We start from the raw sequence: 55,556 nt of genomic DNA, 5'->3' as shown, positions 1-55,556 counted from the left end.
GGGGTAGACGAAGGTGTAGTCGGCGTGGACCAGCACCTGCCCGTCGCGCTCGCCCTTCTCGTACGTCATGCGTCCGCGCGTCTTGACGATCGCACCCGCCGGCCGCACCTCGGACGGGTCGAAGCGGCTGAAGGCCCACAGCGGGTTCTGCTCGGCGCCGGGCGCGGACAGCGCCTTCTCGATCAGCCGGCGCCCGTCCGTCTGGAGCGGGTCCAGCAGCTCCAGCGCGGCCTTCGGCCGCTCGCCCCGCAGCGTGGCGGGGTCGAGGTTGGCGGTGATGAGGAGCTGCCTGGTGCTGGTCAGGGCGTGGGCGACCTGCTCTTTGCTCATGCCGCCGACGGCCTTGGCCTCGGGCACGTGGATCCCGGCGGCGCCGTCCTCCCACGCCGCCGCGGGCGAGCCCCGGAACGGCTCCTCAAGCGTCGGCTGGTCCGGGAAGGGCTCCTCCGGCGGCGCGCCGGTGGGCCGTGCGGTCTCGGCGGGCAGCGTCCCCGCCTCGCTGCCGGTGTCCCGGCCCGGCAGCCGGTCCGTGACCAGGTCGGGCCGTACGGCGACGACCGCGAGGCCGAGCGCCAGCAGCACGCCGAGCGGTGCGGCCCAGCGCCGCCGTCGCGTGCGGCGGCTGCCGCCGTTCATCTCCTGCCACGCGGGGCCGGTGCGCCACCCCTCGGGCTCCCCTGCCCGCTGCCCCGCGGGCTTCCCCGCGCGCTGTCCCGCGCGCCGGTCGGCGGCGGACGGCTCCTTGGGCGCGCCGCGCCCGCCGTCCTCCTGCGCGTTGCGGAGGAACTCCGCCCATTCCTCGTCCGACACCGACGGCTCGTCGCCGCGCTTGCCCATTTCCCCACCCCAAGTCGTGCATCTGCCACGGACATTGGATCACGCGTTCGGGTCGGCTCGTCCCTCCACCAGCCCGGTGATGCCGTCGAGCAGCGCGCGCAGCCCGAAGGAGAAGAGCGCGTCCAGGTCGAGGTCGTACGCGCCGTTCGGGAAGCCGGTGAGCGTGCGGGAGACGGCCGGGAAGCGCCCCGAGGAGACGACCTCGCGCAACGCCTCGCCCTGCCGGTCCATCCACTCCTCGTCGGTCAGGCCGGTCGCGGCCCGCGCCTGCACCTCGCGCTCCAGGTTGACGGCCAGGCCCTGTACGTGGCTGTAGATCAGCAGGTGGATGTCGAACCTGGTCTCGGTGTCGAGGCCGTGGCCTTCGAGGGCGCCGAGCAGCCAGTCGCCGTGCGCCATCAGGTTCGGCAGGACGAGAGGCCGGCCGAGCGGGCCGATGTGGGCGACCCACGGGTGGCGGCGGCACACCTGCCACAGGGTGTGGGCGCCCAGCTCCAGGCGGGCGCGCCAGCCCTCGGGCGGTACGGCGGGGTAGGCCGGCGCCTCGCCGTAGACGGTGTCGGCCATCAGCGCGACGAGGTCGTCCTTGCTGCCGACGTGGCGGTACGGGGACATCGCCGCCACCCCGAGGCGGGCGGCGATCGAGCGCATGGAGAGGGCGGCGAGCCCCTCGGCGTCGGCGATCTCGATGGCGGTACGCACGATGCGCTCCCGCGTGAGCTCGCGCTCGGGCGAGGGCGCGGGTGGCTTCGACAGCGCAGGGGTCGCCGTGTCCCGCGGGGCGGCGACGACCGTGCCGACGCGGGGCCGGGCCTCCACGTGACCCTCCAGCCGCAGGGTGGTGAGGGCCTTCGTGGCGGTGGCGAGGGCGACGCCCCACTCCTGGGCGATACGGCGGGTCGACGGCACCCGGTCGCCCGGGGCGAGCTCCCCGCTCGCGATCCGGCGGCGTATGTCGGCCGCGATGCGCTGGTAGGGGGGCGGGTCGGTGGCCTCGGCCATGCGCGGGTTCCCTTCGGCTTTTTTCCACTGCGCGTACGCCTGTACTAGGGCAGACGCTACCAGCGACGACACCGCCCGGATATCCCTCTGCCCTAGTACAGAGCACCGAAAACGCCTGTTGGCAGGCGTGCGCGTACGTCGTACATTCAGTGGCGTACACCGTACGAAGGGGGAACCACATGAAGACCGTCCTCATCTCCGGCGGCGGCATCGCGGGCGCCGCACTCGCGCTCCTGCTGCGCCGCCGCGGCTTCGCGCCGGTGGTCGTCGAGCGGGCGCCGGGCGTGCGCGCGGGCGGCCAGGCCGTCGACGTCCGGGGCGTCGCCCTGGAGGTCATGGACCGGATGGGCCTGCTGACGGAGGCGCGGCGCATGCGCACCCGGATGCGCGGCATGTCGATGCTCGACGCCGACGGCACGGAGGTCGAGCGGACGACGGAGTACGCGCTCAGCAGCGGGCGGCTCGACGGCGACGACATCGAGATCCTGCGCGAGGACCTCGTACGACTGCTCCACACGCACACACAGGGGGAAGTGGAGTACGTCTTCGGCGACAGCATCGTCTCGCTGGAGGAGCACGAGGCCGGAGTCCGGGTGGGCTTCGCGCACGGCCCGGCGCGGGACGTCGACGTCGTCGTCGGCGCCGACGGCCAGCACTCGGCGGTCCGGCGCCTCGCCTTCGGCCCCGCCGAGGACTACACCCACCACCTCGGCAGCTACCTCTCGGTCTTCAGCGCCGAGAACTTCCTGGACCTGGACAACTGGCAGGTCTGGCTGCGCGACGGCGACGCGGGCTTCGGCATCATGCCGGTCCGCGACAACAAGGAGCTGCGGATCGCCTTCGGTTTCGAGTCCGCGCCGCTGGACGGCGACCACCGGGACACGGAGTGGCTGCGGCGGCTCGTGGTCGACCGCCTCTCCGCCCTGCGCTGGGAGTCCGACCGGCTGACGAAGGCCGCGCTGGAGGCGCCCGACTTCTACTGCGACGCCCTGGCCCAGATCCGGATGGACCGCTGGTCACGCGGCCGGACGGTCCTCCTCGGCGACGCCGGTTACTGCGCCTCGCCGTTCTCCGGGCAGGGCACGAGCCTCGCGCTGGTCGGCGCGTACATCCTCGCCGACGCGCTGGCCGGGCAGGCGGCGGGCGAGGACCACCGCACCGCCTTCGCCCGCTACGAGTCGGCCATGCGGCCCTTCGTCGCGGCGAACCAGGCCCTCGCCACCGAGAACCCGGGTGGCCCGGCGTCCGAGGAGTCGATGACCCGGGCCAAGAACGCGATCACACTGCCCGACGCACCCCGCTGACCGCGTCCTTGGCCGGCGTACCGAACGCCGACACGCCCTGGTAGTACGTCCAGGCCATCGTGTGGCACGAGACGCGTACGGCATCGCCGGCGTACCGGGCGCACACGCGCTTCATGTCCTCGTGGAACGCCGTGTCGAGCCGCGCCTTGTTCGCCTCGAACTGCCCGGCCGCCTTGTAGTTGCGGTACCCGAAGTCGTGCCGCGCGCAGGAGTACTGGAAGGGGAAGCCGAGGGGGTTGTCGGGCGCGCCGGAGCAGTAGTCCGTGGACCAGTCGAAGGCGTAGGAGCTCCACGCGGCCTGGTTCTGGCGCGCCGCCCACCAGGTGTTGTAGCTGGCGGCGCTGGGCTGGGTCCAGGCGCTCAGCAGCTGCGGCTTGTCGGCGGGCACGGCCGGTACGGCGACGGCGTAGGCGGGCGAGGCGAGGGCGAGCAGGGCGGACGCGAGCGGCAGGGCGAGACGGCGACGGCGCATACGGGGTCTCCGGAGGGGCGCGAGCGATCACGGGCGCCCATAGCCTCCGCTCGCGGCCCGCCGGGGGCCGTCAGCGACGCGCGTGCCGAAGAGTGAACCTGGAGGTGGAGGAGGGATGTCCATGCGTACGGGCGACGACGAGCGCGTCCTGGCCGTGCCGCCGACGGCCCGGACGGCCGTGGCCTGGCTCCCGCCGCCGGAGCTGTGGCCGCCGATCCAGCACATCCGGCGCGAGCACGACCGCCAGTTCCACCGCTGGCCGCCGCACGTGAACGTCCTCTTCGGCTTCGTACCGGAGACCGACTTCGAGCGGGCCGCCCCGCTGCTGGCGGCGACCGCCTCGGAGGTGCCGCCCTTCCCGGCCCGGCTGGAAGGCGTGCGCTGGTTCCGTCACCGGCACGACGCCACCGTCTGGCTGGACCCGGCGGCGGACGGCGACGAGCCCTGGACGCGGCTGTACGACGCGCTGGAGCTCCGCTTCCCCCTCTGCTCGGGGCGCCACGAACGCTTCACCCCGCACCTCTCCCTCGGCCGCAGCCGCGTCCCGCACGAGCTCGCGGCCCACTGCGCCGCCCTGCTCGGCACCCTGACGGCCCGGGTCTCCGAGCTGACGCTCCTCTCCCGCCGCGCCGACGGCCCGATGCGGGCGCGGGCGACGGTGGCGCTGGGGGCGGGAGAGCTGCGGTGGTCGGCCGAGTAGGCCGTGCCCTCACCAGCGCTCGTACGCCGTGACAGGCCGTACCCCCACGCCCGAGCGGACGGCGATGACGAACCACCAGCTCGCTGGTGATGACGTGCCAGTTGCCATGCGGATCCCCACCCCTTGCGACAGTCGTCGAACGCCCCGAGGGTAGGGGACCCGTGATCAGCGCGCTGTCGTGTCCGCGATGAATCCGGCCCACGCGCCGGGCGTGAGGGCGAGGCGGGGGCCGTCGGGGTCCTTGGAGTCGCGGACGTGGACGATGCCGGGGGCGGTGGCGACCTCGACGCAGTCGTTGCCGTTGCTGGTGTCGCTGTAGCTGCTCTTGAACCAGACGAGCGTGTCAGGTTCCCCGGCGGAGGTCTTGCGGATCATGTCTCTCCCAGCACTTCCTCGATGAGGGCCAGCGACTCCCCTGGCGTGAGAGCCTGAGCCCGGATGATGCCATAGCGCAGCTCAAGGACCCGAAGTCGTTTTGGATCCGAGATGGGACGGCCTCCGTACTCGTCGTCGGTACGCCCGACCGCAGAGCCGTCGCCGAACTTGAGCACCTGGATCCGTCCGCCCGTTCCTGGGTGGTCCCAGCGGCCGGTCGGCATCACTTGAATGTCAACGTTCCGCATGTGTCCCACCTCCAACAAGCGTTCGAGCTGTTGGCGCTGCACCATTGTCCCTCCGACTGGGCGGCGCAGGGTCACCTCTTCCAGGACAAAGCTGAGTTCGGGCGCCGGTGACCGCTCGAAGATGGATTGCCGGACCATGCGAGCTCCGAGCATCCGTTCCAACTCGTCGACAGAGTAGGCAGGCCGCCGCGTACCCAGCAGCGCACGAGCATGCGCCTCCGTCTGCAGCAGGCCATGCAAGGCATGACTGCCGTACGAGACGAGTTCAACCGCCCGCGCCTCCATCCGCGCCAGGTCCCTCACCTTCTTCGGGTAACGCGCCTCCGCCACGTCCTTCTTCATCGCCGAGATCCGCCCACCCGCCCGCAGCACCTCGTCCGCCTTGTCCAGGTACTCGGGCCTCGGGATCCGCTTCCCCGCCTCCACCTTGTAGACGAGGTCCTCGCCGTACCCGATGGCGAGGCCGAACTCCCCGGCCCGCATGCCCGCCGCCTCGCGCCAGAGTTTCAGCTGGCGTCCCACCGTCGCGACGACCGCCGCGCCGGACTCGTCGTCCGGGTCGACCTCCCAACCCGGCTCGTCCGCCTCGCTCTTGCTGCCGTTCTCTTCCAGGCTCATGCGCGCCGACCTCCGACGTACCTCCCTGCCCGTACGCCTCTCCGGACAGGCCGGACAGCACCGGACGCTCCGGACAGTCACCGTACGCATGCATAACGTGACTGGCGCGGGCCCGTCCGCCGCCGCCAGGCTTTGTGACGTGAACCACAAAACCACTGAACTGGCCCCGGCCACCCGCCACTTCAGCATTCAGCTGTCCCCCACCCCACGCGGCGCCCGCCTCGCGCGCCTGTTGGCCACCGAGCGGCTGCACGCGTGGGACCTGCCGTACGGGGTGGCCGAAACGGCCGCGCAGGTCGTCGCCGAGCTGGCCGCGAACGCCGTCACCCACGGCAAGGTGCCGGGCCGGGACTTCCTCCTGGAACTGCGGACGACGGACGGCGACAAGGCCCTCCGCATCGAGGTGACGGACACGCGCGGGGACCGGCTTCCGTGCCGGAGCGAGACGGGGTACGGCCTGGTGCTCGTGGAGGCGTTCGCGGGCCGCTGGGGGGTGACGGAGGGGCCGGTTCCGCGCAAGACGGTGTGGGCGGAGATCGGGCTCGTACCGGGTCCCGGGAACCCTGGCTCCGGGGCGTCGGGAGCTCTTACCAATCCAAAGAACCCATGAGAAAGAACCCCCACCAAACCCCACCCCTCCCTCCCGCGAGGCGGCCTCACTCACGCGAGTGAATATGCCAAGTGGACTGGCATAACGGGCGGTTGGGTGTCTTACGCTCACGGCGACACACAACCCCAGACATGCGACGGCCCCCGCCGGGACAGGCAATCCCGGGCGAGGGCCTGACCACCGAGGAAGAAAGCCGCTTCCTGATGGACACCAAGCACCTTAGCGCGCGCTCACGCGCCCAGCGCGGGAACGTCCGCACCCGTACGCACCACTCGCGAGGCGGCGTCATTCACGACAACAACCGGGAGCACGCCCGGTACACGGTCATCGGCAACCATCTCGCCCAGCACAGGGAGTTGTCCCTGACGGCGATCGGGCTCTCGGCGCACATCCAGTCGCTGCCCACGGGCGCCCCGGTGGACATCAGGACCCTGGCAGCCCGCTTCCCGGAGGGCAGGGAGCGGATCGCGGCGGCGCTGCGGGAGCTGGAGCAGCGCGGGTACATCCGGCGGGAACGTGAGCGCACGCCCGAGGGGCAGATCATCACCCGGACGATCTCCTGCAACATGCCTGCCGCCGCGCGGCGCGAGGCCGCTCTGCAGGACCCTTCGGCGCCGCCTCCGGAGCCGATGTCCGAGCCGCAGACCCTGACCCTGCCTCGCCCCCGCCGCGAGCCGAGGCCCCTCTCCGTACCGCAGCCGGGCCACTCGAACGCGGAACTGCTGCGGCAGGCCCTCGACCTGCTGGCCGGGCTGCGCCACCACGACCCTCGTCTGCTGCTGTCGGAGCGGGACGCGGAGGTCCTGGCCCCAGGGGTCGTCGCGTGGCTGGAGCGGGAGGTCGGCCCCGAGCTCGTACGCGCCGCCCTGACCGCGTGCCTGCCGACCGGGCCACTGCACCGCCCGGCGGCCCTGCTCGCGCACCGGCTGACGACCCAGCTCCCGCCGCCCCCGACGTTCCGCGCCGCCCGTCCGCCGCGCCCTCATCCGCTCCAGTGCTGCGACGGCTGCGGACGGGGCTTCCGTGCCCCGGAACCGGGCACGTGCCGCGACTGCCGGGCCACCGCATCCACGTAAAGGGGCAGCCGCACGGACCGGCCGCCGGGCGGCCGGTCCTGTGGGGTCGGAGGCTCAGACCGTGCCGGACTTGGCGATGGTGACCTTCGCCTTCGGCGCGCCGGACTGGGAGCCGAGGGCCTCGATCTTCTTGACCAGGTCCATGCCCTCGACGACCTCGCCGAAGACGACGTGCTTGCCGTCGAGCCAGTCGGTGACGATCGTCGTGATGAAGAACTGCGAGCCGTTGGTGTTGCGGCCGGCGTTGGCCATGCTCAGCAGGCCCGGGCGGGTGTGCTTGAGCTGGAAGTTCTCGTCGGCGAACTTCTCGCCGTAGATCGACTTGCCGCCGGTGCCGTTACCGGCGGTGAAGTCGCCGCCCTGGAGCATGAAGTTCGGGATGATGCGGTGGAAGCTGGAGCCCTCGTAGCCGAAGCCGTGCTGGCCGGTGGCGAGCTCGCGGAAGTTGCGGGCCGTCTTCGGCACGACGTCGTCGTACAGCTTGAAGACGATCCGGCCGGCCGCCTCGCCGTTGATCTCGATGTCGAAGAAGACGTTGCTCTTGTCGCTGTTGTCAGTCATGGGAATCACCCTAGGTGACGTCTCCGGCGATCGCCGAACGGACCGACCGGATCAGCGCCTGGGCGCGTGGGTCGGCCGTGACGCCCTTGCGCATGCCGTTCGTGACGTAGCCGAGGGCGATGCCCGACGCCGGGTCGGCGAAGCCGAGGGAGCCGCCGCGGCCGGGGTGGCCGAAGGAGCCGGGCGACAGCAGCGGCGAGGCGGGGCCGTGCAGCATGTAGCCGAGGCCGAAGCGGGTGTTCACGACGAGGACGTGGTCCGGGCCCACGGCCTCCTCCGTTCGGGCCATGGCGAGGGTCGCCGGGGCGAAGAGGCGGTGGCCGTCGACGGGGCCGAGCGTGGCGGCGTAGAAGCGGGCCAGGGCGCGGGCGGTGGAGATGCCCGCCGAGGCGGGGAGTTCGGCGGCGCGGTACGTGGGGTCGTTCTCGTCGGGGGCCGGGGCGATCGCCCCGAAGGCGCGGCGGGTGAGCGAGGCGGGGTCGGCGTAGGCGTCGGCGACCGACCGCTTGGGCCGCAGTTTGAGCGCTCCACCGCCCTGGACGGGCTCCTCGACCGGGCCGACGCGGCCGACGCGGTGCGCCTCGTCGGCGGGGAGGCCGATCCACAGGTCCAGGCCCAGGGGCCGGGCTATCTCCTCGGCGACCCAGCGGCCGATGGTGCGGCCGGTGACCCGCTGGACGAGGGCGGCGAGCAGCCAGCCGTACGTCTGGGCGTGGTAGCCGTGGGCGGTGCCCGGCTCCCACGCGGGTGCCTGCGCGGCGACGGCGGCCGCTGCGGTGTCCGGGTCGGCGGCTTCGGCGAAGGTCAGCGGCCGGTCGACGGCCGGGACGCCCGCCTGGTGCGCCAGCAGGTGCCTGACCAGGGCCCGCTCCTTGCCCGCCGCCTTGAACTCCGGCCAGTACGTGCCGACCGGCGCGTCCAGGTCCAGCTGTCCGCGCTGGTGCAGCAGCAGCGGTACGGCGGCGGCCACGCCCTTGGTCGCGGAGCGGACGATCTGCGCGGTGTCCACGGCCCAGGGGGCGGCGCCGTCCACGTCTTTGGTGCCTGCCCACAGGTCGACGACCTTGCGGCCGTCGCGGTAGACGGCGACGGCCGCGCCGCGTTCGCCACGCTGTTCGAAATTGCGTACGAAAGCGTCCCTGACCGGCTCGAAACCCGCCTGCACTGTGCCCTGGACGTCCACGCCCACCCCTTTCGCTCGCACCCATGGTGCAACGGACTAGCGGGGTGCCGGATTCCGGGTGGGGGTGGCGGGGGTGGCGGTGGGGTCGAAGCCGAACGGGAGCTCCAGGCGGTGGCGCCGCATGAGCTCCTCGTCGCAGAGCAGGTCCCGGGTCGGGGCGTCCGCCGCGATGACGCCCTCGCTGAGGATGACCGAGCGGGGGCACAGCTCCAGGGCGTACGGCAGGTCGTGCGTGACCATCAGCACGGTGACGTCCAAGGAGCGCAGGATGTCGGCGAGTTCGCGCCGGGAGGCCGGGTCCAGGTTGGACGACGGCTCGTCGAGGACGAGGATCTCCGGCTCCATGGCGAGGACGGTCGCGACGGCGACGCGCCGCCGCTGCCCGAAGGACAGGTGGTGCGGGGGCCGGTCGGCGAAGCCCTCCATGCCGACCCGGCCGAGGGCCTTCATGACGACGGCCTCCAGCTCGGGGCCGCGCAGCCCGGCGGCCGCCGGGCCGAAGGCGACGTCCTCGCGGACGGTCGGCATGAAGAGCTGGTCGTCCGGGTCCTGGAAGACGATGCCGACCTTGCGGCGGATCTCGGCGAGGTTCGCCTTCTCGACAGGCAGCCCGGCCACCGTCACCGTGCCGACGCCGCCGCCGAGGATGCCGTTGAGGTGCAGGACCAGGGTGGTCTTCCCGGCGCCGTTGGGGCCGAGCAGCGCGACGCGCTCGCCGCGCTCGACGGTCAGGTCCACGCCGAAGAGCGCCTGGTGGCCGTCGGGGTAGGCGTACGCGAGGCCGCGCACCTGAAGCGACGGGACGAAACCGAGACTCATAGCGTCCATCCCAGCAGACAGACGGCCAGGGCCGTGAGCGGAAGGGCCGCGGCCGCAGACCACTGCGCCCGGGAGGCGGTCACCTGGTCGATGACGGGCATGGTGCCCGCGTAGCCGCGGCTGACCATCGCCAGGTGGACGCGTTCGCCGCGCTCGTACGAGCGGATGAAGAGGGCACCGGCGGACTTCGCGAGCACGCCCCAGTGGCGTACGCCCCTGGCCTCGAAGCCGCGCGAGCGGCGCGCGACGGACATGCGCCGCATCTCGTCGGTGATGACGTCGCCGTATCGGATCATGAAGGAGGCGATCTGTACGAGCAGCGGGGGCAGCTTCAGCCGCTGGAGGCCCAGCAGCAGGGCGCGCAGCTCGGTGGTGGCGGCGAGGAGGACGGACGCGGCGACGCCGAGGGTGCCCTTGGCGAGGACGTTGAAGGCGTCCCAGAGGCCGGGTACGGAGACGGAGACGCCGAGCAGCTCCGTCTGGTGCCCGGGCACCACGAACGGCATCAGGAACGCGAAGGCCACGAACGGCACCTCGATCACCAGGCGCCGCAGCACGAAGCCCGCCGGGACGCGGGCGGCGGCCGCGACCGCGCCGAGCAGCACCGCGTACAGGCCGAAGGCCCACACCGCCTCGCGAGGCGTGGAGACCACGACCACGACGAAGCAGAAGACCGCGGCGAGCTTGCAGTGCGGCGGCAGCCGGTGCACGGGCGAGTGCCCGTGCCGGTAGAGCTTGTGCGCGTGGCCCGCGCCCACGTCAGACGGTTTCCCGCGCGGCGGTGGTCGCCTCGGAGGCGCTGCGGCGGCGCCGTACGGCCCAGAACACGCCTGTGCCGACGGCGACCGTCGCGCCCACGCCGATGGTGCCCGCCAGCCCCCCGGACAGGCGGGCGTTCGTGACGCCGCTGACGCCGTAGTCGGCGAGCGGCGAATCCTTGGCGGCGTGGTCCTCGACCTTTTGGTCGATGCCCTGGTCGGCGGCGACCTTCTCCAGGCCGTCGGGGCTGGCGGAGGCGTAGAAGGACACGACTCCGGCGAGCGCGAGGGCGGTGACCAGGCCGGTGGCCCACACCTTCTTGGTGGAGCGGGGCGCGGCGGCGGCCGGGACCGCGGCCGGGGCGGCGTCGACGAGCTCCCCGCCCACGCGCAGCTTGAGCGGCGCGGACAGCCCCCGGGCGCCGTACACCAGGTCGGGGCGTACGGCGATGACGGCGCCGACGGTCGCGGTGGTGATCGCGGCCTCACCGATGCCGATCAGGGTGTGGACGCCGACCATGGCGGCGAAGACCTTGGCGACCGGGACGTCGGTGGTGCCGCCGACGGCGTAGATCAGCGTGAAGGCGGCGGCCGCGGCCGGCACGGAGACGAGCGCGGCGACGAAGGAGGCGACGGTCACGGAGCGGCGGGTGCGCGGCAGGACCCGGACGAGGCCGCGGAAGAGGACGTACGCGGTGAGGACGGTGACGGCGCCCATGACGGTGATGTTGACGCCGAGCGCGGTCAGGCCGCCGTCCGCGAAGAGGATGCCCTGCATCAGCAGGACGACGGCGATGACGAGTACGCCGGTGTAGGGGCCGACGAGTATCGCGGCGAGCGCGCCGCCGAGCAGGTGTCCGCTGGTGCCGGCGGCGACGGGGAAGTTCAGCATCTGCACGGCGAAGACGAAGGCCGCGACGAGCCCGGCGAGCGGCGCCGTCCTGTCGTCCAGCTCTTTACGGGCCCCGCGCAGGCTGACGGCGACCGCGCCCGCGGCGGCGAGGCCCGCGGCCGCGGAGACGGGCGCGTTGATGAAACCGTCGGGGACATGCATGGCGGGGACCGCTTTCGGACAGGGTGGGGGCCCGGTGTGGACCGTTCGATGATGGGGCTTCTTGCGAACAAGTTGCAAGAGCGTACCCGTCACAGAAACGAGCCGGGGCGCACGCGCTAGACAAATAGGACATAAGGTATAGGTCTGGCGAGTGTGAGGAGTCGCACGATGGTCTCCGCCGAGGAAACCCCTCTTGAGGGGAACACGGTCCCCATGGTCGAAATCCATGCCAAGGGGTTGATCGTCGACGACGGCCCCCTCTCGCGCCCCGTTCCGGTCGCCCTGCGCTGCGATCCCTCCGACGCCGAGGGCGACGGGTCCGCGACCGTCCGCCTCGTCTTCCCCGAAGGCACCACCTGGACCTTCCCCCGCGCCGTACTGGAACGGGGCCTGCGCGCCCCCGCCCGCCACGGCGACATCGGAGTCTGGCCCTGCGGGCGGGTGCAGACCGTGGTGGAGCTGCACACCTCCGGCGACGTCGCGATGGTGCAGTTCGACTCCTCGGCACTGCTGCGCTTCCTGCGGCGCACGTACGCCATCACCGCGTCGCACGTGACACGGTGACGGCGTAGTCCCCTCGGGGCTCAGGCGCGGACGAGCTCCCGCTCCCCCTCCTCCGGCGCGGCCGCGAGCTCCTTGCGCAGGCCCTCGCCCTCCACGTCGACGTTCGGCAGGAGCCGGTCGAGCCAGCGCGGCAGCCACCAGGCGGCGCGGCCGAGCAGGGCCAGGACGGCCGGGACGATCGCCATGCGCACGATGAACGCGTCGAAGAAGACGGCGACGGCGAGGCCGAAGCCGATCATCTTCACCATCTGCTCGCTGGAGCCGATGAAGCCGGCGAAGACCGCGATCATGATCACCGCGGCGGCGGTGACCACCCGGGCACCGTGCCGGAAGCCGGTCACGACGGCCTGGCCGGGCCGCTCGCCGTGCACGTACGCCTCACGCATCCGGGTCACGAGGAAGACCTCGTAGTCCATGGCGAGGCCGAAGACGACGCCCACCATGAAGATCGGCATCATGCTCATGATCGGGCCGGTCTGCTCGACGCCGAAGAGCGAGCCGAGCCAGCCCCACTGGAAGACCGCCACGACCGCGCCGAGCGCGGCGACGACCGACAGCAGGAAGCCGAGGGCCGCCTTCAGCGGCACCAGCACCGAGCGGAAGACCACCATCAGGAGCAGGAAGGCGAGGCCGACGACCAGCGCCAGGTAGGGCAACAGCGCGTCGTTCATCTTCTGCGAGAAGTCGATGTTCATCGCGGTGGCGCCGGTGACCAGGACGTCGTCGCCGGTCGTGTCCCGGAGGGAGCGGACCAGCTCCTCGGTCTCCGTGGAGGAGGGGCGGTCCTTCGGGACGACGGTGATGATCGCGGTGTCGCCCGCCTTGTTCGGGGTGGCGGGGGTGACGGCCGCGACGCCGTCCAGGCCCTGGATGGTCTTGGCCGTACGGTCGGCCGCGGCCTTGTCGCCGTCGACCACGACCATGAGCGGCCCGTTGAAGCCGGGGCCGAAACCGTCCGAGAGCAGGTCGTACGCGCGGCGCTGGCTGGTGGAGGTGGGCTGCGAGCCGTCGTCGGGCAGGCCCATCTCCAGCGAGGCGGCGGGCAGCGCGACCGCGCCGAGGCCGACGACACCGACCAGCAGCACGACGAGCGGGCGGCGCAGGACGAAGCGGGCCCAGCGGGTGCCCAGGTTGGGCTTGTCGTCGTCCGACGCCGGAACCGGGTTCTTGCGGGCCTTGCGGCCGTGGACGCGCTTGCCGACGTACCCGAGCAGCGCCGGGATGAAGGTGAGCGCGATGAGGACGGCGATCAGGACCGTGCCCGCGGCGGCGAAGCCCATCTTCGTCAGCATCGGGATGTTGACGACGGCCAGGCCGACCAGCGCGATGACGACGGTGAGGCCCGCGAAGACGACCGCGGAGCCGGCGGTGCCGACGGCCCGCCCGGCCGCCTCCTCGCGGTCACGGCCCTCGGCGAGCTCGGCGCGGTAGCGGGAGACGATGAAGAGCGCGTAGTCGATGCCGACCGCGAGGCCGATCATCATCGCGAGCGTGGAGGTGGTGGAGCCCAGGTCGAGGACGCTCGCCAGGGCCGTGATCGCCGAGACGCCGATGCCGACGCCGACGAGCGCGGTGAGCAGCGGCAGTCCGGCCGCGACCAGGGAGCCGAAGGTGATGACGAGGACGATCCCGGCGACGATGACGCCGATGATCTCGCCCGAGCCGGTCTCGGGCACGGTCTGCAGCGCGTCACCGCCGATCTCGACGGTGAGCCCGCCCTGCCGCGCCTCGGCGCCGGTCTCCTTGAGCGCCTCGCGCGTCGCGTCGGTCAGCTCCATGCCGTTGACCTTGTACGACACCTGGATGTAGGTCGTCGTGCCGTCGCGCGAGACGGCCTGGACGGCGTACGGGTCGGTCACCGAGGCGACCTGGTCGGAGCCGGTGCGCAGCTCGCCGACCGCCTTGTCGACGACGGCCTTGCGCGCGGGGTCGGTCATCTTCGCGCCGTCCGGCGCCTTGAAGACGACGCGGGCGGTGGCGCCGTCGGCGCCCGCGCCCGGGAAGCGCTGTTCGAGGAGGTCGAAGGCCTTCTGGGCCTCCGTGCCGGGTATGGAGAACGAGCTCGACGTCGCGGCGGGCGCGGAGGCCGCGCCGACGCCGGCGAGCGCCAGCAGCGCGACCCAGAGGAGGGTCACGACATGGCGGCGCCGGAAGGCGAGCCGGCCGAGTCGGTAGAGGAACGTGGCCACGGGGGCGACTCCCGGAGGGTGTGGATCGGACAGGGTCGTGGGGAGACGGCCCGACAGCGTGAGCGGTACGTGTCAGGTGGTGCGTGTTGCGTGTTGCGTGTTGCGTGGGACTGCGCGTCAGACGCCGAGGGCGGGGAGCACCACGGCGTCGACGTACGCCCTCAGGAACGCCTGGTCCACCGGCCGGTCGTCGACCAGGGGACGGGCGATGAAGGCGCCGATCAGCATGTGGGGGACGAGCTTCAGCGCCGGGTTGTCCACGGCGACCTCGCCGCGCTCGACCGCGCGCCGCAGGACTCCGTCGAGGCCGGTCATCTCGGGTTCGATGAGCAGCTCGCGCAGCGCCCGCAGCAGTTCGGGGTTGTCGTGGACGGCGTGGGCGAGGCCCCGCATGAGCGCGGAGTCCTGCTCCAGCCGGCAGTCGTCGGAACGCGACAGGATCTCGTGGAAGTCGCCCCGCAGCGAGCCGGTGTCAATCTCGTCGAGGCGGACCGGCTTGTTGTTGCGCAGGGCGCGGGCGACCAGCTGGGGCTTGCTCCCCCACTGGCGGTAGAGGGTGGCCTTGCTGGAGTGGGTGCGGGCGGCGACGGCGTCCATGGTGAGGGCGTCGTAGCCGACTTCGCGGAGCAGGGCGAGCACGGCTTCGTACAGCTCGGACTCGCGTTCCGGGGTGAGCCTGGTACGGGCCATGTCCGCCGGCCTTCCATCGAGACGAAACGGTTTCGTACACCTGGACGGTACACGCGGGCGCGTGCGAAACGAAACCGTTTCGTACGCGTGTGTCCGGCATCACGGGCGGCATCACGGAACGAAGGCGCGCGTCGGCCGAGTTGCCAGCGCCGGGCCGCGCCGAAAGCATGGCTGTGTGAGCAGCGACGGCGCGTACCTCCGGTATCCCCACCTCCACCAGGACCTGCTGTGCTTCGCGGCCGAGGACGACGTGTGGGTCGCCCCGCTCGCCGCCGAGGGCGAGGCGCCCGGCCGCGCCTGGCGGCTGACCGTCGACCGGACCAGAGTCGGACACCCGCGCTTCTCGCCCGACGGGCGGCACATCGCCTACACGAGCTGGCGCAGCCTCGACCCCGAGATCCACCTGGCGCCGGTCGAGGGCGGGCCCGCGCGGCGGCTGAGTTACTGGGGGTCGCTCGACACGCGGGTGTGCGGCTGGACCCCGGAGGGCGACATCCTGGCAGTGGCCTCGCACGGGCAGCCGTTCTCGCACTTCTCGTGGGCGTACAAGGTCTCCACGGACGGCTCGCCCGGCAAGCGCCTGCCCTGGGGCCCGGTGTCCGACATCGCCGTCGCCGACGTCGACGGGCGGCACCTGACGCTGCTGCTGACCGGCAAGCCGCCGCACGAGCCGGCCGCCTGGAAGCGGTACCGGGGCGGGGCGACCGGACGGCTCTGGCTGCACGGGGAGCGGCTGCTGCCGGACCTCGGCGGCCACCTGGACTGCGCGATGTTCGTGGACGGCCGCATCGCGTTCCTCTCCGACCACGAGGGCGTCGGCAACCTCTACTCCTGCCTGCCCGACGGCACCGACCTGCGCCGGCACACCGACCACGACGCCTTCTACGCCCGGCACGCCTCCTCCGACGGGCGGCGCGTGGTCTACCAGTGCGCGGGGGACCTGTGGATCGTCGACGCCCTGACCCCCGACTCCCAGCCGCGCAAGCTCGCCGTCCGGCTCGGCGGCCCGCGCACCGGGCGGCGCCGCTACCAGGTGCCCGCCGCGAGCCACGTGGACGGGGTGGCGGTGGACGAGACCGGGCGGGCGAGCGCCGTGTCCGTACGGGGCAGCCTGTACTGGCTGACACACCGGGACGGGCCCGCCCGCACGATCGTGGACACCCCGGGCGTCCGCGTACGGCTCCCGGAGATGCTCGGCAGCAGCGGGCGCATCGCGTACGTCACGGACGCGGAGGGCGAGGAGGCCATCGAGATCGCCTACCTGCCCCGGGCCAGCGGCGCCGGGGAACGGCGGCGCCTCGCGGCCGGCGAGCTCGGGCACGTACGGGAGATGACCGCCGACGCGGACGGGGCGCGGCTGGCGATCGCGTCCCACGACGGGCGGCTGCTGCTGCTCGACGTGTCGGAACCGGAAGCCGAACCGGAAGCGGAGAGCGAACCGCAGGGGCTCACCGAGCTGACCCGCTCCATCAACGGCCCCGTCCGGGACCTCGCCTTCTCACCGGACGGCGCGTGGCTCACCTGGTCGCACCCGGGGATCGGCCGGTCCCTGCGGCAGATCAAGATCGCGCGGATCAAGGACCGGACGATCGTCGACGTCACCAACGGCCGCTTCGAGGACGAGAGCCCCGTCTTCACCCGCGACGGCCGCTACCTCGCCTTCCTCTCCTGGCGGGGCTTCGACCCGGTGTACGACGTCCACACCGGCGACCTGTCCTTCCCCCTCGGCTGCCGCCCCTACCTCGTGCCCCTCTCCTCCACCACGCCCTCGCCCTTCGCGCTGTCGCCCGAGGGGCGGCCCGCGGCGGGCGGGCTGGACCTCTCCGAGGAGCAGGAGGGCGACGGGACGGTGGTGGTCGAGTTCGAGGGCCTGGCGAACCGGGTGACGCCGTTCCCGGTCGCCGCGTCCAAGTACTCCTCGCTGGCGCCGGTCAGCGGCGGCGGCCTGGTGTGGCTGCGCTGGCCCATCTCGGGCGCGCTGGGCGAGACGTTCGTGAACCCGGCGGACACCTCCGGGCGGCCCACGCTCGAACACTTCAATCTCACCAAGGCCCGCAAGACCGAACTCGTCGGCAACCTCGACTGGTTCGCCCTCAGCGGCGACGGCACGCGCCTCGTCGTGGTCGACGAGGGCGAACTGCGGGCGGTCCCGGCGACCGAGGTCGGCGACAGCGACACCACGGTGTACGTCGACGCGCGCCGCATCCAGCACGAGGTGGACCCGGGCGCGGAGTGGCGGCAGGCGTACGCGGAGGCGGGGCGGATCATCCGCGCGTACTTCTGGGACCCGGGGATGAGCGGCATCGACTGGGCCGGGATCCTCGACCAGTACCGGCCCCTCGTCGAACGCGTCGCGACACCCGACGAGTTCGCCGACCTCCTGCGCGAGGTCCTCGGCGAACTCGGCACCTCGCACGCGTACGTCACCGCCGCCCGCCGCAACGAAGGGCCGCCGCACTACCAGCGGGCGCAGGGCCTGCTGGGCGCCAACTTCGTGTGCCGCGACGGCCAGTGGACCGTCAAGCGCATCCTCCCCGGCGAGTCGTCCGACTCCAAGGCCCGCTCCCCGCTCGCCGGTACGGGCATCCGCGAGGGCGCCGTCCTCACCCACGTCGACGGCCGGCCCGTGGACCCCGTCGCCGGCCCCTACCCGCTCCTCGCGGCGGCCGGCGGCACCACCGTCGAGCTGACCTTCCAGCCCGCGGGCGGCGAGGGCCGCTCGCGGCGCGTCGCCGTCGTCCCGCTCGTCGACGAGCGGCCGCTGCGGTACCAGGACTGGGTCGCCAAGCGCCGCGAGGTGGTCCGCGAGCTGAGCGGCGGCAAGTGCGGGTACCTCCACATCCCGGACATGGGCGGCTCGGGCTGGGCCCAGTTCAACCGCGACCTGCGGCTGGAGGTGGCGCGGCCGGCCCTCATCGTGGACGTACGCGGCAACGCGGGCGGCCACATCAGCGAGCTCGTCGTCGAGTCCCTCACCCGCAAGATCCTCGGCTGGGACCTCACGCGCGGCGCCCAGCCCGTCTCGTACGCCTCCAACGCCCCGCGCGGCCCGATCGTCGCGCTCGCCGACGAGGCCACGGCCTCCGACGGCGACATGATCACGGCGGCCTTCAAGCTGCTGAAGCTCGGGCCCGTGGTGGGGCAGCGCACGTGGGGCGGGGTCGTCGGGATGACGGGGCGTCACCGGCTGGGGGACGGCACGGTGATCACGGTGCCGATGAACGCGGCGTGGTTCGACGAGTACGGGTGGTCCGTGGAGAACCACGGGGTGGCGCCGGACATCGAGATCCTGCGGACCCCGCTGGACTGGGCGGAGGGCCGCCACCGCCAGCTCTCCGACGCGGTCGAGGTGGCGCTCCAACTCCTGGACTCCCACCCGGCGTCCCGGCCCCCGGACTACTCCCAGGTCCCGTCCCTGAAGCGGCCGCCGCTGCCGCCGCGTTCCGGGTGAGCGGAGGCTTTCCCCCACCCCGCCCCTCCCCGTAACTGGAGGCTGCGCCCCCAGACCCCACTGGCGGCAGCTTCGCGCCGCCCCTAAGGCGCCCACCGGGGGGCGGATGCACCCACGGTGGATCGGTCCCGACTCCGTGAGAGGGCCGGGGGCGGAGCGTGGGGGGTGGCCGGACGTAAAACGACTGAACGCGCGCGAAGCGCGGTGAACGAGAGTCCGGCCACCCCCCACCGGAGCCCCCGGCACCCGCCCAGTGCCCACCGGGCAGCAAGCACCGGGCAGCGGCGCGCAGCGGCGCGCACGCGCGCAACGCGAAGGGCGCACCCGGCGTCCCGGGTGCGCCCCTGCTTCAACCGCGCGTCACGTCACGTCGCTTCAGACGTCGTAGCTCCGGTCCGCCCGCTCCTGCGCCGCCCGCGCGTCCTCGTCGACGCCCGGTCGACGCTCGTCACGCTGCTGGCGGCCCTTCTGCGTACGCTGCTGCGCCTCGCGCTTCGCGTCCTGCGCACGCTGCTTGGCCTGCTCCTTGAGCTCCTGCGACTTGTCCTTGAACTGGTCCGAGATGCCCATCGAGGTCACTCCTGAAAGTGGTGGTGTGGGGGGTGCGGGGGCCGTTCGGCCCCCGGCCTCGACCAGCGTGGCACGGCGCGACATACTGCGCATTTCGATCAAGCGGTGACGGTTCCGTCACGCTCCGTGCGCGCCTTTTCGTCGGCCTCTCCCCCCGCTCCCACCAGCCCCGTCGGCACGTTCCCGAGGCGCGGCTCGAAGCGCCGCATCTCGCGCTGCCCGACGGTGGCGATGAGGCCGGGGAGGTAGCCGCGTACGGACTGCATGCCGCGCAGCCACCACTGCGCGTACACGTGGGCCGAGCGCCGCTCGATGCCGGCGACGATCCGGTCGACGGCCGGGCCGAGGGGGTACGTGCGGTTCGACGGCCACGGCAGCCGCTGCCGCAGCTCGCGCATGACGTCGTCCTGGTCGGCGCCCCGGACCATGTCGGTGTCGGTCCACGACAGGTAGCCGACGCCCACGCGGACGCCCCGGTACCCGACTTCCGCGCGCAGGCTGTGCGCAAAGGCCTCCACGCCGGACTTGGAGGCGCAGTACGCGGTCATCATGGGCGCCGGGGTGATGGCGGCGAGCGAGGCGATCTGGAGGAGGTAGCCGCGGCTTTCGAGCAGGACGGGCAGGAAGGCGCGGGCGGTGACGGCGCCGCCGATGAGGTTGACCTCGATGACGCGCCGCCACGCGTCGGGGTCGGACGCGGTGAAGGGGCCGCCGGCCGCGACGCCCGCGTTGGCGACGACGATGTCCACCTTGCCGAAGCGCTCCTTCACCTCGCCCGCCACCCGGGCCATCGCCTCGTGGTCGGTGACGTCGACGTGCCACCAGTCGCTCTCGGTGTGCAGCCGCCCGGAGACCTGCTTGAGCTGCTCGGGCTCCAGGCCGAGGAGCGCGATCCGCGCGCCGCGCGCGGAGAGTTTGCGGGCCAGCAGCTCACCGACGCCGCGCGCGCCGCCCGTGACGACGGCGACCTGGCCGTCGAGGCTCACCTTGCTCATGCCGCTTCCTCCTTCTGCGTCAGGTACGTCGTCACCAGCGCGCGGATGCGGGCCGTGACGGCCTCCGGCGCCTCCACCGGCGTCATGTGCCCGACGCCCACGAGTTCGTCGACGCCGACGCAGTTCGGCAGCGCGGCGGCGATCGCCCGCGCGTGCACCGGCGGGGTGAGCCGGTCGGCGGCACCGACGATCACGGCGGTCGGCGCCGTCAACTCCCGTACGCCCGCCTCCAGGTCGAGCTCGGCGAGGACGCGCGACCAGGCGACCCGGACCGCGCGCGGGCAGGCGTGCACGATACGGGCGCACTCGGCGACGGCGGCCGGCGCGGAGCCGGGGCCCATGGTCCCGTACTTGAGGAGCGCCTTCGACACCGGCGTGACCGGCCCGAGGGGCGCCCGCGCACCCAGGACGGCACGGGTGAGCCGGGTGCGCAGCCTTCCGGCGCGCAGCGGCAGCACCAGCGACTCGGCGACCAGGCGCGAGGCGCCAGTGCTGCACAGCAGGACGGCGGCGGCGCGTTCGCGTACGCCGGGCCGGGCGGCGGCCGCCATGAGGGTCATGCCGCCCATGGAGTGCCCGGCCAGCACGGCCTTCTCGCCGGGCGCGAGGGTGACGGCGAGGACGGCTTCCAGGTCCTCGGCGAGGGCGTCGGTGGAGTACCCGTCGCGCCCCACCGCCGGCGTACGGCCGTGCCCGCGCTGGTCGTAGACGATGACGCGGTGGTCGGCGGCGAGGTCGCGTATCTGCGCCGCCCAGAACTCCGTCGAGCAGGTCCAGCCGTGCGCCAGCACGACCGCGGGCGCGCCGTCGGCGCCGTACACCTCGACGTGGAGGGGGGAGCCGTCCGCGGAGTTCGTGTTGATCACGTTCATCGGGCAGCAGCCCCTTCCTGCAGCCGGACGACTTCGTACTCGCTCAGGTCGACGGAGCGCGTCGCGCGCCGGAACTCGCTCGTGGTGCCGGGCCACAGCGTGGTGTTGCGGCCGTTGGCGTCGAGGTACCAGCTGTCGCAGCCGCCGGACTTCCACACGGTGCGCTCCATGCGGGTCTGTACGCGTCGGTTCCAGGCGGCGACGGCGGACGGCCGGGCGGCGAGGGCGGCGCGGCCGCCCGGGCGGTCCAGCACGTCGAGTTGGCGCAGGTAGTCGGCCATGTAGTTCAGCTGGGACTCGATCATGAGGATCATGGAGGAGTTCCCGAGCCCGGTGTTGGGGCCGATGATGGTCATCCAGTTGGGGAATCCGGCGGCGGTCGCGCCGCGCAGCGCCTCCATGCCGTCCTTCCACGCCTCGGCGAGAGTGATCCCGTCCGCGCCCACGACCCGCTCGGCGATGGGCATGTCGGTCACGTGGAAGCCGGTGGAGAAGATGACGGCGTCGACCTCGGCCTCGGTGCCGTCGGCGGCGACGAGCGTGCGCCCCCGCACCTCGGCGAGGCCGGAGGCGACGACGTCCACGTTGGGCCGGGCGAGGGCCGGGTAGTAGTCGCTGGACAGCAGGATCCGCTTGCAGCCGATGCGGTACGACGGCGTCAGCTTGGCCCGCAGCGCCGGGTCCTTGATGGCCCTGGCCATGTTGGCCTTGGCGATGGACTCGACGAGTCCGAGCTCGGCGGGCCGCTTGGTGAAGGCGCTGACCTGCAACTCCCGAATGCCCCAGAGCAGTCCGCGCCGCGCCTTGCCGGTGAAGGGCAGCTGCCGGTGCAGCCACCGCTCGGCGCCGGTGATGGGGCGGTCCATGCGGGGCATGACCCACGCCGGGGTGCGCTGGAAGAGGGTGAGCCGGCCGACCTCGGGCTGGATGGACGGCACGATCTGGATGGCGGACGCGCCGGTGCCGATGACGGCGACGCGCTTGCCCGCCAGGTCGTAGTCGTGGTCCCAGCGGGCGGAGTGGAAGACCCGGCCGCCGGACTCCTCGAAGGAGGCGAGCCCGGGGATGTCGGGGATCTTCGGGTCGGACAGCGGCCCGGTCGCGGAGACGACGACGTCGGCGGTGAGGGTGCCCCGCGTGGTCTCGATCCGCCAGCGCAGCGCGTCGTTGTCCCACGTCATCATCGTGACTTCGTGGCGGAAGCGGAGGTGGGGCCGCAGCCCGAAGGTGTCGGTGACGTGCTCCAGGTAGGCGCGGATGTGCCGCTGGCCGGAGAAGGTGCGCGGCCAGTCGGGGTTGGGCGCGAAGGAGAAGGAGTACAGGTGGGACGGCACGTCGCACGCGCACCCCGGGTAGCTGTTGTCGCGCCAGGTGCCGCCCACGGAGTCGGCGCGCTCCAGGACGACGAAGTCGGTGATCCCCTCGCGGCGCAGCCGGACGGCGGCCCCGAGGCCGCCGAATCCCGATCCGATCACCGCCACTCGTACGTGCTCGTGCTGGCCCATGCCGCCTCCGCATACCCGTCCGCATGACTTTGCCAGCAATCGCTGGCACGGTTGGGAGGGTAGAGCAGCTCCTTACCGAGCGGTAGGGGTCTCGCGCGGAAAAGTTACCGGCGGTACGACATAGGGTTGCGGCTGTGGCAGACGAGGGGACGACCACCGGGGGCGCGGCGGTGCAGGAGACGGCCGCGGAGACGATCACGGAGACGGCGCCGCGCGAGTACCGCGTCGAGGAGCTGGCCGCCGCGGCCGGCATCACCGTGCGCACCCTGCGCTTCTACCGCGAGCGCGGCCTGATCCCGCCGCCCCGCCGCGCGGGCCGCATCGCCTGGTACGGCCCCCACCACCTGGCCCGGCTGCGGACGATCGCCGCCCTCCTGGAGCGCGGCCACACCCTGAACGGCATCGCCGACCTCGCCGCCGCCTTCGAGAGCGGCCGCGACGTCGGCCAGGTGCTGGGCCTCGGCGAACCGACCGAGGAGGAGCCGGTCCGGCTCACCCCGGAGCAGCTCGCCGACCACTTCGGAGACCAGGTCACCCCGGAGAACTTCGCGGCCGCCCTGGACCTCGGCTACCTCGCCACCGACGGCGAGGAGATCGTCCACGTCAGCCGCCGCCTGCTGGAGGTCTCGGCCGCCCTGGTCAAGGAGGGCATCCCGCTCTCCGCCGTCCTGGCCGCCGCCGCCCGCGTCCGCGAACACGCCGACGCGCTCGCCGGGCTCTTCGCCGACCTGCTGCGCGCGCACGCGGGCGGCGAGGCCGACGCCGTACGGCTGCGCCCGCTGGCGAAGAGCGTGGTGGAGGCGGAGGTGTCCATGGCGCTGGACCGCCGCCTGCGCGGCCTCAGCTCGTAGACACCGGCATCGGCAGCCACCAGCGCGCCTTGTAGATCCCGCCGTTGGCGAGCTCGTACGTCCCGGCCGGCCGGTGCACCGCCACCTTCCGGGTCCACCAGGTCTCCCCCAGCCCGCTCTCCGGCACGGTGGAGACCACCTGGCCGGTCACCGGGTCGTTGCCGACCGCCTTGACCCGGGCGCGGCTGATGTCCGCCGCGCCCGTGAAGTCCTGCGTGAAGGCGCGGGCGCTCTTCACGTACTGGTACACGGCCGACCCGCTGCTCACCCACAGCCGGTCCGGCCGCCCGGCGACCTGCCCGAGGTCGTGCCCGTGCGGCGTCGGCAGCGGCACCTCGAAGGCCTTCATCAGCACCGGCCTCGCCGCCGTGCCGCCGACCCTCAGCGCCACGAGCCGCTCGCCGCCCAGCGCCCACAGCACCCGCCGCGCGCCGTCCCACTGGAGGCCGTGCGCGTCTTCCAGGGCGTACGACGCGAACGGCACGTCCGCCGGCCCCTGGGAGGCCGCGTAGAGGCGTACGACATCGCCGGTGCTGCCCGCGACGGCCACGTTGCCGTTGGGCAGGAGCTCGATGCTGTGCGGGTTGACGCGCGTGGTGCCGGGCGCGAGGGTGCCGCCCCAGTGGCGCCGCCCCGACGGGTACTCCACGACGGCGGCGAAGCCGTACGAGGCGACGGTGAGGACGTACGTCCTCCCCTGCCAGGTGCGGACCTTGGCCTCGCTGGGGTGGACCCAGCTGAGGCCCGGCTCCAGGTCGGAGTACCGGGGATCACCGAGCGGCGAGAACTCCCACCGCACGGCGGAGGGATCGGCGGCCGGGTCCCAGGCGCGGCGCGCGCCGTCGAGCAGCAGGACCCGTTTGGACGCCTGATCGGTGAGGAGGACGTCGGGCGTCCCGGCGGGGATCTCGGAAGCGGGAACCGGGACGGAGGCCGACGTCGGTACGGGGGCGGTCAGCGGCAGCGCGAGCGTGACCGCGGCGAGCAGGGCGGACCTGAGCGTTCGTACGGTGGCGATGCGCACGAGAGCTCAGCGTGCCAGAAGCATTCCCGCGAAGTGATGCTCCCCACACCTGCTCTGACAGATCATCACTTCCGGAACCGGGAACTACCGGTTTCCGGACGACAGCTCGTACACCGCCGTCACCGGCGCGTGGTCGCTCCAGCGCTCGCCATGGGAGGCGGCGCGCTCCACCCAGGCCTTGACGGCGCGGGCGGCCAGGCCCGGGGTGGCCACGTGGTAGTCGATGCGCCAGCCCGCGTCGTTGTCGAAGGCGCGGCCGCGGTAGGACCACCACGAGTACGGGCCCGCCTGGTCGGGGTGGAGGGCGCGGACCACGTCGACGTAGCCGCCGTCACCCTCGGCGAGGACGCGCGAGAGCCAGGCGCGCTCCTCGGGGAGGAAGCCGGAGCTCTTGCGGTTGGCCTTCCAGTTCTTGAGGTCGGCCTCCTGGTGGGCGATGTTCCAGTCGCCGCAGACCAGCACCTCGCGTCCCTCGGACGCCGCCCGCTCCCTCAGCTCCTTGAGGTACGGGAGGAAGGCGTCCATGAAGCGGACCTTCTCGTCCTGCCGCTCCGTACCGACCTCCCCGGAGGGGAGGTAGAGGCTGGCGACCGTGACGCCCGGCAGGTCGGCCTCCAGGTAGCGGCCGCTGCCGTCGAACTCGGACGAGCCGAAGCCCACGCGCACCGCGTCCGGCTCGCGCCGCGTGTAGAGGGAGACGCCCGCGCGGCCCTTGGCGGCGGCCGGGGCGTGCGCCGCGAACCAGCCGTCGGGCGTGCGGACCGCCTCGGGGAGCTGGGACTCCTCGGCGCGCACCTCCTGGAGGCAGAGCACGTCGGCGGCGGTCCCGGCCAGCCATTCCACGAAGCCCTTCTTCGCGGCGGCGCGCAGGCCATTGACATTGGCGGACGTCACAGTGAGCATCCCGGCACGATAACCGACCACGGATAGCCGCATACATGTACCATCCCCCGTATGCTTATCCGCCCGGTCCCCTTCGACCACCCCGACGCCGTCAAACTCAACGATGCCGTCCAGCTCGAATACGCCGAGCGGTACGGCGACGAGGGCGATCTCACACCGCTCGACCCCTCGATGTTCCGCCCGCCGCACGGTCTGTACCTGCTCGCGTACGACGAGCGGGACCGCCCGGTCGCGACCGGCGGCTGGCGTACGCAGGACGAGAACGACGAGGGGTACGCCGACGGGGACGCCGAGCTGAAGCGCATGTACGTGATCCCCGAGGCGCGCGGCCTGGGCCTGGCCCGCCGCATCCTCGCCGCCCTGGAGGAGGACGCGCGCGCCGCCGGGCGGACCCGGATGGTGCTGGAGACCGGGGACATGCAGCCGGAGGCGATCGGGCTGTACACGTCGAGCGGGTACGAGCCGTGCGCCAAGTTCGGCTACTACCGCGAGTACCCGAACAGCCGCTGCTTCGCGAAGCCGCTGACGTAGCCGCCGAAGCAGTTGCTGACGCGCTCCTGACAACCGGCCCCCGCCCGTGGGACCCTGCCTCACGCACGGCACGCACCGCTGATCCGCACCGCTCTTCGTTCCCCCACCCTGCCCGGGCCGCGCGACCGCGCCCGGGCACGGCAGAAGGAGACATGCGTGAGACGCCACCGCACCGCCACGGGCATCCTGCTGACCGTCGGAGCCCTCGTCACGAGCGCCCTGTCCACGACGGCCGCCACCGCGGCCGGACCGGCGCCCTCCCCCGCCCCCGCCCCGGCGTCCAAGACCGTCACGGCCGCCGAGCAGCAGGGCGCCCGCGCCTTCTGGACCGCCGAGCGCATGCGCGCGGCCACCCCGCTGGACCTGGAGCTCACCCCGCGGGCGCTGAAGAAGCTCAAGGCGCCGCAGCCGGGCAAGGAGACCACCACCGTCGCGCCCACCGCCTTCCCGCAGGCGGGCGGGCCCTGGACCGGCGGCGGGGCGGTGGTCAAGACGTCCGGGCGGGTGTTCTTCACCTTCCAGGGCCGTACCGCCTCCTGCTCCGGCAACGCCGTCACCAGCCAGAACGCCAGCACCGTCATCACGGCCGGCCACTGCGTGAAGTACCAGGGCAGCTGGCACACCAACTGGGTCTTCGTGCCCGCGTACGACAACGGCCAGGCGCCCTACGGCCAGTGGACCGCCACCAAGACGCTGACCACCCCGCAGTGGGAGGCGAGCGAGGACATCAACCACGACATCGGCGCGGCGGTCGTGGCCCCCCTCAACGGCCAGAAGCTCACCGCCGTCACCGGCGCGCAGGGCATCCAGTTCAACGGCGGCTACAACAAGCCGATGTACGCCTTCGGCTTCCCGGCCGCCTCCCCGTACGACGGCTCCAAGCTGATCCACTGCAGCGGGAACTCCTCCAAGGACTTCCTCTTCTCGCAGGACCACAGCCTGGCCTGCAACATGACCGGTGGCTCCAGCGGCGGTCCCTGGTTCACCGGCTTCAGCGAGTCGACCGGCACGGGTCTGCAGGTCTCGGTGAACAGCTTCGGCTACACCTTCCTGCCGAACCGCATGTTCGGCCCGTACTTCGGCGATGTGGCGAAGGCGCTGTACGACAAGGCGCAGGTGTCCTGACCCGATCACCGGTCGGGCCCGGCGGGGCACCCCCGCCGGGCCCGATCGGGCTACGGCCGCAGAGCCGCGTCCACCAGCGCCCGGATCTCGTCGCGCAGCCCGCCCGCATCCGCCGCGGGGCCGGTCAGCCGCTCGAAGACCAGCCCGTCCACGCACGCCAGCAGCGTGACGGTCCGCCCGTCCGGGTCCGCGACCCCGTGCGCGGCGAGGACGGCCCGCACGGCGTCGCGCGCGGCGTTCTCGCGCGGCACGAGAACCTCCCGCAGCTCCGGGTGGTACACGCTCTCCACCGTGCACGCGTACCGGGCGAGCGTCCGCCGCCGCCCCTCCCCCGTCAGCCGCGCCTCGCTGAACCGCGCCAGGGCTTCCGCCAGTTCGTCCGGGTCCGCTTCCGGCCGCAGCGGCGCGCTTTCGGCGGCCTCCCCCAGCTCCGTCTGGTCAAGCTCGACCAGTCGTACGGCAAGGGCGGTCAGCAGCGCCTTGCGGGTCCGCAGGTACGCCGAGGTCGTGCCGGTCGGCAGCCCCGCGGCGGCGTCGACGGCGCGGTGCGTGAGCGCCCGCATGCCGCCGTCCGCGAGGACGGAGAGGGCGGCGTCGGCGAGGACGGTACGGCGATCCCTGGTCATGGCCCCTTTCTACACCCGTAGTAGCCTCCTTCTACATCTGTAGAAGCATCCGTAGAAGGACCCTAGGGGGAATGATGCGGCCTGGACGAGCAGTGGTGATCGGCGGCGGGATCGGCGGCCTCGCGGCGGCCCTCGGGCTTCTGCGCACCGGCTGGCGGGTCACCGTCGTCGAACGCGCCCCGGACGCCCTGGCCGACGCGGGCGCCGGGATCTCCCTCGCCGCCAACGGCATCCACGCCCTGGACGCGCTCGGCGCCGGGCCCGCCGTCCGTGCGGCGGCGCGCCGCCAGCTCACCGGCGCCACCCGCACCCCGGGCGGCCGGGTGCTCGCGCGGATGGACGGCCACGCCCTGGAACGCGCCCTGGGCGCGCCGATCCTCGGCATCCCGCGCGCCACCCTGCACCGGCTGCTGCGCGCCCCGCTCCCGCCCGGCACGCTGGTCAACGGCGCCGAGGTGACGGCCGTCGACGACGACCCGGACGCGCCGCACGCGCGCGTGCGCACCGCCGACGGGCGGGCGTACGACGCCGACCTCGTCGTCGCGGCGGACGGCATCAACAGCCGCGTCCGGGCGCGGCTGCTGCCCGACGCGCCGGGCCCGGCGTACAGCGGCTCCACGGTGCTGCGGGCGATCACCGAGCGCCCGGTGGACGTGGGCGGCGCCGACTTCCAGCTGACCTGGGGGCGGGGAGCCGAGTTCGGCCACATCCTCTTCGCCGACGGGCGCGCGGAGTGGCACGCGGTGCTCAACGCGTCGAAGGGCGTGCGCCCGCGCGATCCGCTCGACGCCCTGCGCCGCCGGTTCGCCGACTGGCACGACCCGATCCCCGCACTGCTGGCGGCGACGGCGCCCGGCGCGGTGCTGCACCACGACATCAACGAGCTGGCCACGCCGCTGCCGACGTACGCCGTCGGGCGCGTCGCGCTGCTCGGCGACGCCGCCCACGCCATGACGCCGCACCTCGGCCAGGGCGCCTGCCAGGCCCTGGAGGACGCCGTGACCCTGGCCGCCGCGGCCGCCGAGGCGCCCGACGTCCGTACGGCGCTGGCCCGGTACGACGCCGAGCGGCGCCCGCGCAGCCAGGCGGTCGCGCTCGCCGCCCGCCGGGCGGGCCGGATGGGGCAGCAGCTCGCGCACCCGGCCGCCGTCGCCGTCCGCAACGCGGCGATGCGGCTCACCCCTTCGGGCGCGACGATTCGGACGATCCTCCGTCACGCGTCCTGGACACCCCCGGAGCTTCGGCCAGAGTTGGCCAACTCGTAGGGGTGCGGGGGTCGAAACGTTCATCCTGCGCATGGACACCGCCGTGTCCCGCCGCACACTGAACGACGAACGACACCTCCGTGAACCAGGAGTACGCCCATGGCCCCTCACCGCACCGCGGACCTCGTCTTCACCGGTGGCCCCGTCCACACCGTGGATCCCGTGCGCCCCCGGGCGAGCGCCGTGGCCGTCCGCGGTCGGCGCATCGTCGCCGTCGGTGGCTCCGAGGTCCACGGGCTGATCGGTCCGCGCACCGAAGTCGTGGACCTGCGCGGCCGGTTGCTGATACCGGGCTTCCAGGACGCGCACGTCCACCCGGTGGGCGGCGGCGTCGAGATGGGCCGCTGCGACCTGAGCGGGGCCACGACGGCGGAGGCGTACCGCCGCCGTATCCGGGAGTACGCGGACGCGCACCCGGAGGCGGAGTGGATCACCGGGGGCGGCTGGTCGATGGAGGCCTTCCCCGGCGGCACCCCGGACCGCCGGTTCCTGGACGAGCTGGTCCCCGACCGGCCCGCGTACCTCGTCAACCGCGACCACCACGGCGGCTGGGCCAACTCCCGTGCCCTGGAGCTCGCCGGGATCACCGCCGACACCCCCGACCCGGCCGACGGCCGCATCGAGCGGGACGCCGACGGGCGCCCCACCGGCATGCTCCAGGAGGGCGCGATGACCCTCATCGCCGCCCTCGTACCGGCGCCGACCCTCGACGAGCTGGCCGCGGGCCTGCTGCGGGCGCAGGAGCTGCTGCACTCGCTGGGCGTGACGGCCTGGCAGGACGCGCTGCTCGGCGACCACGCGGGGATGGCCGACCCGGCGCCGGCGTACGCGGCCGCCGCGCGCTCCGGGAAGCTCACGGCCCGGGTCGTCGGGGCGCTGTGGTGGGACCGGGCGCGCGGCCTGGAGCAGCTTCCGGAACTGCTGGCGCGGCGCGAGGAGTTGACGCACGGCAGGCTGCGCGCCACGACCGTGAAGATCATGCAGGACGGCATCGCCGAGAACCACACGGCGGCGATGCTCGGCCCCTACCTCACCGCGTGCGGCTGCGCCTCCGACAACTCCGGCATCTCCTTCATCGATCCGAAGGCGCTCGCCGAGTACGTCACCGCCCTGGACGCGCACGGCTTCCAGACGCACTTCCACGCGCTGGGCGACCGTGCGGTGCGCGAGGCGCTCGACGCCGTGGAGGCCGCGCGGGAGGCGGGCGGCGGCGCCGACACCCGGCCGCACCTGGCGCACCTCCAGGTCGTCCACCCCGACGACGTACCGCGCTTCGCGCGGCTGGGCGCGACCGCGAACATCCAGGCGCTGTGGGCCGCGCACGAGCCGCAGATGGACGAGCTCACGATCCCGTTCCTCGGCCCGGAGCGGGCCGCCTGGCAGTATCCCTTCGGCGACCTGCTGCGCGCCGGGGCGCGGCTGGCGGCGGGCAGCGACTGGCCGGTCAGCAGCCCGGACCCGCTCGCGGCCCTGCACGTCGCGGTCAACCGCGTCCTGCCGGAGGACGGTCCGGGCGCGCCGGTGTTCCTGCCGGAGCAGCGCATCGGCCTGGACGCCGCCCTCACCGCGTACACCGCGGGCAGCGCGTACGTGAACCACCTCGACGACACCGGCGTCATCCGCGCCGGCAACCTCGCCGACCTGGTGGTCCTGGACCGCGACCCGTTCGCCGCGCCGCCGGAGGAGATCGCCGCGACGCGGGTCCTCCAGACCTTCGTCGGCGGGGCGCGCGTCTACGCGTACAGCTGATCCAGGAAGGCGGAGAGCTTGCCCCGGGTCCGCTCGATCTGCTCCTCCACGGTGAGGCGCTCGTCGAAGCGCGCGCCGGACTCGGGGCGCTTCTTGCCGCGTACGTAGAGGGAGCAGTCGAGGTCGGTGCACACGTACAGCCCGACCGAGTTGCCCTCGCGGCCCGCCGTCCCGGCCTTGCGGGCCGTCATCAGCGAGACACCGCTGAGGGGGTGGGTGGTCAGGCAGATCGAGCACAGACTGCGGCGCAGCCCGGCGGCCTGCCGGGAGGCGAGGCGCAGCGCGACACCGACCACCTTCTCGCCGCGCTCGGCGACGATATAGGCCCGGTCGGGCGCGGAGAGGTCGCGCCAGCCGAGGAAGTCGAGGTCGTCCCACGGCCGCTCGGCGAGGTCCCGCGGGAGGGGGAGGCGGGCGGCTTCGCCCTTCGAGCAATTGACGAACGAGGCACGGATGGTGCGGTCACTGACTGCCTTCATGGTGAAGGACCGTAAACGGCCTAGGACCACTAGGCAAATGATTAATTCCCCTAGGCAGGGGGCCGGTACGCACACAACGCGAAGCCCCCGCCGGGATTCCCGGCGGGGGCTTGGATGTGCGTGGACCTGAGGGGATTTGAACCCCTGACCCCCTCGATGCGAACGAGGTGCGCTACCAGTCTGCGCCACAGGCCCTTGCGACGTGTGAAACATTAGCATCCCGATCGGGCTGCTTGGAAATCCGTTCCCCGTCGGTGGCGGCGGAGGAGACCCGCGTCACTCATTGGCCGCGCGGGGGCGGTCCTCGTCCGCGTACTGGTCGAAGAGCGGGGTGCGGCCGTGGTCGCGGGTGCGGCGGGGCGGGGGCGCGGTGGCGCTCGGGTTCGGGTTCTGGCGGGTGGGCGGGGGCGGGGTCGGCTCGGCCACCGAGGAGCGGGCGGCGCTCCAGGTCTCCGGGTCCGTGACGTCCACGCCGCCGGTCGCGCGCGGCGCCACCGGGGCGGTGACGTAGGTGGGGAGCGGCACCGGGACCGGGTCCCAGCTGTCGCCGCGCGCCGGGCCCCGGTCGCGCTGCTGGTCCACCCACTCCGCGTGGTCCGTCTGCTCCACCAGCGCGCGGCGGCCCGCCTCCTGCGGGGACACCGTCGGCGCCGGCTCCGGCTCGGGACCGGCCGACTGCGGGTCGGCGGGCTGCTCCGGGGCGGGCCGGGGGCGCCGGCGGCTCTCGCGCAGGCGCTGTGCGGCGGCCTCGGCGCGGCGCCGGTCCATGACGTACACGAACCGGTGGCGCTCCTGGGCGCGCAGGTGCACGATGTACGCGCTGAGCAGGACCGCCGGGATGCCCGGGGCCCACAGGAAGGCGAGGCCGCCGACGGCCGCGACGATCGCGCCGAGGGTGAACGCCAGGAACAGGACCACGGTGGTACGCCGGCGCCGGGCCAGGACCCGGGAACGGCGGGCCCGTTCGGCGGCGGCGGCCGCCGCGCGCGGGCCCGCCGGGCGGGGCCTGGCGGGCGGCGCGTCGGGGACCTCCAGGCGCGCCTCCGTCAGGGCCGGGGGCGCGGCGAAGGCCCGGACGTCGACGGAGCTCAAATGCTCCGTCTCGGCGTCCGGGTCGGCCTCGGGCCCCACCTGTCCGGCGGTGCGCCGGTCCAGCTCCTTGGCGTATCGGCGCTCCATCCCCGCCCGTCCGGACAGGAGCCGGATGGCGGTGCTGAAGCGTTCCGTCGGACGGGCCTCGTTCAGCTCGTCCTGCCGTCGGAGCCACATCGGCACCAAGTAGGCGGCCCAGGCCCCGACGATGACTGCGTAGATGAGGCCGCTGCTGCTCACATCCCACACCGTAGAGGGGTTCGCAGCAGGCCATCGGCCAATTGGGCCGGTGTGTCGCACGATCTGGCTGATATCACTGAATTTTTTTGTGATTGGTCAGACCGGTTCTGGTCGACTCACGCTTTAATTCGAACACATTTCTTATTTACCGGGGTGTTCCCGGTCGGGCCCGGTGCCAGCGGCGCAGGAGCCCCTCCGGGACCTCCTCCGCCGTGAGGGCGAAGACGAGGTGGTCGCGCCAGTCGCCGTCGATGTGGAGGTAGCGCGGACGCAGGCCCTCCTCGCGGAATCCCAATTTCTCGACGACCCGGCGACTGGGCGTGTTCTCGGGGCGAATGCAGACTTCGATCCGGTGCAGTCCCACCGCGCGGAAGCAGTGGTCCACGGCGAGCGCCACGGCGGTCGGCATGACACCGCGCCCCGCGACCTCGCGGTCCACCCAGTACCCCACGTGGCCCGAGCACATCGAGCCCCAGGTGATGCCGGCCACCGTCAGCTGGCCCACGAGCCGCCCTTCGTACTCGATCACGAAGGGCAGCATCCGGCCCGCGTTCGCCTCGGCGCGCAGATGGCGGACCATCTGGCGGTACGTCGGGCGCTCCACCAGCGGGCCGCCGGGGGCGGGCGGCGGGATGGTGGCCTCCCAGGGGCGCAGCCAGTCGCGGTTGCGCCGGTTGACCTCGCGCCAGGCCCGCTGGTCGCGCAGCTTTATCGGGCGCAGGGCGACCCGTCCGTCCACCAGGGTCACGGGCCAGGCGGGGTTCATGACGGTCTGGGGTGGTCGCCGCCGCGCAGCTGGTCGACCGCGTGGACCAGGATCCGGCCGAGGACGGCCAGGCCGTCGCGTACGCCGCCGGTGGAGCCCGGCAGGTTCACGATCAGGGTGCCGGCGGCGACCCCGGCGAGCCCCCGGGAGAGGGCGGCCGTCGGGACCTTGTCGCGGCCGTACGCGCGGATCGCCTCCGGGATGCCGGGGACCTCGTGGTCGAGGACGCGCCGGGTGACGTCGGGGGTGCGGTCGGTGGGCGAGATGCCGGTGCCGCCGGTGGTGACGATGACGTCGTATCCGGCGGAGACCCCCTCGCGCAGGGCGGCCTCCACGGGGTCGCCGTCGGGGACGACCACCGGGCCGTCGACGGCGAAGCCGAGCGCGGTGAGACCCTCGACGAGGACCGGGCCGCCCTTGTCCTCGTACACCCCGGCGGACGCCCGGTTGGAGGCGGTGACGACCAGGGCGCGGTACGCCGGCCCCTGGGCCTCCTGCTCGGCCTGCGGCTCGTGCGTGCCGTGGACGTCGTGCGCGCCGTGGACGTGGCCGGCCCGGGGGGTCACTGGGCCGCTCCGTCCGCCTCGCCGGCGCGCCGGTAGTCGCCGGACTTGCCGCCGGTCTTCTCCTCCACCCGTACGTCGGTGATGACGGCCGCCTTGTCGACGGCCTTCACCATGTCGACGACGGTCAGCGCGGCCACCGACACGGCGGTCAGCGCCTCCATCTCGACGCCCGTGCGGTCGGTGGTCTTCACGGTCGCCGCGATCTCGACCGCGTCGTCCGCGACCGTCAGGTCGAGCTTCACGCCGGAGACGGCCAGGGGGTGGCAGAGCGGGATCAGGTCGGGGGTGCGCTTGGCGCCCATGATGCCCGCGATACGGGCGGTGGCCAGCGCGTCCCCCTTGGGGACGCCTTCGCCGCGCAGCAGCTCGACCACGCGGGGGGAGACCAGGACCCGGCCGGTGGCGCGGGCGGTGCGGGCGGTCACGTCCTTCTCGGAGACGTCGACCATGCGGGCCGCTCCGGCCTCGTCGATGTGCGTCAGGCTGCCTTGCGTACTCACTGCTGAACTCCGCCTCGCGTGTTCCGGCGCCGATTGCCCCGCCACGGCCCATTGTCGCGCCGGCGGGGGCCGGGGGTGGTCCCCCGGGAAGGCACAGCGGCAGACACCGTACCGCCACACCCGTCCCGTCAGCCGATGAGGACCACGTCCAGCTCGGCGCCCGGCTCCACGGTGGTGGTGTCCTCCGGGACGACGAGCAGCGCGTCCGCGTGCGCGAGGGCGCCGATCAGGTGGGACCCGGCGCCGCCCACGGGGGTGACGGTGCCCGCTTCGGCGTCGTACCGGCCGCGGAGGAACTGGCGCTTGCCGGACGGCGACGACAGCGGCTCGTCGGCGGCGAGGGCGGCCCGTACGCGCGGGCGGTGGACGTCCGGGCGGTCCGCCAGCCCCATGAGGGCGCGGATGGCGGGGCGGACGAACAGCTCGAAGGAGACGTACGAGGAGACCGGGTTGCCCGGCAGGGCGAGCAGCGGGGTGTGCTCGGGGCCGATGGAGCCGAAGCCCTGGGGCTTGCCCGGCTGCATGGCGAGCTTGCGGAAGTCGATGCCGCTGCCCGGCTCGTCCTGGTCGCCGACGGAGGACAGGGCCTCCTTGACGACGTCGTACGCGCCGACGCTGACGCCGCCGGTGGTGACCAGCAGATCGGCGCGGATCAGCTGGTCCTCGATGGTGGCGCGGAGCGTGTCGGCGTCGTCGGTGACGGCGCCGACCCGGTACGCGATGGCTCCGGCGTCGCGCGCGGCGGCGGCCAGCACGAAGCTGTTGGAGTCGTAGATCCGGCCGGGGCCGAGCTCCTCGCCCGGCTGGACCAGCTCGCTGCCGGTGGAGAGCACGACCACGCGCGGGCGGGGACGCACCCGCACGGTGCCGCGGCCGATGGCGGCGAGCAGGCCGATCTGCGGCGGCCCGAGGACCGTGCCCTCCTCCAGGGCGAGGTCGCCCGCCTGGACGTCGCTGCCCCGCGCGCGCACGTGGGCGCGGGGCTCGACCGGGCGGTGGACGCGGACCTCGCCGCTCGCGCCCTCGGGGGCGGCGCTCGCGGCGCGCATGGTGGTGGCGGGCGCGCCGCCGGTGCCGCCGTCGGTCCACTCGACCGGGACGACGGCCTCGGCGCCGGGCGGCAGCGGCGCGCCGGTCATGATGCGGGCGGCCTGGCCGGGGCCCACGGTGGGCAGTCCCCCGCTGCCCGCCGCGACGTCACCGATGACGGTGAGGACGGCCGGGAACTCCTCGCTGGCGCCGGTGACGTCCGCGACCCGTACCGCGTAGCCGTCCATGGAGCTGTTGTCGAAGGGCGGCAGGGCGACGGGCACCATGACGTCCTCGACCAGGACACAGCCCTGGGCGTCGGGCAGCGGCAGCTCGATGGGGTCGAGCGGGCGGATCGCGCCGAGGATGTCCTCCAGGTGGTCGTCCACCGACCAGGTCGTGCTGCTCAATCCCTACATCTCCTCGGTGACGTAACGCTGAAGCCAGGAACGGAAGTCCGGTCCCAGATCTTCACGTTCGCACGCGAGTCTGACAATCGCCCGCAGATAGTCGCCTCGGTCACCGGTGTCATAGCGGCGGCCCTTGAAGACGACGCCGTGGACGGGGCCGCCGACCTTCTCGTCGGCGACGAGCTTCTGGAGGGCGTCGGTGAGCTGGATCTCGCCGCCGCGGCCCGGCTCGGTCTCGCGGAGTATCGCGAAGACGGCCGGGTCCAGGACGTAGCGGCCGATGATGGCGTAGTTGCTGGGCGCCTCGGCGGGGTCGGGCTTCTCGACCAGGTTGGTCACGCGGACGACGTCGGAGTCGCCGGTCGACTCGACGGCGGCGCAGCCGTAGAGGTGGATCTGGGAGGGCTCGACCTCCATGAGGGCGATGACGCTGCCGCCCTCGCGCTCCTGGATCTCGATCATGCGCTGGAGCAGCGGGTCGCGCGGGTCGATGAGGTCGTCGCCGAGGAGGACGGCGAAGGGCTGGTCGCCGACGTGCGGGGCGGCGCACAGGACGGCGTGGCCGAGGCCGCGCGGGTCGCCCTGGCGGACGTAGTGCATGGTGGCCAGGTCGTTGGACTCCCGCACCTTGCCCAGGCGCTCCTGGTCGCCCTTCTTGACGAGGGCTTCCTCGAGCTCGTAGTTGCGGTCGAAGTGGTCTTCGAGCGGCCGCTTGTTGCGGCCGGTGATCATCAGTACGTCGCAGAGGCCGGCGCCCACGGCTTCTTCGACGACGTACTGGATGGCGGGCTTGTCGACCACAGGGAGCATCTCTTTGGGAGTGGCTTTCGTGGCCGGCAGGAACCGGGTGCCAAGGCCTGCGGCCGGGATGACAGCCTTGCTGATCCTGTGGTGCGACTGAGTCATGCGGAGCACCCTATCGGGTTGGTATGGGCGGAAGATTAGCGTCCGGTTAACTTCCCTCCCATAAAGGCGTATATGAGGGGTTTGAGAGTTCATGATGACCGGCGGCATGTCAGAAAAGGCCGCTCTGCGGCGCCAACTGCTCGACGCGCGGACCCTTCTGACCAGTGAGGACGTCGAAAAAGCGGCCTTGGTTCTCGCCGAGCTGGCCCTCAAGCTGCCCGAGCTGCGCAGGGCCCGGACGGTCGCCGCATATGTGTCGGTGGGGAGCGAACCGGGCACGCGCGCGCTCCTCGACGCGCTGCGCGCCCGGGGCGTACGCGTCCTGCTGCCGGTGCTGCTGCCCGACAACGACCTCGACTGGGCCCTCTACGAGGGCCCTGAGCGGCTCGTACGGGCCCGGCGCGGGCTCCTGGAGCCGTCGGGGCCCACCCTGGGTGTGGACGCCGTCCTGGAGGCCGACACGGTCCTGCTGCCGGGCCTCGCCGTCGACGCGCGGGGCATGCGCCTGGGGCGGGGCGGCGGTTCGTACGACCGGGTCCTGGCCCGCTTCGTACGGGCCGGGGAGGATCCGTACCTCGTGGTGCTGCTCTACGCGAACGAGGTGGTCGAGCGGGTCCCGGAGGAACCGCACGACCACCCCGTGCACGCGGTGGTGACCCCGGACGTCACGCTGCGCTTCAGGCCCTTCCGGGGCCTGATGGCGTGAGACGGCGCCAGTCGGCCTTTACGGCTTGAGCACCAGCCGGTCGACGGTCTTGGCGTCCACCGCCCGGTCGCTGTAGGCCCAGTCGAGCAGCTCGCCCCTGGCCCACATCTCCGTCTGGTCGGTGTAGTGCGCGTTGTAGGCGTGCCCGGAGGCGCCGGTCAGGTTGATCCAGCGGGACTTGTCCCAGTCGCCGACGTTCACCACCATCCGCATGGACGGGACCCAGACGACCTCGTAGCCGGCCGCGGCGTTCCAGCCGGTGGCGTTGACCGCCGCCTCGCCGCCGGACAGGTTCCAGGGGCCCCGGTTCAGCAGGAACTGCAGGAAGCCCGGGCCCTCGGTACCGAGGGTCTGGTTCTTCAGGGTCAGCTGGTGCAGCCGGCCCCAGCTCCAGCTGCCGACGTCCTTGCCGAGCTTGGCCGTCAGCTCCCAGCGGGCGTCGACCATGGCGCGCTTGAGCAGCTCGTCGCGGGTGTTGGTGCCCTCGTCGATGCGGCTGGCCGGCGACTGCCACCACCCGTTCTTCTCGTCCTTCAGGAGCGGGCGGACCACCTCGAACCAGCGGTCGCCGCCGTCCGGCTGGGCGGTGTCGCCGTCGCGCTGGCCGCACTCGCGCACGAGCTTGTTCTGCTCGTCGATGGGGCTGGTGGAATCGGCCGGGCGCACGTTGAGGCACTCGCCCTTGACCCGCAGCTCCTTGGGGAGCTTGTCGCCGAAGGCGAGCTTGAGGACGTTGCGCCACACCGCGTTGAAGTAGGCGGCCGCGCCGGAGTCGGCGTCCTGGGTGTAGTCCCAGCCCTCCAGGAGCTTCTGGGCCTCACGGACGTAGGGGTCCGAGATGTCGATCTTGAGCAGGTAGGGCGTCAGCATCTCGGCGATCTCGCTGCTGTTGTCCATCTGCATGGTGCGCATGTCGTCGGTCGAGATCTTGCCGCCGTCCTTGATCTTCGACTCGATGAGGTCGTTGATCCGCTGGCTGCGCGAGCCGGCTCCCCAGTCCTTGGTGAGCAGATGCGGATACTTCTCCGCGTCGATGACGGCCTGGTTGGCGGTCACGATGTAGCCGCGGTCCGGGTTCTCCTCGTAAGGGAGCTCCTCGAACGGGACCGGGTCCTTCTTCCACTGGTACTTCGGGTCCCAGCCGGGCGCGGGCATCGTGCCGTCGTGACCTTCGGCGCGGACGGGGATCCTTCCGGGTGCCTGGTAGCCGATGTGGCCCTCGGCGCCCTTGGCGTCGGCGTAGATGAGGTTCTGCGACGGCACCTCGAAGTCGCGGGCGGCCTCGCGGAACTCCTTGAAGTCCTTGGCGCGGTTCAGCTTGAACACGGCGTCCATGGACTTGCCCGGGTCCAGGGCGGTCCACCGGAGGGAGACCGCGTAACCGTCGCCGCGGTCCGGGGCCGAGGCGGTCACGGGGGCCTTCTCGCCGACCTTCTCCAGCTCGTTGCTGCGGTCGGAGACCAGGGGGCCGTTGTTGGTCGTCCGGACGGTGATGGTCCGGCTGCCGCCGCCCGCGATCTTGATCGTCTCCTCGCGGGTGGTGAAGGGCACTTCCTTGCCGCCGTACTGGTAGCCCCGGTCGGAGACCTTCTGGAGGTAGAGGTCGCTGACGTCGGCGCCCAGGTTGGTGAAGCCCCAGGCAATGTCCTGGTTGTGACCGATTATTACACCGGGCATACCGGAGAAGGTGTACCCGGCGACGTTGTAACGGCACTTGTCGGACACCTCGCGACAGTGCAGGCCCATCTGGTACCAGAGGGACGGCAGCTGGGGCGCCAGGTGCGGGTCGTTGGCCAGGAGCGGCTTTCCGGTGGTCGTGTACTTGCCGGAGACGACCCAGGAGTTGGATCCGATGCCGTTGCCGTTGGGGCCGAGGAGCGCCGGGATCTCCTCCAGGGACGCGGACAGCGAGGACAGCTGCGCCTGGAAGCCCTCAGCGGCCCCCTGAGGCGTGCTCGCGCCCCCGCCGGCGCCCGAGGCGCCGGAGCCGTCCACGGAAGCCCCGGAGGTGCCCTCGGAGCCCGCGGAGCCCACCGCACCGGTGTCACCCGTACCTGCGTTCGCGTCCGCGTCCGCGTCGGACGGCTTGGCGGACGGGTCGAACTCGCCCTTGGCGGCGTCCACCCCGCCCTTGTCCACGATCGGCCGGTGCAGGTCGTACGGGTACGCCGGGTAGAGGTCCTTGATCTGCTTCTCGCTGAGCCGGCTGGTCATCAGCGAACGGTCGATCTCCTCCTGCATGTTGCCGCGCAGGTCCCACGCCATCGCCTTGAGCCACGCGACGGAGTCGACCGGCGTCCAGGGCTCGATGGCGTAGTCGTTGTCGAAGGCGAGGGCGGCGTACTCGACGGAGATGTCACGGCCCTCCTTGCCCTTCAGGTAGGCGTTGACGCCGTCCGCGTACGCCTGGAGGTACTTCTTGGTCTCCGGCGACAGCTTGGTGCGGTACTCCTCCTCCGCCACCCGGTGCCAGCCGAGCGTGCGCAGGAAGGCGTCCGTGTCGACCTGGCCCTTGCCGAACATCTCGGAGAGCCGGCCGGACGTCATGTGGCGGCGTACGTCCATCTCCCAGAACCGGTCCTGCGCGTGGACGTACCCCTGCGCGCGGAACAGGTCCTCGTCGGTGGAGGCGTAGAGCTGGGGAACGCCGTATCCGTCGCGTTTGACGTCGACGGGGGCGCTCAGCCCTTCGAGGTCGATGGTGCCGCTGGTCTGCGGGAAGGGGGCGCGCACCGTGCTGACGGTCCAGTAGGCCCCGTAACCGACGCCCGCGACCAGCGCCAGCACCAGAGCGAACACGAGCAGGCGGGCGCGTCGCCCCTTCTTCTTGGTGGAAGCGGCGGTGGTGTTGGCGGGCATCGCTGTCCTTCGAGGCGCAGGCTGGTCCTGGTGTGCTGGGAGCAACCATAGGCGCAGCGCTCGCCGGGCCCGGACGCGGTGTCAGTACGGGGCGCTCTCAGGGGGTCTCGGCGGGCCCCCGGCAGCCCCCGGCGGCGGCGCTCCGCCGGTGCGCCGCTGGTGCTCCGGCGGTGCTCCGGCGGTGGAGGAGGAGTCAAGAAAACGTTAAAGATTAGGTAAGGTAACGAAGTAACCGGCGGCTGGAGCGACGAAACGGTCCGGCGCGTGCGTGAGGGAAGGATCGGCCACTGACTGTCCACCAGCTCAACGAACTCCTGCTCGTCTGCTCGCTCGTCCTGCTCGTCGCCGTCGCGGCGGTGCGCATCTCGTCCCGCAGCGGGCTGCCCAGCCTGCTCCTGTACCTGGGGATCGGCGTCGCCATCGGTCAGGACGGCATCGGCGGCGTCCACTTCGACAACGCCGGCCTGACCCAGGTGATCGGCTACGCCGCCCTCGTGGTGATCCTGGCCGAGGGCGGCCTGGGCACGAAGTGGCGTGAGATCCGACCGGCGCTGCCGGCGGCGGCCGTGCTGTCGACCGTCGGCGTCGCGGCGAGCGTGGGCGTCACCGCCGCGGGGGCCCACTACCTGGTCGGCCTGGACTGGCGGCAGGCGCTGATCATCGGCGCGGTCGTCTCCTCGACCGACGCCGCCGCCGTCTTCTCCGTGCTGCGCAAAGTGCCCCTCCCCTCGCGCGTGACCGGCGTCCTGGAGGCGGAGTCCGGCTTCAACGACGCCCCCGTCGTCATCCTGGTGGTGGCCTTCTCCACGGCCGGCCCGGTCGACAGCTGGTACGTCCTGGTCGGCGAGATCGCCCTGGAGCTGGCCATCGGCGCCGCCATCGGCCTGACGGTGGCCTTCCTCGGGTCGTTCGGACTGCGGCACGTGGCCCTGCCCGCCTCGGGCCTGTATCCGATCGCCGTGATGGCGATCGCGGTGGTCGCGTACGCCGCCGGCGCCATGGCCCACGGCAGTGGCTTCCTCGCCGTCTACCTGGCCTCGGTGGTGCTGGGCAACGCGAAGCTGCCGCACGCGCCCGCGAACCGGGGTTTCGCCGAGGGACTGGGCTGGATCGCGCAGATCGGGATGTTCGTGCTGCTGGGACTGCTGGTGACCCCGCACGAGCTGATCGACGACTTCTGGCCGGCGGTCGTCGTCGGACTGGTGCTGACCCTGGTGGCGCGGCCGCTGTCGGTCGTCCTCAGCCTGGTGCCGTTCCGCCTGCCCTGGCAGGAGCGGGCCCTGCTCTCCTGGGCGGGCCTGCGCGGCGCCGTGCCCGTCATCCTGGCGACCATCCCCATGGTGGCCGGGATCGAGGGCAGCGAGAAGATCTTCAACATCGTCTTCGTCCTCGTCGTGGTCTACACGCTGGTCCAGGGCCCGACGCTGCCCTGGCTCGCGAAGGCGCTGCGCCTGCGCGACTCCGGCGAGGCGTCCGACCTGGGCATCGAGTCCGCGCCCCTGGAGCGGCTGCGCGGACACCTGCTGTCGCTGTCCATCCCGGAGGCGTCCAAGATGCACGGCGTGGAGGTCGCGGAGCTGCGCCTGCCGCCGGGGGCCGCCGTCACCCTCGTCGTACGGGAGGGCAAGAGCTTCGTACCTTTGCCGTCCACCGTGCTGCGGCGCGGGGACGAGCTGCTGGTGGTGGCGACGGACCCGGTGCGGGACGCGGCGGAGCGGCGGCTGCGGGCGGTCGGACAGGGCGGCAAGCTGGCCGGATGGCTGGGGACGGGCTGACCGGTCGCGTTTGCCGGCCGGTCCGATTCCCGGCCACTGGTCGGCCGACTGTTCACAGGTGAACAGAAGATGACGTCGGCAATTTCACAGGCGACACACGTCGCTCCCCCTGTATCATGAAGGCACACTGATCGACCGAACCAGATCGACCAACTCTGCCTGACGCAGAGCTGGCGCGACCGTATGGCGGCCGTGAAGCCCCTGAAGCAGCCTGAGGCTGCGGGCACCGGTATCTACCGCAGTTCAGCGCAAGAGGACAGCTCTCGGCGGCTCCCCACATCCAGGGGTGCGCCACCAGGCGGCAGAAAGGCACGGGCCGTGGCATCCACGGTCAACACCACTGACGCTGTCAAGCGTCCCGGCTACGGACAGCTCCTGCGCATCCCCGGCGCCTGGACGTTCCTGCTCCCCGGCTTCGCCGCGCGGCAGCCCTTCGCGATGCTGACCATCGGCATCGTCCTGCTGGTCCAGCACACCACCGGTTCGTACGGCAGCGCGGGCGCCGTCGCCGCCGTCACCGGTGTCTCCATGGCGCTGTTCGCGCCGCAGAGCGGCAAGCTCGCCGACCGCTTCGGCCAGCGCGCCGTCCTGGTCCCGGGCGTCCTCGTGCACGCCGCTTCCGTCTCCGCGCTGACCGCGCTGGCGCTCGCCGGCGCGCCCCTGTGGGCCCTGTTCGCCGCGGCCGTGCCGACCGGCGCCTCCGTGCCGCAGGTCGGGCCCATGGTGCGGGCCCGCTGGGCGGCGCGCCTGGAGGGCTCGCCCCTCATGTCGACGGCGGCGGCCTTCGAGTCCGTCACCGACGAGTTCACCTTCGTCGTGGGCCCGGTCCTCGCGACCGCGCTGTGCGCCGGCGTCCACCCCGCGGCCGGTCTGATCGCCGAGGCGTCGCTGACGCTCGTCGGCGGCCTCCTCTTCGCCGCCCAGCGGCGCACCCAGCCGGCGTTCGGCCTGGAAGCCGATCTCGCCGGCGGCCAGGCGCGCGGCGAGCGGGTCTCGGCCCTGTCCATTCCCGGCATACGGGTGCTGGCGGTCGCCTTCCTCGGCATCGGTTCGGTCTTCGGCGGAATGCAGGTCTCGCTGACCGCGTTCACGGAGGAGATCGGGAACCCCGGCGTCAACGGTGTGCTGTACGGGCTCTTCGCCGCGGGCAACATGCTGGCCGGCCTCGCGGTCGGCGCGATCGCCTGGAAGTCCGGGCCCCGCCGCCGGCTGATCCTCGGCTACGCGGCACTGACCGTGACCGCCTCCCTGCTGTGGACGGCGCACTCGGTGGTGCTGCTCGGCGCCCTCGGCCTGATCGTGGGCCTGTGCATCGCGCCCGCGTTGATCACCGGCTACACGCTGGTCGAGTCGCTGGTGCCGGCCTCGGCCCGTACCGAGGCGTTCACCTGGTTGACCGGCGCCGTGGCGCTGGGCCAGGCGGCGGCCGTGACGGTGGCCGGCCGGCTCGCGGACGGCTACGGCGCGAGCACCGGTTTCCTGGTGCCGCTAGCCGGTACGGCGCTGGCGCTGGCCACCCTGGTGGCGCTCCGGTCGCGGCTGGCGCCGCGCGCCGCGAGCCGCACCGTGGCACGTGGCGTCGGTCACCGAGTGCCGGTGACGGTGGACTGATCCCGCGGAATGCGTCACTATTGACTCTCGTTAGCACTCAATGAGTGAGAGTGCCAGGAGGAAGACACAGTGCCGACCTACCAGTACCAGTGCACCGAGTGCGGCGAGGGCCTCGAGGCGGTGCAGAAGTTCACCGATGACGCGCTGACCGAGTGCCCCGGCTGCCAGGGACGCCTGAAGAAGGTGTTCTCGGCCGTCGGCATCGTCTTCAAGGGCTCCGGCTTCTACCGCAACGACAGCCGTGGCGCGTCGTCGAGCAGCTCGCCCGCGTCGTCGTCCACGTCCTCTTCGGGGAAGGGCTCGTCCTCGGACGCGAAGCCTGCCGCGTCGAGCGCCTCGACCTCGTCGAGCACGTCGAGCGGGAGCACCAGCTCCGCCGCCTGACCTTCCTCCTTCACACGCTTTCCGGGGACCCCGCCGTTTCGTACGGCGGGGTCCCCGGCGTTCGGGCCCGCGGCTAGGGTGACCGCATGGCGAACGCGAACGCGGAGATCCGCGCTGAGATCGGCGTGATCGGCGGCTCGGGCTTCTACTCCTTCCTGGAGGACGTCACCGAGGTCGAGGTCACCACTCCCTACGGGAGCCCGAGCGACTCGTTGTTCTTCGGCGAACTGGCCGGTCGGCGTGTCGTGTTCCTGCCGCGACACGGCCGCGGTCACCACCTTCCGCCGCACCGCATCAACTACCGCGCCAACCTCTGGGCTCTGCGGTCCGTCGGCGTACGCCAGGTGCTGGGCCCGTGCGCGGTGGGCGGGCTGCGCCCGGAGTACGGACCGGGGACTCTGCTCGTACCGGACCAGCTGGTGGACCGTACGAAGGCGCGGACGCAGACGTACTTCGACGGTGAGCCGCTGCCCGACGGGAGTGTGCCGAACGTCGTGCACACCACGTTCGCCGACCCGTACTGCCCCGAGGGGCGCAAGGTGGCGCTGGCGGCGGCGGACGGCCGCGGGTGGCAGGCGGTGGACGGCGGAACCATGGTCGTCATAGAAGGCCCCCGCTTCTCGACCCGGGCCGAGTCGCGGATGCACGCGGCGCTGGGCTGGTCGGTGGTGGGGATGACGGGACACCCCGAAGCAGTGCTCGCCCGCGAGCTGGCGCTCTGCTACACGTCGATGGCGCTGGTCACGGACCTGGACGCGGGCGCGGAGACGGGCGAGGGCGTCTCGCACACCGAGGTGCTGCGGGTGTTCGGCGAGAACGTCGGGCGGCTGCGGGAGGTGCTCTTCGACGCGGTGGCGGCGCTGCCGGAGACGGAGAGCCGGTCGTGCCTGTGCACGCGGGCGCACGACGGGTGGGATCTCGGCATCGAGCTGCCGTAGTTCCTCCGGGGGACGGGGTTTTCCACAAGCCCGGGGTTGTCCACAGGCTCAAGCGGGATCGGTGAGGACGCGGGATCGTGAGGACGTCGGCGGAACGCCGCCGGATCTCCTCACGACCACGGGTGGTGCCCCATGTCCGTCCTCCCTTCCCCCTCCGCCTCCGCCTCCCCCTCGCCCGTCCCGGAGCTCTGCGGCGTGCCGCCCTTCGCGCCGCTGCGGGTGCGTGGCGGCCGGCACCGCCTCCGCCGGGCCGTGCGGCGCAGGCGGCGGGCCGTGGCCGCCGGGCTGGTGGTGACGGCCGCGGCGCTGGCGGCTTCGGACGCGGTCACGGCTCCGGAGCGGAAGGCGGTGTGCCCCGATGCGTACCGACTCGGCTCGCACTGAGTTCCTGGGGCGTCGCCTGTCCGTGTGTACGGATTGGACGGTTACGCACCGTACACGGCGTAATGGCTGGGCCAACCGCACATCCGACGAAGGGCACCGTGGTGAGCCAGGAGAAGAAGCAAAGCCTGCTGGAGGGCTTCAAGGCCTTCCTGATGCGGGGCAATGTGATCGACCTGGCGGTCGCGGTGGTGATCGGCGCCGCGTTCACCAATGTCGTCAACTCGGTGGTGCGGGGGGTGATCAACCCGATCGTCGGCGCCTTCGGCACCAAGGACCTGGAGAGCTACCAGTCCTGCCTGAAAGGCCCGTGCCGGGTGAACGCGAGCGGGGACATCGTCAGCGGCATCCCCATCCTGTGGGGCTCGGTGCTCAGCGCCACGCTGAGCTTCCTGATCACGGCCGCGGTCGTGTACTTCCTGATGGTGCTGCCCATGGCCAAGTACCTGGCCCGGCGGGCGGCGCTGCAGAAGGAGAAGGCGGGCGTCAAGGAGACCCTGGAGGTCACCGAGCTGGAGGTGCTCAAGCAGATCCGCGACGCGCTCGTCGCCCAGCGGGGCGGGCAGAGCAGCTAGGGGGTCACACCGCGGCGGCCGGACGCCCACAGCCCGAGGCCGGGGCCGCTCGGGTCCCGGCCCGGGTGTCGGCTCGGGCGCCGGCTCAGATGTGGTGCGGCGGCTTCTCGTCGATGAAGCGCGCCAGATCGGCGGCGCCGTCACCCTCAGGAGTCCGCTCACCCCAACCACGGTCCGTGTCGTCCGCGGACTGCTGGTCGAGCGGATCGTCGAAGTCCAGCGCCGGCTTCTTCTTCGACGGCGCCGGCTCGGGCTTCGCAGCTCGCGGGCCGGGGGTGGGGGCGGTGCTCATACTCCCAGCGTACGCCGGTGCGGTCGCCGTGCGGAGGGGGCCCGCCCGGTCCCGGGACCCCGACTACTCGGTGGGCGCGGGCGGTTCCGCGGGCCCGGGGTCGCCGGTGGGCGCGGGCGGCTCCCCGGGCGCCGGGTCGCCGGTCGGGGCGGGCTGGCCCTCCGGTTCGTCCTGCCGGCCCGGCTCGTCCGGCGCGGGCTCGTCGGGTCGTCCGGGCTCGGGGGGCTGCGGGAAGTCGCGTGGTGGGGTGGGCACGCGGTCACCGTAGGGGGAGCACCCGGGCCTCGCCCGTTGTGGGGACTTTCCGGGTGACGGCGTACCACGGTCGGCGTCCGCGCCCACGCGCTCTGCTGTTGTGGGCCGATGACCTCCACTCCCCGCATGCGGCCCGTACGGCCCCTGGTGTCGCGCCGTCGCGACGAGGCGCACCGTGCCGCCACACCCCTCGAACTGTTCTTCGACCTGTGCTTCGTCGTGGCGGTGGCCCAGGCCGGGGCGCAGCTCGTGCACACCGTCGCCGAGGGGCACGCCGGGGAGGGGCTCGTCAGCTACGTGATGGTGTTCTTCGCCATCTGGTGGGCGTGGATGAACTTCACGTGGTTCGCGTCGGCGTACGACAACGACGACGCGCTCTACCGGACCGTGACGCTCGTCCAGATCGCCGGTGTCCTCATCCTCGCCGCCGGGGTGGCGCGCGCCTTCGAGGAGCACGAGTTCCTGGTGGTGTGGCTGGGGTACGTGGTGATGCGGCTCGCGCTCGCCTCGCAGTGGCTGCGGGCCGCCCGGGGCGCTTCCGGGCCCGAGCGGACCATGGCGCTGCGGTACGCGGGCGGGGTGGCGGCCTGCCAGGTGGGGTGGACGGCGCTGCTGTTCGTGCCGGCGGGCTTCAGGCCGTGGGTGTTCCTGGTGATGGCGCTCGCCGAGATGGCCGTACCGCCGCTCGCCGAGCGGGACTTCGCGAGCAGCTGGCACGCGCACCACATCGCGGAGCGGTACGGGCTGTTCACCATCATCGTGCTCGGCGAGACGATCGCCGCCGCGACGGTCGGCGTCAAGACGGGGGTGGAGGAGAACGACGCGCTGGGCGAGCTGCTGCCCATCGCCGCCGGCGGGCTGCTGCTGATCTTCGCCGCGTGGTGGGTGTACTTCGTCGTTCCGGCCGATCGCCGTCTGCGCTCCAACCGCGAGGCGTTCCTGTGGGGGTACGGCCACTACGGGATCTCCGCGTCGGCGGCGGCGATCGGCGCGGGCATCGAGGTCGCGGTCGAGCAAGCCGTCGGAAAGGCGCACGTGTCGGACATCGCCGCCGCGGCCGCCGTGACACTGCCCTCCGCGCTGTTCCTGCTGCTCGTCTGGGCCCTGCACGCCCGCTACTTCAAGGTCGGTATCGCCCAGCAGCTCGTGCTGCCGAGCGCGGCGCTGGCGATCCTGCTCTGTACGTTCGCGGGGCGCTGGGCCGTCCTCGCGGCCGGGCTGGTCGCGGCGGCGGCGGTGGCGAGCGGGGTGACCCTCACCTGGCGGACGGCCGCGCGTGGTACGTAGGGGGGATGGCAACCAATGACGCACTGACCGATGTCGCCGGGCTCCGCGTCGGGCACGCGCGCGTCGCGGGTGACCGCGCGCTGAGCGGCACCACCGTCGTCCTGGCGCCCGAGGGCGGGGTCGTCGCGGCCGTGGACGTGCGGGGCGGAGGCCCCGGCACCCGGGAGACGGACGCGCTCGACCCGCGCAATGTGGTCCAGCGCATCGAGGCGGTGGTCCTGACCGGCGGCAGCGCGTACGGGCTGGAGTCGGCGGCCGGGGTGATGGCCTGGCTGGAGGAGCGGGGCCGCGGAGTGCGGGTCGGGCCCGGACCGACGCACGTGGTGCCGGTCGTGCCGGCGGCATGCGTGTTCGACCTCGGCCGCGGCGGCGACTTCACGGCGCGCCCCGACGCCTCGACGGGGCGCGCGGCCGTGGAGGCGGCGGCCGCGACCGCCGAGCGGGCCCCGGTGGAGTGCGGTGCGGTGGGCGCCGGGACGGGCGCGGTGGTCGGCGCGATGAAGGGCGGTGTCGGCACGGCGAGCACCGTCCTGGACTCCGGTGTCACCGTCGCCGCGCTGGTGGTGGCCAACGCGGTCGGCTCGGCCGTCGATCCGGCCACGGGCGTGCTGTACGGGCGGTACGGCGACGGGACGCGGCCCGCGTTCCCGGACCCGGGGGTGCACGAGGCGGCGCTGCGCCGCCTCGCCGCGGCGCGGGAGCGCAGCGGGGGCCCGCCGCCGCTGAACACCACCCTCGCCGTCGTCGCCACGGACGCCGACCTGACGCGCGCCCAGGCGCACAAGCTCGCCGGGACGGCGCACGACGGCATCGCGCGCGCCGTCAGGCCCGTGCACCTGCTCAATGACGGCGACACGGTCTTCGCCCTCGCGACCGGCGCGCGCCCGCTCACGGAACCGGCGCGTGCCGCGGATCCGCTCGCGCTCAACGAGGTGCTGGCGGCGGGGGCGTCCGTCGTGACCAGGGCGATCGTGCGGGCGGTGGAGGCCGCCGGGTCGGTGTCGGGGCCGGGTGGCGACTTTCCGTCGTACCGCGAGCTGTACGGGGGCTGACCGGCGGGCGGCCAGGGCGGTGAGGGGGCGCGGGAACCGGTCACGTGCGCCCTTCGTTTTGCCGAAGCCGGTCGCGATGTCAGAACCAGGCACTACCTTAAGCAAGCATCAAGTGACACGCGGCGACGGCCTGGAGTCCCATCTTGAACGTTCCGAACGATCCTTACGAAACACCGGAGACGCACCTCGAGCGTCTCCTGGGTCGGGCGCTCAACTCCTTCGAGCTGCCCGATGCCCTGGTCGAGCGCCTGGACTCGGCGCTGGCCCACGCCAGTTCGCTGCACTCTTCGCACCACAGCGCGCAGCTGCACCGGGCGACGTACCGGCATACGTACCTGCTGGCGGACGGTTCGTCGCTGACCCTGTGGGAGCTGGTGCACAACAGCGGACGGGACGGCGCCGACCACCACGAGCTGTACACGGAGGAGTCGGACGTCCGGCTCGCCGCGTCCCGCCTGCACGGCGGCGCCGCCGGTGCCTTCCCTGATCCCGCGGACGACGGCCTGGAGCTGGAGTTCGACATGGATGTGCTGGGCGCGCTGATGTCCGACCCCCTGGCGGCCTCGGCTCCGCTCTACGAACCGGACGACTCCGCCGACCACGCGCGCCGGGTGCTGCGCCGCGCGGAGAACGCCGACCGGCCGGGCCGCGAGGTCGCGGCGCGGCTGCGCGGCGCGTTCGCGCACCACATCAGGCAGGTGTTCGGCCGCCAGTGCAACGTCGCGGGCCGCGAGGCGGGGTTCACGCTGTACGAGCACGGGTTCCTGCTGCTGGACGGCACCGAGATGAGCGTGTGGGAGGTGGAGCACACGGCGACGCCGGACGGCCGCCACATGTGCGAGGTGTACGAGGACGAGCGCACCGCCCGCGAGGCGATGGAGCACCGCGCGCGGGTCCGCTGAGCCCGACCGCCGCCCCCTCTCAGGCGGCGACGGCCACCCTGGCCGCGGTGTCGTCCTCCGGTCCGGCCTGGGTGGCCGCCGTCCTGCGGGCATGGCCCTTGAGCAGGACGACGAGCGCGGCGCTGACGAGCGTGCCCGCGAGGACGGCGACCAGGTAGAGGAGCGGGTTGCCGATCAGCGGGATGACGAAGACGCCGCCGTGCGGGGCGCGCAGGGTGCACTCGAAGAGCATCGACAGGGCGCCGGTGACCGCGCCGCCCGCCATCGCCGACGGGATGACCCGCAGGGGGTCGGCGGCGGCGAAGGGGATGGCCCCCTCGGTGATGAACGAGGCGCCCAGTACCCAGGCGGCCTTGCCGTTCTCCCGCTCGGCGCGGGTGAACAACTTGGCCCGTACGACGGTGGCCAGCGCCATCGCGAGCGGCGGCACCATACCCGCGGCCATCACGGCGGCCATGACCTTGAGAGAACCCTCGTTCGGGTGGGCGAGGCCGCCGATGGCGAAGGCGTACGCGACCTTGTTCAGCGGGCCGCCGAGGTCGAAGCACATCATCAGGCCGAGGACCACGCCGAGGACGACGGCGTTGGCACCGGTCAGGCCCGACAGCCAGTCGGTGAGCGCCTTCTGGAGCGCGGCGATGGGCTTGCCGACCACCAGGAACATCAGGAAACCGACGATCGCGGCGGAGAGGAGGGGGATGACGACGACGGGCATGATGCCCCGCAGCGGGGCGGGCACGGTGACGCGCTGGATCGCCAGGACGACACCGCCCGCGATCAGTCCGGCGGCGAGGCCGCCGAGGAACCCGGCGTTGATCGTCAGCGCGACGGCGCCGCCGACGAAGCCGGGGACGAGCCCGGGGCGGTCGGCCATGCCGTACGCGATGTAACCGGCGAGGACCGGGATGAGGAACTGGAAGGCCAGGCCGCCGATCTGGAACAGCAGCGCGGCCCAGCTGTCGGCCTGCCCCCAGGCGAACTGCTCCGCGACGGAGGGCGCCTGGTCGATGGCGTAGCCGCCGATGGCGAAGCCGAGGGCGATGAGGAGCCCGCCGGCGGCGACGAACGGCACCATGTAACTGACGCCCGACATCAGCCACTTGCGCAGCCTGGTGCCGTATCCCTCGCCCGGCTCGCCGGAGCTCTCGACGGGGGTGCCGGGGGTTGCCGGGGCGGTGACCTCTCCGCGCTCGGCCTTGCCGCGGACTTCGGCGATCAGCTCGGCGGCCCGGTTGATGCCCGCCTTGACGCCGACGTCGACGGTCGGCTTCCCGGCGAACCGCTCCTTGTCGCGGACCGGCACGTCGTGGGCGAGGATCACGCCGTCGGCGCCGGCGATGACGTCCGGGTCGAGCCGTGCGAATCCGGCCGACCCCTGCGTCTCGACGACCACCTCGACCCCGGCGTCCTGCCCGGCCCGCTCGAGGGCCTCGGCGGCCATGTAGGTGTGCGCGATCCCGGTGGGACAGGAGGTCACCGCGACGACCCGGAAGGGCGCGGGCCCGGGCGCGGGCGAATCGGCCACGGCCTCCGGCTCCGGCTCTGTCTCCGTCTCCGTCTCCGTCTCCGGCGGCGTACCGCCGGCCGCAGGAGTGGCGTCACCGCGGATCAGGGCGGCGGCGGCCTCCGGCGAGCTCAGGGAACGGAGCGCGGAGGTGAAGTCGGGGTCCAGCAGACTGCGGGCCAGCGAGGAGAGGATCGTCAGATGGGCGTCGTCCGCGCCCGCGGGGGCCGCGATGAGGAAGACCAGGTCCGCCGGGCCGTCGGCCGCGCCGAAGTCGATCCCGTCGGCCGCGCGCCCGAAGGCGAGCGTCGGCGCCGTCACGTGCGCGCTGCGGCAGTGCGGGATGCCGATGCCGCCGTCCAGGCCCGTCGGCATCTGCGCCTCGCGCGCCGCCACATCGGCCAGGAAGCCGTCGAGGTCCGTCACCCGGCCCCGCGCCGCCATGCGCGCGGCGAGCGAACGGGCCGCCTCTTCCTTCGTCCGCGCGGCCAGGTCGAGGTCGACCAGGTCCGCGGTGATCAGTTCATGCATCGCGGGCTCCTTGCTCGCCGAGTGCCAGGTCGAGGGGTACGTCGGCGGTGACGGTGACCGCCGCCGGGTCCAGGTCCGTGGGGGTCGGCATCTCGCTGCCGGGCAGTTGGACCGCCGCAGCGCCGTGCGCGACCGCCGCCATGAGGGCGTCAGGGCCTTCGCCGCCCGCCGCGAGGAAGCCCGCCAGGGAGGCGTCTCCGGCGCCGACGTCGCTGCGTACGGAGCCGGCGGGGACGGCGGCGTGGCCGTAGAGGGCGCCGGAGGCGGTGACGAGGAGCTGGCCGTCGGCGCCGAGGCTGGCCAGCACCGCGCCCGCGCCCCCGGCCAGCAGCTCCTCGGCCGCCTTGACGGCGTCGCCGACCGTGGCGAGGGGCCGGCCGACCGCCTCGGCGAGCTCCTCGGCGTTGGGCTTCACCACGTCGGGCCGGCCGCGCAGCGCAGCCGTCAACGAGGGCCCCGAGGTGTCCAGCGCGATGCGCGCCCCGTACCCGTGCGCACGCGTCACGAGGTCGGCGTACCACTCGGGCGGGAGGCCCCGCGGCAGGCTGCCGCCGCAGGCGACCCAGGTGCAGTCTGCGTCGGACGCGTACGCTCCGACCGCCGCGAGGATCGCCTCCGACTCGGCGGGGGTGAGCGCGGGCCCGGGTGCGTTGATCTTGGTGAGGGTGCCGTCCGGTTCGACGACGGCGATGTTGGAGCGCGTGTCCCCCTTGAGGGGGACCGGGGCGACCTCGATGCCCTGTGCGGCGAGCAGCTCGGCGACGAGCGCGCCCGGCGCGCCACCCAGCGGTACGACCGCGACGGTGCGGTATCCCGCTGCCGCGACGGCCCGCGAGACGTTGACGCCCTTGCCGCCGGGGTCCGTGCGCTCGCCGGTGGCGCGCAGCACCTCGCCGCGCTCCAGCACCGGCACCTCGTACGTCCGGTCGAGCGAGGGGTTGGGCGTGACCGTGAGGATCATGCGCGTACGACCTCCGTGCCGGCCGCCTCGATGGCCGCCGCGTCCTCGGCGGCGAGCCCGGTGTCGGTGATGAGGAGGTCCACGTCGGCGAGGCCGCCGAAGCGGGCGAAGTGCTCCTGGCCGTACTTGCCGGAGTCGGCGAGCAGCACCACGCGGCGCGCCGCCGCGACGACGGCCCGCTTGACGGCGGCCTCGGCGAGGTCCGGGGTGGTCAGGCCGTGCGCGGCGGAGTAGCCGTTCGCTCCGACGAAGGCGACGTCGGCGCGGATCTGCCCGTACGCCGCCAGCGCCCACGCGTCGACGGCGGCGCGCGTGCTGTGCCGGACCCGGCCGCCGACCAGGTGGAGCGCGATGCCCGGGTGGTCGGCGAGCCGCGCGGCGACGGGCAGGGCGTGGGTGACGACGGTCAGCGACCGGTCCGGCGGCAGGACCGCGGCCAGCCGTCCCACGGTGGAACCCGCGTCGAGGACGACGGTGCCGTCCTCGGGCACCTCGGCGAGCGCCGCCTTCGCGATGCGGTCCTTCTCGTCGGCGGCGGTGGACTCGCGCTCGGCGAGGTCCGGCTCGAAGCCCAGCCGCCCGGCCGGGATGGCCCCGCCGTGCACCCGGCGCAGCAGCCCGGCGCGATCGAGTGCCTTGAGGTCGCGCCGGATGGTCTCGGCGGTGACCTGGAACTCCTCGGCGAGGGAGAGCACGTCGACCCGGCCGCTCTCGCGGGCGAGGCGCACGATCTCGTGCTGGCGCTCCGGTGCGTACATGTGGGATTGATTCCGTTCCATGCCCGAGTGTTTTGTTCTTCCCTCACCGTACGCCCGGTCGGCGCGTACGTAAACACATTCGGGCACGGGGGGCTCAGTGCGCGCCCGCCTCCTGCTTCGGCTTGGCCGGCAGCGCCGACATCACCACGAAGATCAGGGCCAGCACCGCCACGACCCACCACAGCGCGTTCTGGAACGCGTCCACGAATACCGCGCCGAGCTGCGCCGGGACCGGCGCCGCCTCGTCGACGGTCCCGAAGAAGACCACCGACACCAGCCCGAGGCCCAGGGCATTGCCCATCTGCCCGGTCGTGTTGATCAGACCGGAGGCCGAACCGGCGTGCTCGCGCGGCACCCCCGACAGCACCGCGTCCGTCAGCGGCGCCACGATCAGGCCCATGCCCGCGCCCATGATGACCAGCGGCGCGGTCATCTGCCAGGGCGTGATGCCGGTGCCGTACTGCCCGGCCTCCCAGATGTAGAGCAGCAGCCCGGTGGCCATCGTCAGCGCGCCCGCCTGGAGCACCTTCCGCCCGAAGCGCGGCACCAGCTTCTGCACGGACATGCCTGCCGCCACGGACACGGCGATGGAGAAGGGCACCCCGGTCAGCCCGGCCTTCAGCGGGCTCCAGCCGAGGCCGACCTGCATGTACAGCGTCCAGACCAGGAAGAAGATGCCCAGGACGACACCGAAGGTGAGCTGTACGGCGATGCCCGCGGCGAAGCTCTTCACCCGGAACAGCGACAGCTCGACGAGCGGCGAACCGTCCTTGCGCGCCTTGTACTTCTCGTACGCCACGAACGCGGCGAACACCGCCAGGCTGCCCACCATGCAGACGTGGCCCCACAGCGGCCAGCCCGTCTCGCGGCCGCGCGTCAGCGGATACAGCAGCATCAACAGGGCGAGCGTCGCCAGTGCCACGCCGACCAGGTCGAGGCGGAGCGCCTTGTCGGCGCGCGACTCGGTGATGAACCGGCGGCCCAGGATGAGGCCGGCGATGCCGACGGGCAGGTTGATCAGGAAGATCGGGCGCCATTCGAGGCCGAAGAGGTTCCACTGGGTGAGCAGGGCGCCGAGGAGCGGGCCGGATACGGCTCCGAGGCCGACGATCGCGCCGAACATCCCGAACACCTTGCCGCGCTCGTGCGCCGGGAAGGTGACGTGGATGATCGCCAGCACCTGCGGCACCATCAGTGCGGCCATCGCGCCCTGGAGGAGGCGCGAGCCGACGAGCATCTCCGGGCTCGCGGCGAAGCCGCACAGCGCGGAGGCGAGGGTGAAGCCCGTCATCCCGAGGAGGAAGACCCGCTTGCGGCCGTAGATGTCGCCGAGGCGGCCGCCGGTGATGAGCCCGGCGGCGAAGGCGAGCGCGTACCCGGCGGTGATCCACTGGATCGCGCCGAAGGAGGCGGCGAGATCGCGTTCGATGCTGGGGATGGCGATGTTGACGATGGTGACGTCGACCAGGTCCATGAAGGCGGCGGTCATGACGATGGCGAGCGCGAGCCAGCGCCGCCGGTCGGCGCCGCTGACGGCGCCCTCGGCGGAGCTCTTCGGGTCGGCCGCCGAGGGACTACTGGTCGGTGACAGGTCCTGCGTGAAGGTCATGTCCCGAAAGCTAATCGGGCTGTAGGACAGAACGTGTCCTATAGCGGCCGCATCCTGGAAGGCATGACGGACACTCCGGCACGACTCCTGACTCTCCTGTCGCTCCTCCAGACCCCGCGCGAATGGCCCGGCAGCGAGCTCGCCGAGCGCCTGGGCGTGACCGCGCGCACGATCCGGCGGGACATCGACCGCCTGCGGGACCTGGGCTATCCGGTCGAGGCGCTGAAGGGCCCGCTCGGCGGCTACCGGCTCGTCGCCGGGGCCGCGATGCCGCCGCTGCTGCTCGACGACGAGGAAGCCGTCGCCATCGCCGTCGGGCTGCGGGCGGGGGCCGGGCACGCCATCGAGGGCGTCGAGGAGGCGTCGGTACGGGCGCTGGCGAAACTGGAGCAGGTACTGCCGTCACGGCTGCGGGCCCGGGTCTCCACCCTCCAGAACGCGACCATCCCGCTGACGCGCGGCGACGGGGCGACGGTCGCGCCCTCCACGCTGACCGCGCTGGCGGGCGCGGTGACCCGGCAGGAGCGGCTGCGCTTCGCGTACCGCGCGGGCGACGGCGCCGAGAGCAAGCGGCAGGTCGAGCCGTACCGGCTGGTCTCGACGGGGTGGCGCTGGTACCTGGTCGCGTACGACCTCGGGCGCGAGGACTGGCGCACCTTCC

53 protein-coding genes, 1 tRNA gene and 2 pseudogenes (2 of these 56 cut by a window edge) are annotated in these 55,556 nt (G+C 72.9%); 22 read left to right on the top strand and 34 right to left on the bottom strand.

All coding sequences use genetic code 11. The features are described 5' to 3' along the window. Both ABZX67_RS03665 and ABZX67_RS03660 read right to left on the bottom strand, forming a co-directional pair. Positions 1-837 carry the 5' portion of a hypothetical protein gene (locus ABZX67_RS03665; protein ID WP_355353889.1) on the bottom strand. It extends 300 nt beyond the left edge of the window, so 837 of the gene's 1,137 nt are visible here — the first part of the coding sequence; the start codon lies at positions 835-837; its stop codon lies beyond the left edge, outside the window. Positions 838-876: 39 nt separating this feature from the next. Further along, on the bottom strand, positions 877-1,839 hold the full coding sequence (locus ABZX67_RS03660; protein WP_355353886.1) for a GntR family transcriptional regulator: 963 nt from the start codon (positions 1,837-1,839) through the stop codon (positions 877-879). A gap of 179 nt (positions 1,840-2,018) precedes the next feature. On the opposite strand from ABZX67_RS03660, the gene ABZX67_RS03655 reads away from it, so the two are divergent. Continuing rightward, complete coding sequence (locus ABZX67_RS03655; protein WP_355353883.1) at positions 2,019-3,143, top strand: FAD-dependent monooxygenase; 1,125 nt, start codon at positions 2,019-2,021, stop codon at positions 3,141-3,143. On the opposite strand, the gene ABZX67_RS03650 is transcribed toward ABZX67_RS03655, so the two are convergent. Next, entirely contained in the window at positions 3,118-3,615 is a 498-nt protein-coding gene (locus ABZX67_RS03650; protein ID WP_355353880.1) for a phospholipase, read from the bottom strand. The genes ABZX67_RS03655 and ABZX67_RS03650 overlap by 26 nt on opposite strands. Before the next feature lie 115 nt (positions 3,616-3,730). Between ABZX67_RS03650 and ABZX67_RS03645 the strand changes: the two genes are divergently transcribed. Further along, entirely contained in the window at positions 3,731-4,315 is a 585-nt protein-coding gene (locus ABZX67_RS03645) for a 2'-5' RNA ligase family protein (RefSeq protein WP_355353878.1), read from the top strand. Positions 4,316-4,480: 165 nt separating this feature from the next. Here ABZX67_RS03645 and ABZX67_RS03640 read toward each other — a convergent pair whose 3' ends face one another. Together ABZX67_RS03640 and ABZX67_RS03635 are read right to left on the bottom strand one after the other, a co-directional pair. Next, positions 4,481-4,690, bottom strand: coding sequence for a DUF397 domain-containing protein (locus tag ABZX67_RS03640; protein ID WP_355353875.1), 210 nt, complete (start codon positions 4,688-4,690; stop codon positions 4,481-4,483). Further along, positions 4,687-5,556, bottom strand: a complete 870-nt coding sequence (locus ABZX67_RS03635; protein ID WP_355353872.1) for a helix-turn-helix transcriptional regulator — start codon at positions 5,554-5,556, stop codon at positions 4,687-4,689. The genes ABZX67_RS03640 and ABZX67_RS03635 overlap by 4 nt, the downstream gene beginning before the upstream one ends. A 139-nt stretch (positions 5,557-5,695) precedes the next feature. Here ABZX67_RS03635 and ABZX67_RS03630 point away from each other — a divergent pair, with 139 nt between their 5' ends. After that, positions 5,696-6,166, top strand: a complete 471-nt coding sequence (locus ABZX67_RS03630; protein WP_355353869.1) for an ATP-binding protein — start codon at positions 5,696-5,698, stop codon at positions 6,164-6,166. 203 nt (positions 6,167-6,369) lie between these two features. Beyond that, on the top strand, positions 6,370-7,242 hold the full coding sequence (locus ABZX67_RS03625; RefSeq protein ID WP_355354120.1) for a helix-turn-helix domain-containing protein: 873 nt from the start codon (positions 6,370-6,372) through the stop codon (positions 7,240-7,242). A gap of 54 nt (positions 7,243-7,296) precedes the next feature. Here the strand turns inward: ABZX67_RS03625 and ABZX67_RS03620 are convergent, their stop codons facing one another. From ABZX67_RS03620 to ABZX67_RS03600, 5 genes are read right to left on the bottom strand one after another with little or no spacing between them, the layout of a single operon-like run. Next, complete coding sequence (locus ABZX67_RS03620; RefSeq protein ID WP_355353866.1) at positions 7,297-7,803, bottom strand: peptidylprolyl isomerase; 507 nt, start codon at positions 7,801-7,803, stop codon at positions 7,297-7,299. Positions 7,804-7,813: 10 nt separating this feature from the next. Continuing rightward, positions 7,814-8,986, bottom strand: coding sequence for a serine hydrolase domain-containing protein (locus ABZX67_RS03615; protein ID WP_355353863.1), 1,173 nt, complete (start codon positions 8,984-8,986; stop codon positions 7,814-7,816). 36 nt (positions 8,987-9,022) lie between these two features. Continuing rightward, positions 9,023-9,805 (bottom strand): ABC transporter ATP-binding protein, encoded by a 783-nt coding sequence (locus ABZX67_RS03610; protein ID WP_355353860.1) that lies wholly within the window; start codon positions 9,803-9,805, stop codon positions 9,023-9,025. Further along, positions 9,802-10,563: a cobalt ECF transporter T component CbiQ gene (gene cbiQ, locus ABZX67_RS03605; RefSeq protein ID WP_355353857.1), complete on the bottom strand. Its 762-nt coding sequence runs from the start codon at positions 10,561-10,563 to the stop codon at positions 9,802-9,804. Before cbiQ ends, ABZX67_RS03610 begins: the two co-directional genes overlap by 4 nt. Position 10,564: 1 nt before the next feature. Beyond that, positions 10,565-11,617 carry an energy-coupling factor ABC transporter permease gene (locus ABZX67_RS03600; protein ID WP_355353854.1) on the bottom strand — a complete coding sequence of 351 codons (1,053 nt, stop codon included), beginning with the start codon at positions 11,615-11,617 and terminating at the stop codon, positions 10,565-10,567. Between the two features lie 213 nt (positions 11,618-11,830). Here ABZX67_RS03600 and ABZX67_RS03595 point away from each other — a divergent pair, with 213 nt between their 5' ends. Next, positions 11,831-12,181 (top strand): SsgA family sporulation/cell division regulator, encoded by a 351-nt coding sequence (locus tag ABZX67_RS03595; protein ID WP_355353851.1) that lies wholly within the window; start codon positions 11,831-11,833, stop codon positions 12,179-12,181. 20 nt (positions 12,182-12,201) lie between these two features. On the opposite strand, the gene ABZX67_RS03590 is transcribed toward ABZX67_RS03595, so the two are convergent. Together ABZX67_RS03590 and ABZX67_RS03585 are read right to left on the bottom strand one after the other, a co-directional pair. Next, positions 12,202-14,370, bottom strand: a complete 2,169-nt coding sequence (locus ABZX67_RS03590; protein WP_355353848.1) for an MMPL family transporter — start codon at positions 14,368-14,370, stop codon at positions 12,202-12,204. A 117-nt stretch (positions 14,371-14,487) separates the two neighbouring features. Continuing rightward, a complete protein-coding gene (locus ABZX67_RS03585; protein WP_355353845.1) occupies positions 14,488-15,060 on the bottom strand; it encodes a TetR/AcrR family transcriptional regulator in 573 nt (190 codons plus the stop codon). 175 nt (positions 15,061-15,235) lie between these two features. Between ABZX67_RS03585 and ABZX67_RS03580 the strand changes: the two genes are divergently transcribed. After that, positions 15,236-18,511 carry a S41 family peptidase gene (locus tag ABZX67_RS03580; RefSeq protein WP_355353842.1) on the top strand — a complete coding sequence of 1,092 codons (3,276 nt, stop codon included), beginning with the start codon at positions 15,236-15,238 and terminating at the stop codon, positions 18,509-18,511. A gap of 375 nt (positions 18,512-18,886) precedes the next feature. Here the strand turns inward: ABZX67_RS03580 and ABZX67_RS03575 are convergent, their stop codons facing one another. The 4 genes from ABZX67_RS03575 to ABZX67_RS03560 all read right to left on the bottom strand — a co-directional run bounded on the left by ABZX67_RS03575 (position 18,887) and on the right by ABZX67_RS03560 (position 22,453). After that, positions 18,887-19,081, bottom strand: a complete 195-nt coding sequence (locus ABZX67_RS03575; protein ID WP_355353839.1) for a hypothetical protein — start codon at positions 19,079-19,081, stop codon at positions 18,887-18,889. A 98-nt stretch (positions 19,082-19,179) separates the two neighbouring features. Further along, positions 19,180-20,076, bottom strand: a complete 897-nt coding sequence (locus tag ABZX67_RS03570) for an SDR family oxidoreductase (protein ID WP_355353836.1) — start codon at positions 20,074-20,076, stop codon at positions 19,180-19,182. Further along, positions 20,073-20,948: an alpha/beta hydrolase gene (locus tag ABZX67_RS03565; RefSeq protein ID WP_355353833.1), complete on the bottom strand. Its 876-nt coding sequence runs from the start codon at positions 20,946-20,948 to the stop codon at positions 20,073-20,075. Before ABZX67_RS03565 ends, ABZX67_RS03570 begins: the two co-directional genes overlap by 4 nt. Further along, on the bottom strand, positions 20,945-22,453 hold the full coding sequence (locus ABZX67_RS03560; RefSeq protein WP_355353830.1) for an NAD(P)/FAD-dependent oxidoreductase: 1,509 nt from the start codon (positions 22,451-22,453) through the stop codon (positions 20,945-20,947). Before ABZX67_RS03560 ends, ABZX67_RS03565 begins: the two co-directional genes overlap by 4 nt. Positions 22,454-22,647: 194 nt before the next feature. Between ABZX67_RS03560 and ABZX67_RS03555 the strand changes: the two genes are divergently transcribed. Continuing rightward, positions 22,648-23,304, top strand: coding sequence for a MerR family transcriptional regulator (locus tag ABZX67_RS03555; protein ID WP_355354117.1), 657 nt, complete (start codon positions 22,648-22,650; stop codon positions 23,302-23,304). On the opposite strand, the gene ABZX67_RS03550 is transcribed toward ABZX67_RS03555, so the two are convergent. Together ABZX67_RS03550 and ABZX67_RS03545 are read right to left on the bottom strand one after the other, a co-directional pair. Beyond that, on the bottom strand, positions 23,294-24,328 hold the full coding sequence (locus ABZX67_RS03550; RefSeq protein ID WP_355353827.1) for a DUF6528 family protein: 1,035 nt from the start codon (positions 24,326-24,328) through the stop codon (positions 23,294-23,296). The genes ABZX67_RS03555 and ABZX67_RS03550 overlap by 11 nt on opposite strands. Positions 24,329-24,412: 84 nt before the next feature. Beyond that, a complete protein-coding gene (locus tag ABZX67_RS03545) occupies positions 24,413-25,231 on the bottom strand; it encodes an exodeoxyribonuclease III (protein WP_355353824.1) in 819 nt (272 codons plus the stop codon). 51 nt (positions 25,232-25,282) lie between these two features. Between ABZX67_RS03545 and ABZX67_RS03540 the strand changes: the two genes are divergently transcribed. Together ABZX67_RS03540 and ABZX67_RS03535 are read left to right on the top strand one after the other, a co-directional pair. Then, positions 25,283-25,762 carry a GNAT family N-acetyltransferase gene (locus ABZX67_RS03540; protein ID WP_355353821.1) on the top strand — a complete coding sequence of 160 codons (480 nt, stop codon included), beginning with the start codon at positions 25,283-25,285 and terminating at the stop codon, positions 25,760-25,762. Positions 25,763-25,918: 156 nt separating this feature from the next. After that, the gene (locus ABZX67_RS03535) at positions 25,919-26,887 is read left to right on the top strand and encodes a peptidase (RefSeq protein WP_355353818.1); all 969 of its coding nucleotides are present in this window, start codon (positions 25,919-25,921) and stop codon (positions 26,885-26,887) included. 50 nt (positions 26,888-26,937) lie between these two features. On the opposite strand, the gene ABZX67_RS03530 is transcribed toward ABZX67_RS03535, so the two are convergent. Continuing rightward, positions 26,938-27,513: a TetR family transcriptional regulator C-terminal domain-containing protein gene (locus ABZX67_RS03530; protein ID WP_355353815.1), complete on the bottom strand. Its 576-nt coding sequence runs from the start codon at positions 27,511-27,513 to the stop codon at positions 26,938-26,940. Between the two features lie 71 nt (positions 27,514-27,584). On the opposite strand from ABZX67_RS03530, the gene ABZX67_RS03525 reads away from it, so the two are divergent. Then, positions 27,585-28,778: an FAD-dependent monooxygenase gene (locus tag ABZX67_RS03525; protein ID WP_355353812.1), complete on the top strand. Its 1,194-nt coding sequence runs from the start codon at positions 27,585-27,587 to the stop codon at positions 28,776-28,778. 99 nt (positions 28,779-28,877) lie between these two features. Beyond that, the gene (locus ABZX67_RS03520; protein WP_355353809.1) at positions 28,878-30,527 is read left to right on the top strand and encodes an amidohydrolase; all 1,650 of its coding nucleotides are present in this window, start codon (positions 28,878-28,880) and stop codon (positions 30,525-30,527) included. Here the strand turns inward: ABZX67_RS03520 and ABZX67_RS03515 are convergent. From ABZX67_RS03515 to galU, 8 genes and pseudogenes are all read right to left on the bottom strand, one after another. Continuing rightward, positions 30,512-31,006 carry an FBP domain-containing protein gene (locus ABZX67_RS03515; RefSeq protein ID WP_355353801.1) on the bottom strand — a complete coding sequence of 165 codons (495 nt, stop codon included), beginning with the start codon at positions 31,004-31,006 and terminating at the stop codon, positions 30,512-30,514. The genes ABZX67_RS03520 and ABZX67_RS03515 overlap by 16 nt on opposite strands. A 121-nt stretch (positions 31,007-31,127) precedes the next feature. Next, a tRNA-Ala gene (locus ABZX67_RS03510) sits at positions 31,128-31,201 on the bottom strand. Positions 31,202-31,282: 81 nt separating this feature from the next. After that, positions 31,283-32,338 (bottom strand): hypothetical protein, encoded by a 1,056-nt coding sequence (locus ABZX67_RS03505; protein WP_355353798.1) that lies wholly within the window; start codon positions 32,336-32,338, stop codon positions 31,283-31,285. 145 nt (positions 32,339-32,483) lie between these two features. Next, a complete protein-coding gene (locus ABZX67_RS03500) occupies positions 32,484-33,086 on the bottom strand; it encodes a GNAT family protein (RefSeq protein ID WP_355354114.1) in 603 nt (200 codons plus the stop codon). A 14-nt stretch (positions 33,087-33,100) separates the two neighbouring features. Beyond that, complete coding sequence (locus ABZX67_RS03495; protein WP_355354111.1) at positions 33,101-33,571, bottom strand: MogA/MoaB family molybdenum cofactor biosynthesis protein; 471 nt, start codon at positions 33,569-33,571, stop codon at positions 33,101-33,103. Positions 33,572-33,666: 95 nt separating this feature from the next. Then, a pseudogene (gene moaC, locus ABZX67_RS03490) lies at positions 33,667-34,265 on the bottom strand (cyclic pyranopterin monophosphate synthase MoaC). Positions 34,266-34,298: 33 nt separating this feature from the next. Next, positions 34,299-35,609, bottom strand: coding sequence for a gephyrin-like molybdotransferase Glp (gene glp / locus ABZX67_RS03485; RefSeq protein WP_355353795.1), 1,311 nt, complete (start codon positions 35,607-35,609; stop codon positions 34,299-34,301). Between the two features lie 3 nt (positions 35,610-35,612). Then, on the bottom strand, positions 35,613-36,515 hold the full coding sequence (galU, locus tag ABZX67_RS03480; protein WP_355353792.1) for a UTP--glucose-1-phosphate uridylyltransferase GalU: 903 nt from the start codon (positions 36,513-36,515) through the stop codon (positions 35,613-35,615). 94 nt (positions 36,516-36,609) lie between these two features. On the opposite strand from galU, the gene ABZX67_RS03475 reads away from it, so the two are divergent. Further along, the gene (locus ABZX67_RS03475; protein ID WP_355354108.1) at positions 36,610-37,221 is read left to right on the top strand and encodes a 5-formyltetrahydrofolate cyclo-ligase; all 612 of its coding nucleotides are present in this window, start codon (positions 36,610-36,612) and stop codon (positions 37,219-37,221) included. An 18-nt stretch (positions 37,222-37,239) separates the two neighbouring features. Here the strand turns inward: ABZX67_RS03475 and ABZX67_RS03470 are convergent, their stop codons facing one another. Next, positions 37,240-40,080 carry a penicillin acylase family protein gene (locus ABZX67_RS03470; RefSeq protein ID WP_355353789.1) on the bottom strand — a complete coding sequence of 947 codons (2,841 nt, stop codon included), beginning with the start codon at positions 40,078-40,080 and terminating at the stop codon, positions 37,240-37,242. Positions 40,081-40,367: 287 nt separating this feature from the next. On the opposite strand from ABZX67_RS03470, the gene ABZX67_RS03465 reads away from it, so the two are divergent. The 6 genes and pseudogenes from ABZX67_RS03465 to ABZX67_RS03440 all read left to right on the top strand — a co-directional run bounded on the left by ABZX67_RS03465 (position 40,368) and on the right by ABZX67_RS03440 (position 45,744). Continuing rightward, the gene (locus ABZX67_RS03465) at positions 40,368-41,855 is read left to right on the top strand and encodes a potassium/proton antiporter (protein WP_355354105.1); all 1,488 of its coding nucleotides are present in this window, start codon (positions 40,368-40,370) and stop codon (positions 41,853-41,855) included. 318 nt (positions 41,856-42,173) lie between these two features. After that, entirely contained in the window at positions 42,174-43,466 is a 1,293-nt protein-coding gene (locus ABZX67_RS03460; RefSeq protein WP_355353786.1) for an MFS transporter, read from the top strand. 69 nt (positions 43,467-43,535) lie between these two features. Further along, complete coding sequence (locus tag ABZX67_RS03455) at positions 43,536-43,850, top strand: FmdB family zinc ribbon protein (protein WP_355353783.1); 315 nt, start codon at positions 43,536-43,538, stop codon at positions 43,848-43,850. 86 nt (positions 43,851-43,936) lie between these two features. Continuing rightward, the gene (locus ABZX67_RS03450; RefSeq protein WP_355353780.1) at positions 43,937-44,788 is read left to right on the top strand and encodes an S-methyl-5'-thioadenosine phosphorylase; all 852 of its coding nucleotides are present in this window, start codon (positions 43,937-43,939) and stop codon (positions 44,786-44,788) included. Between the two features lie 132 nt (positions 44,789-44,920). Continuing rightward, positions 44,921-45,106: pseudogene (locus ABZX67_RS03445) on the top strand (hypothetical protein); the annotation flags it as partial. Between the two features lie 128 nt (positions 45,107-45,234). Then, positions 45,235-45,744, top strand: coding sequence for an MscL family protein (locus ABZX67_RS03440; protein ID WP_355353777.1), 510 nt, complete (start codon positions 45,235-45,237; stop codon positions 45,742-45,744). A gap of 85 nt (positions 45,745-45,829) precedes the next feature. Here the strand turns inward: ABZX67_RS03440 and ABZX67_RS03435 are convergent, their stop codons facing one another. Together ABZX67_RS03435 and ABZX67_RS03430 are read right to left on the bottom strand one after the other, a co-directional pair. After that, positions 45,830-46,036, bottom strand: coding sequence for a hypothetical protein (locus ABZX67_RS03435; protein ID WP_355353774.1), 207 nt, complete (start codon positions 46,034-46,036; stop codon positions 45,830-45,832). 63 nt (positions 46,037-46,099) lie between these two features. Beyond that, positions 46,100-46,291 carry a hypothetical protein gene (locus ABZX67_RS03430; RefSeq protein WP_355353771.1) on the bottom strand — a complete coding sequence of 64 codons (192 nt, stop codon included), beginning with the start codon at positions 46,289-46,291 and terminating at the stop codon, positions 46,100-46,102. 108 nt (positions 46,292-46,399) lie between these two features. Between ABZX67_RS03430 and ABZX67_RS03425 the strand changes: the two genes are divergently transcribed. The 3 genes from ABZX67_RS03425 to ABZX67_RS03415 all read left to right on the top strand — a co-directional run bounded on the left by ABZX67_RS03425 (position 46,400) and on the right by ABZX67_RS03415 (position 49,532). Beyond that, complete coding sequence (locus ABZX67_RS03425; protein WP_355353768.1) at positions 46,400-47,578, top strand: low temperature requirement protein A; 1,179 nt, start codon at positions 46,400-46,402, stop codon at positions 47,576-47,578. A gap of 5 nt (positions 47,579-47,583) precedes the next feature. Beyond that, a complete protein-coding gene (locus ABZX67_RS03420; RefSeq protein WP_355353765.1) occupies positions 47,584-48,630 on the top strand; it encodes a P1 family peptidase in 1,047 nt (348 codons plus the stop codon). A gap of 143 nt (positions 48,631-48,773) precedes the next feature. Next, positions 48,774-49,532 (top strand): DUF6227 family protein, encoded by a 759-nt coding sequence (locus tag ABZX67_RS03415; protein ID WP_355353762.1) that lies wholly within the window; start codon positions 48,774-48,776, stop codon positions 49,530-49,532. A gap of 19 nt (positions 49,533-49,551) precedes the next feature. Here ABZX67_RS03415 and ABZX67_RS03410 read toward each other — a convergent pair whose 3' ends face one another. The 4 genes from ABZX67_RS03410 to ABZX67_RS03395 form a co-directional block, all read right to left on the bottom strand. Beyond that, a complete protein-coding gene (locus ABZX67_RS03410; RefSeq protein WP_355353759.1) occupies positions 49,552-51,567 on the bottom strand; it encodes a fructose-specific PTS transporter subunit EIIC in 2,016 nt (671 codons plus the stop codon). After that, the gene (gene pfkB, locus ABZX67_RS03405) at positions 51,560-52,528 is read right to left on the bottom strand and encodes a 1-phosphofructokinase (RefSeq protein WP_355353756.1); all 969 of its coding nucleotides are present in this window, start codon (positions 52,526-52,528) and stop codon (positions 51,560-51,562) included. Before pfkB ends, ABZX67_RS03410 begins: the two co-directional genes overlap by 8 nt. Then, positions 52,525-53,286, bottom strand: coding sequence for a DeoR/GlpR family DNA-binding transcription regulator (locus ABZX67_RS03400; RefSeq protein WP_355353753.1), 762 nt, complete (start codon positions 53,284-53,286; stop codon positions 52,525-52,527). The genes pfkB and ABZX67_RS03400 overlap by 4 nt, the downstream gene beginning before the upstream one ends. A gap of 94 nt (positions 53,287-53,380) precedes the next feature. Further along, entirely contained in the window at positions 53,381-54,895 is a 1,515-nt protein-coding gene (locus ABZX67_RS03395) for an MFS transporter (protein WP_355353750.1), read from the bottom strand. Between the two features lie 63 nt (positions 54,896-54,958). Here ABZX67_RS03395 and ABZX67_RS03390 point away from each other — a divergent pair, with 63 nt between their 5' ends. Then, positions 54,959-55,556 carry the 5' portion of a transcriptional regulator gene (locus ABZX67_RS03390; protein ID WP_355353748.1) on the top strand. 386 nt of this gene lie beyond the right edge of the window, so the window shows 598 of its 984 coding nt (coding positions 1-598); it begins with the start codon at positions 54,959-54,961; its stop codon lies off the right edge, out of view.

This window comes from Streptomyces sp. NPDC003036, from assembly GCF_040611175.1.
In the GTDB taxonomy this organism is placed as follows: Bacteria; Actinomycetota; Actinomycetes; order Streptomycetales; family Streptomycetaceae; genus Streptomyces.
This window is presented reverse-complemented; position numbering and strand designations above follow the sequence as displayed.

Excerpts from the sequence above, each read along its gene's own strand:
- ABZX67_RS03585 (WP_355353845.1), bottom strand. The coding sequence starts at position 15,060 with ATGGCCCGTACCAGGCTCACCCCGGAACGCGAGTCCGAGCTGTACGAA.
- ABZX67_RS03650 (WP_355353880.1), bottom strand. The coding sequence starts at position 3,615 with ATGCGCCGTCGCCGTCTCGCCCTGCCGCTCGCGTCCGCCCTGCTCGCC.
- ABZX67_RS03450 (WP_355353780.1), top strand. The coding sequence starts at position 43,937 with ATGGCGAACGCGAACGCGGAGATCCGCGCTGAGATCGGCGTGATCGGC.
- ABZX67_RS03545 (WP_355353824.1), bottom strand. The coding sequence starts at position 25,231 with ATGCTCACTGTGACGTCCGCCAATGTCAATGGCCTGCGCGCCGCCGCG.
- ABZX67_RS03470 (WP_355353789.1), bottom strand. The coding sequence starts at position 40,080 with ATGCCCGCCAACACCACCGCCGCTTCCACCAAGAAGAAGGGGCGACGC.
- ABZX67_RS03600 (WP_355353854.1), bottom strand. The coding sequence starts at position 11,617 with ATGCATGTCCCCGACGGTTTCATCAACGCGCCCGTCTCCGCGGCCGCG.
- ABZX67_RS03565 (WP_355353833.1), bottom strand. The coding sequence starts at position 20,948 with ATGAACGTGATCAACACGAACTCCGCGGACGGCTCCCCCCTCCACGTC.
- galU (WP_355353792.1), bottom strand. The coding sequence starts at position 36,515 with ATGACTCAGTCGCACCACAGGATCAGCAAGGCTGTCATCCCGGCCGCA.
- ABZX67_RS03400 (WP_355353753.1), bottom strand. The coding sequence starts at position 53,286 with ATGTACGCACCGGAGCGCCAGCACGAGATCGTGCGCCTCGCCCGCGAG.
- ABZX67_RS03540 (WP_355353821.1), top strand. The coding sequence starts at position 25,283 with ATGCTTATCCGCCCGGTCCCCTTCGACCACCCCGACGCCGTCAAACTC.
- ABZX67_RS03655 (WP_355353883.1), top strand. The coding sequence starts at position 2,019 with ATGAAGACCGTCCTCATCTCCGGCGGCGGCATCGCGGGCGCCGCACTC.
- ABZX67_RS03645 (WP_355353878.1), top strand. The coding sequence starts at position 3,731 with ATGTCCATGCGTACGGGCGACGACGAGCGCGTCCTGGCCGTGCCGCCG.
- ABZX67_RS03620 (WP_355353866.1), bottom strand. The coding sequence starts at position 7,803 with ATGACTGACAACAGCGACAAGAGCAACGTCTTCTTCGACATCGAGATC.
- ABZX67_RS03475 (WP_355354108.1), top strand. The coding sequence starts at position 36,610 with ATGACCGGCGGCATGTCAGAAAAGGCCGCTCTGCGGCGCCAACTGCTC.
- ABZX67_RS03420 (WP_355353765.1), top strand. The coding sequence starts at position 47,584 with ATGGCAACCAATGACGCACTGACCGATGTCGCCGGGCTCCGCGTCGGG.
- ABZX67_RS03610 (WP_355353860.1), bottom strand. The coding sequence starts at position 9,805 with ATGAGTCTCGGTTTCGTCCCGTCGCTTCAGGTGCGCGGCCTCGCGTAC.
- ABZX67_RS03435 (WP_355353774.1), bottom strand. The coding sequence starts at position 46,036 with ATGAGCACCGCCCCCACCCCCGGCCCGCGAGCTGCGAAGCCCGAGCCG.
- ABZX67_RS03640 (WP_355353875.1), bottom strand. The coding sequence starts at position 4,690 with ATGATCCGCAAGACCTCCGCCGGGGAACCTGACACGCTCGTCTGGTTC.
- ABZX67_RS03560 (WP_355353830.1), bottom strand. The coding sequence starts at position 22,453 with ATGGGCCAGCACGAGCACGTACGAGTGGCGGTGATCGGATCGGGATTC.
- ABZX67_RS03425 (WP_355353768.1), top strand. The coding sequence starts at position 46,400 with ATGACCTCCACTCCCCGCATGCGGCCCGTACGGCCCCTGGTGTCGCGC.
- ABZX67_RS03575 (WP_355353839.1), bottom strand. The coding sequence starts at position 19,081 with ATGGGCATCTCGGACCAGTTCAAGGACAAGTCGCAGGAGCTCAAGGAG.
- ABZX67_RS03525 (WP_355353812.1), top strand. The coding sequence starts at position 27,585 with ATGATGCGGCCTGGACGAGCAGTGGTGATCGGCGGCGGGATCGGCGGC.
- ABZX67_RS03635 (WP_355353872.1), bottom strand. The coding sequence starts at position 5,556 with ATGAGCCTGGAAGAGAACGGCAGCAAGAGCGAGGCGGACGAGCCGGGT.
- pfkB (WP_355353756.1), bottom strand. The coding sequence starts at position 52,528 with ATGATCCTCACGGTCACGCCCAACCCCTCGCTCGACCGGACGTACGAG.
- ABZX67_RS03595 (WP_355353851.1), top strand. The coding sequence starts at position 11,831 with ATGGTCGAAATCCATGCCAAGGGGTTGATCGTCGACGACGGCCCCCTC.
- ABZX67_RS03515 (WP_355353801.1), bottom strand. The coding sequence starts at position 31,006 with ATGAAGGCAGTCAGTGACCGCACCATCCGTGCCTCGTTCGTCAATTGC.
- ABZX67_RS03570 (WP_355353836.1), bottom strand. The coding sequence starts at position 20,076 with ATGAGCAAGGTGAGCCTCGACGGCCAGGTCGCCGTCGTCACGGGCGGC.
- ABZX67_RS03520 (WP_355353809.1), top strand. The coding sequence starts at position 28,878 with ATGGCCCCTCACCGCACCGCGGACCTCGTCTTCACCGGTGGCCCCGTC.
- ABZX67_RS03410 (WP_355353759.1), bottom strand. The coding sequence starts at position 51,567 with ATGCATGAACTGATCACCGCGGACCTGGTCGACCTCGACCTGGCCGCG.
- ABZX67_RS03625 (WP_355354120.1), top strand. The coding sequence starts at position 6,370 with ATGGACACCAAGCACCTTAGCGCGCGCTCACGCGCCCAGCGCGGGAAC.
- ABZX67_RS03530 (WP_355353815.1), bottom strand. The coding sequence starts at position 27,513 with ATGACCAGGGATCGCCGTACCGTCCTCGCCGACGCCGCCCTCTCCGTC.
- ABZX67_RS03660 (WP_355353886.1), bottom strand. The coding sequence starts at position 1,839 with ATGGCCGAGGCCACCGACCCGCCCCCCTACCAGCGCATCGCGGCCGAC.
- ABZX67_RS03395 (WP_355353750.1), bottom strand. The coding sequence starts at position 54,895 with ATGACCTTCACGCAGGACCTGTCACCGACCAGTAGTCCCTCGGCGGCC.
- ABZX67_RS03440 (WP_355353777.1), top strand. The coding sequence starts at position 45,235 with ATGGCTGGGCCAACCGCACATCCGACGAAGGGCACCGTGGTGAGCCAG.